Origin of the sequence: Nocardia sp. NPDC050713 (assembly GCF_040654315.1) — a bacterium.
GTDB lineage: Bacteria > Actinomycetota > Actinomycetes > Mycobacteriales > Mycobacteriaceae > Nocardia.
Window position 1 is genome coordinate 144,697 of sequence record NZ_JBFAHS010000017.1, and the last position, 56,985, is coordinate 201,681.

General features: G+C 71.0%; 15 protein-coding genes and 1 pseudogene. 4 read left to right on the plus strand and 12 right to left on the minus strand.

Annotation, left to right across the window (positions count from 1 at the left end; genetic code table 11):
- The 8 genes and pseudogenes from AB0H49_RS27775 to mftA all read right to left on the minus strand — a co-directional run.
- On the minus strand, positions 1–24,406 hold a 24,406-nt coding region (locus AB0H49_RS27775), incomplete at its 3' end, for a non-ribosomal peptide synthase/polyketide synthase (protein ID WP_357255661.1).
- Positions 24,407–24,409: 3 nt separating this feature from the next.
- Positions 24,410–42,652: a non-ribosomal peptide synthase/polyketide synthase gene (locus AB0H49_RS27780; protein ID WP_357255663.1), complete on the minus strand. Its 18,243-nt coding sequence runs from the start codon at positions 42,650–42,652 to the stop codon at positions 24,410–24,412.
- A gap of 426 nt (positions 42,653–43,078) precedes the next feature.
- Positions 43,079–44,449: a GAF domain-containing protein gene (locus tag AB0H49_RS27785; RefSeq protein ID WP_354998971.1), complete on the minus strand. Its 1,371-nt coding sequence runs from the start codon at positions 44,447–44,449 to the stop codon at positions 43,079–43,081.
- A gap of 125 nt (positions 44,450–44,574) precedes the next feature.
- Complete coding sequence (gene mftG, locus AB0H49_RS27790) at positions 44,575–46,047, minus strand: mycofactocin system GMC family oxidoreductase MftG (RefSeq protein ID WP_357255665.1); 1,473 nt, start codon at positions 46,045–46,047, stop codon at positions 44,575–44,577.
- 71 nt (positions 46,048–46,118) lie between these two features.
- A complete protein-coding gene (gene mftF / locus AB0H49_RS27795; RefSeq protein WP_354998969.1) occupies positions 46,119–47,522 on the minus strand; it encodes a mycofactocin biosynthesis glycosyltransferase MftF in 1,404 nt (467 codons plus the stop codon).
- A 230-nt stretch (positions 47,523–47,752) separates the two neighbouring features.
- Positions 47,753–48,979 (minus strand): mycofactocin radical SAM maturase, encoded by a 1,227-nt coding sequence (gene mftC / locus AB0H49_RS27800; protein ID WP_357255682.1) that lies wholly within the window; start codon positions 48,977–48,979, stop codon positions 47,753–47,755.
- A gap of 129 nt (positions 48,980–49,108) precedes the next feature.
- Positions 49,109–49,348, minus strand: a pseudogene (mftB, locus tag AB0H49_RS27805) (mycofactocin biosynthesis chaperone MftB); the annotation flags it as partial.
- 13 nt (positions 49,349–49,361) lie between these two features.
- Positions 49,362–49,466, minus strand: coding sequence for a mycofactocin precursor MftA (gene mftA / locus AB0H49_RS27810; RefSeq protein ID WP_067784055.1), 105 nt, complete (start codon positions 49,464–49,466; stop codon positions 49,362–49,364).
- Between the two features lie 271 nt (positions 49,467–49,737).
- Between mftA and mftR2 the strand changes: the two genes are divergently transcribed.
- Entirely contained in the window at positions 49,738–50,376 is a 639-nt protein-coding gene (gene mftR2 / locus AB0H49_RS27815; protein WP_245910086.1) for a mycofactocin system transcriptional regulator MftR2, read from the plus strand.
- Positions 50,377–50,452: 76 nt separating this feature from the next.
- Positions 50,453–51,508: a ferredoxin--NADP reductase gene (locus AB0H49_RS27820; protein WP_354998968.1), complete on the plus strand. Its 1,056-nt coding sequence runs from the start codon at positions 50,453–50,455 to the stop codon at positions 51,506–51,508.
- Between the two features lie 165 nt (positions 51,509–51,673).
- Here the strand turns inward: AB0H49_RS27820 and AB0H49_RS27825 are convergent, their stop codons facing one another.
- The 3 genes from AB0H49_RS27825 to AB0H49_RS27835 all read right to left on the minus strand — a co-directional run bounded on the left by AB0H49_RS27825 (position 51,674) and on the right by AB0H49_RS27835 (position 54,578).
- Positions 51,674–52,417, minus strand: coding sequence for a DNA alkylation repair protein (locus AB0H49_RS27825; protein ID WP_357255669.1), 744 nt, complete (start codon positions 52,415–52,417; stop codon positions 51,674–51,676).
- Positions 52,418–52,574: 157 nt separating this feature from the next.
- A complete protein-coding gene (locus AB0H49_RS27830) occupies positions 52,575–53,339 on the minus strand; it encodes an aspartate/glutamate racemase family protein (RefSeq protein ID WP_357255671.1) in 765 nt (254 codons plus the stop codon).
- Positions 53,340–53,381: 42 nt separating this feature from the next.
- Positions 53,382–54,578: an FAD-dependent oxidoreductase gene (locus tag AB0H49_RS27835; RefSeq protein ID WP_357255673.1), complete on the minus strand. Its 1,197-nt coding sequence runs from the start codon at positions 54,576–54,578 to the stop codon at positions 53,382–53,384.
- Positions 54,579–54,766: 188 nt separating this feature from the next.
- Between AB0H49_RS27835 and AB0H49_RS27840 the strand changes: the two genes are divergently transcribed.
- Both AB0H49_RS27840 and AB0H49_RS27845 read left to right on the plus strand, forming a co-directional pair.
- Positions 54,767–55,138, plus strand: a complete 372-nt coding sequence (locus tag AB0H49_RS27840; protein WP_354998964.1) for an SPW repeat protein — start codon at positions 54,767–54,769, stop codon at positions 55,136–55,138.
- A 73-nt stretch (positions 55,139–55,211) separates the two neighbouring features.
- On the plus strand, positions 55,212–55,868 hold the full coding sequence (locus AB0H49_RS27845; RefSeq protein WP_357255684.1) for a TetR/AcrR family transcriptional regulator: 657 nt from the start codon (positions 55,212–55,214) through the stop codon (positions 55,866–55,868).
- Positions 55,869–55,874: 6 nt separating this feature from the next.
- On the opposite strand, the gene AB0H49_RS27850 is transcribed toward AB0H49_RS27845, so the two are convergent.
- Positions 55,875–56,690 carry an alpha/beta hydrolase gene (locus AB0H49_RS27850; protein WP_357255675.1) on the minus strand — a complete coding sequence of 272 codons (816 nt, stop codon included), beginning with the start codon at positions 56,688–56,690 and terminating at the stop codon, positions 55,875–55,877.
- Between the last annotated feature and the right edge of the window lie 295 nt (positions 56,691–56,985).

A 56,985-nucleotide genomic window follows, 5' to 3' on the forward strand; every position in this document is an offset into this window, starting at 1 on the left:
GCCCGTCGGCGTCCAACCCAGCGCTCAGCTGTTCGGCGTGCACCCCAGCGCGTGGTGTATCCGTGCCCAACGCGGTGTGCGGCCGCTTGGTGTCGACCGGCGATGCCGACGTGAAATAGCCGACCAGCATGGCATTTTCACCATCCGCCCGGTACGCGACCACGACGGCCTCCGCGATCTCCGGCCTGGCGCGCAGCGCGTGCTCGATCTCGGCCAGCTCGATGCGGTACCCGCGCACCTTGACCTGGAAGTCGCGCCGTTCGACGTAGCCGAGGTTGCCGTCGGAGCCCCAGCGCACCATGTCGCCGGTGCGGTACAGCCTGCTGCCCGGCGCGCCGAAGGGGTCGGCCACGAAGCGTTCCGCGCTCAGGTCCGGCCTGCCGTGATACCCGCGGGCCAGCTGCGCGCCGCCCAGGTACAGCTCGCCGGTGACGCCCGCGGGGACCGGGTGCAGCCGGTCGTCGAGGACGTACACCTGGTTGCCCGCCTCGGGCGTACCGATCGGCACGGTGCCGGTCAGCGCTGATGCCGCGGAGCCGACTGCCGTCCGGTATCGAGTCACCGAAACCGCCGCTTCCGTCGGCCCGTACAAGTTGTCGACCCGAGCATCAGTAAGCGCTCCGACCCTCGCCAGGGTCGCGGCGGGCAACGCCTCACCGATCACCAACAGCCTGCGCAGCGAGCGGGGCAATCTGCGCCCGCCGGACACCTCGGTCAGCATGGCGAGTAGCGACGGCACGAGCGTCATCGTGGTGACCGAGGCTCGACGGACCAGGTCGAGCACCCCCTCCGGGTCACGCTGCGCGCCGGTCGGCGCGAGGACCACGCGCGCACCGGTGCGCAGCGCCCACCAGAATTCCCACACCGAGAGGTCGAACGCGGCCGAGGTCATCAGCAGCGTGGCGTCGTCGGCGCCGAGGCCGTATTCCGACTGCATCCAGTCCAGTTGGTGCGCGACGGCGCGGTGCGGGACCGCGACGCCCTTCGGAACGCCGGTGGAGCCGGACGTGAAGATGACGTACGCGGTGTGCCACGGCGACAACGCCCGCACCCGTTCGGCGTCGCGGACCGGTGTGGCGTCGCCGCCCTCGGGGACCGTCGTGATGTCGAGCAGCACCTCGTGGTCGGACACCTCGGCGGGCAGCATCGGCCTGCGCGCGGAGGTGAGCACCAGCTCCGGATTCGCCGCGGCCAGTACGCCGGTGGTCCGATCGAGTGGATGCGCCGGGTCGAGCGGCACGTAGGCGCCGCCCGCCGTCACCACCGCGTACATCGCTACGAGCAGGTCGACGCTGCGCGGAATAGCCAGCGCCACCGGCGATTCCGGGCTGACGCCGCGGCCGATCAGCACCCGGGCCAGCCGGTTCACCCGCGCGGCGAACTCGGCGTAGGTCAGGGTGTGCGCGTCGTCCACGACGGCGATCGCGTCGGGCGTGCGCGCCACCTGCGACTCGAAGGCGGTGACCAGCGTGTCCGGTGCGAACTCACGGTCAGGGGCGTTCCACGCGACGAGCATGCGTTCGGTCTCGGCGTCGTCCAGCAGCGGCAGGTCACCGACCGGCACCCGCGGCGCGGCGCACACGGCTTTCAGCAGCCGCTGCAACCGGCTCGCGAAGCCCGCGACGGTCGCCTCGTCGAACAGCGCCGTGGCGTAGGTGATCGTCGCGGCGAGTCCGGCGGGCCCGCCCTGCGCGTCGTAGCGATCGGTGACCACCAGGTGCAGGTCGAACTGGGAGACCTCGGAGTCGAAGTCGACCGCGGTCGCGGTCAGCCCGTCCAGGGTGAAATCGGCCTCGGCCTGGTTGTGGAACGAGAAGCCGACCTGGAACAGCGGGTGCCGCGCGGTGGAGCGCTCGGGGTTGAGCACCTCGACCAGCCGCTCGAATGGAACGTCGGCGTGCGCGAACGCCGCCAGGTCGGCGGCGCGCACCCGTTCGAGCAGCGCGCTGAATCCGTCGCCCGCGTCCACCCGGGTGCGTAGTACGAGCGTGTTGACGAACATGCCGACCACGTCGTCCAGCTCGGCCGCGCCGCGACCGGCCACGGGTGTGCCGACGGCGATGTCGCCGGTGCCGGACAGCCGCGCGAGCAACGTGGCGAAGGCGGCGTGCACCACCATGAACAGCGTGGCGCTCGACGCGCGGCCCAATTCGACCAGCGCCGAGTGCGTTTCGGCATCGACGGCGAAATCGACGTGCTTGCCGCGGGTGGACACGACCGCGGGCCGCAGCCGGTCCGTCGGCAGCGGCAGCTGCGCGGGCAGTTCGTCGAGCGCCTCGGTCCAGAACCGGAGCTGGCGCGCCACCAGCGATTCCGGATCGTCCTCCGAGCCGAGCAGTTCGCGCTGCCACAGGCTGTAGTCGGCGTACTGCACCGGCAGCGGCACCCAGCCCGGCGCGCGCCCCTGCTTGCGCGCCGTGTAGGCCAGCATCACGTCCCTGGCCAGCGGAGCGAGCGAGGAGCCGTCCGCCGCGATGTGGTGCACCACCACGACCAGCACGTGTTCCGTTGCCGCCGAGCCGTTCTCGGCCTCCGGACGGAAGAGCCTGGCGCGCACCGGCACCGCGCCGATCACGTCGAATCCCGCGCCGACGAAATCCGCGACCGCGATGGGCAGATCATCGATCGGCACCGCGATCGGTGCGAGCACCGGCGTGCCCGCCGCCTCGACCGGCAGCACCACCTGCACCGGTCCGGCCGTGCGCGGCGGGTAGACCGTGCGCAGCACCTCGTGCCTGGCGACTACGTCGGCGATGGCGGCATTCAGGGCGGCGATGTCGAGTTCGCCGCTGAGCCGCACCGCGAGCGGGATGTTGTAGGCGGTGGACTGGCGGTCCAGCCGGTTGAGGAACCACATGCGCTGCTGTGCGAGCGAGAGCGGAACCGGCTCGTCGCCCCGGCGCGCGACCAGCGCGGGGCGGGCGGGCGAGGTGTCCGCGCCACCCAGTTCGGCGGCCATGGCCGCGACGGTCGAGTGCTCGAACACGGTGCGCACGCCGACCGTGACGCCGAGCGCCGCACCCAGCCGCGCGGCGAGTTGCGTTGCGGTGAGGGAGTTTCCGCCGAGCGCGAAGAAGTCGTCGTCCAGGCCGACGTCATCGACTCCCAGTACGGCGGCGACGGTCGCGGCGACCGTCTGTTGCGCCACCGTGACCGGCGCGCGGTACATGGCAGTTCGGAATTCCGGTTCCGGCAGCGCCTTCCGGTCCAGCTTCCCGACCGGCGTCAGCGGCAGCTGGTCGAGGACCATGATGGCGGCGGGCACCATGTAGGCGGCCAGCGAACGACCCGCGAAGGCGGTCAGCGCCGTCGTGTCGACGCTGTGCCCCGGCACGGCGACCACGTACGAAACCAGCGCGACGACACCATTGGCATCGGTGTGTCCGACGGTCACCGCGTATTCGACGGATTCGTGCGCGGCGAGCACCGCGTCGATCTCACCGAGCTCGATGCGCAAACCGCGCACCTTCACCTGATGGTCGGTGCGGCCGAGGTGCTGGAGGGCGCCGGACGCTGGCCCACCCGTCACCCGGCCACCGCCCCTCATCGAATCGCTTCGCGATGCGGGCACCCATCTGACCAGATCGCCGGTGCGGTAGATCCGCCCGCCTTCGGGCCCGTAGGGGTCCGCGACGAACCGGTCCGCCGAAAGTCCTGGCCGCGCGTGGTATCCGCGCGCCAAGCCGGGACCGCGCAGGTACAGCTCGCCCGCGACGCCCACGGGCACCGGCCGCAGCCGGTCGTCGAGCACGAGCGCGGACATGCCGGGGATCGGCGCGCCCATGTCGAGCGGATCGCCCGGCCGCATCCGCGCGCTGATCGTGGTGATGACCGTGGTCTCGGTCGGGCCGTAGGTGTTGTACATCGCGCGTCCGACGCCCCAGCGCCGCACCACATCCGGCCCGTAGGACTCGCCACCGACGGTCAACTGCCGCAGCTCCGGCAGTTGCGCCGGATCGAGGGTTTGCAGGACCGCTGGTGTGATGAACGCGTGGGTCACCCGCTGATCGCGGATGAGCGCGGTCAGCTCGGCCCCGCCGTAGACGGTCGCCGGTGCGACGACCATGGTCGCGCCCGCCGGAAGCGCCATCAGTAGTTCCAGCATCGAGGCGTCGAAGCTGGGCGAGGACACCGTGAGCACTCGCGCGTCGGCGGTCACCGAGTACCGATCCCGTTGCGCGCGAGCGACTCCCGCGATCCCGGCGTGCGTCGCCACGACACCCTTCGGCACACCTGTCGAGCCGGAGGTGTAGATGATCCACGCCGCATGATCTACCCGCACCGGACGCACCAGCTCGTCCGCGCCGAGCGGCGTCCCGCTGATGTGCCGAATCCGCGCCACGGTGGCGGGCGCGTCCAGCGCGAGCCATTCGACGGCGCCGGGCAGCGCGGCACGCGCAGCGTCGATCGTGAGGCCGAAGGCCGCGCCGGAATCGGTGAGCATGTGCTCGATCCGGTCGGCCGGATAGGTCGGATCGACCGGGACGAACGCCGCCCCGGTCTTGGCAACCGACCACACCGCGAGCAGCGCCTCGGCCGACCGCGGGATGGCGATCGCGACGACGTCCTCCGCGCCGATGCCGTGCCCGGCGAGCATCCTGGCCAGGCGCGCGGACTGTTCGTCGAGCTCGCGGTAGGTCAGCTCGCGGTCACCGCAGACCACCGCGACACCGTCCGGGTTCATGGCGACGGCCGCTGCCATCATCTCGGCCAGGGTCCGCTGCGGCACCGCCTCGGCGCCGCGCCTGGCGAGGAGTTCGGCACGCTCGGCGGGCGCGAGCAGCTCGACCGCGCCGATCGAACGTTCCGGTTCGGCGGTCAGCGCGCCGAGGACCCGACCGAACCGGCGCAGCAGCCCTTCGGCGGTGTCCGCGTCGAACAGGTCGGTCGCGTAATTCAGCTCGACAGCGAAGTGTCCGTCGGCGTCCATATCCGCGGACACGGTGAACTGGAGATCGAAACGCGCCACCGGCTCGTCGAATTCGACCGTCGAGAGCTCGAGACCCGGCACGGCGAAGGTGTCGTCCCCGGTGTTCAGGTAGCTCAGGGCGACCGTGAACAACGGATGCCGCGCCTGCGTCGTGGTCACGCCGAGCTCGTCGACCACCCGCTCGAACGGCACGGTGGCGTGGGCGAACGCCGCCAGGTCGGCGGCCCGCGTCTCAGCGAGCAATTCGGTGAAGGACTGGTCGGGACGCGGCCGGGTGCGCAGCACCAGCGTGTTCACGAACATGCCGACCAGGTCGTCGAGCGCCGCCGCGCCGCGACCCGCGACGGGGGTGCCGATCGCGATGTCGTCGGAACCGGAGAGCCTGGCCAGCAGCACCGACAGCGCGGCGTGCACCACCATGAAGGGAGTCGCGTGGTAGGCGAGGGCGAGTTCGCGCACCCGTGCGCCGACCTCGCCGCCGATCCGTGCCCGAGCGTTCCCGCCGCGCTTGCTCGCGATGGGCGGGCGGGGGCGGTCGGTGGGCAGGGCCAGCTCCTCGGGCAGTTCGCGCAACGCCTCGCGCCAGAACGAAAGTTCCTCGGCCGCCGCATTTTCGACCGACGCCGTCTGCCAGACCGCGTAGTCCGCGTACTGCGCGGCCAGCTCGGGCCACACCGGTGCGGCTCCCAGCACGCGAGACAGGTACGCGGCGAGCAGATCTCGCAGCAGCGGCCGCATCGAGTATCCGTCGGCGGCGATGTGGTGCAGCACCGCGACGAGCACCCGGCTCGTCGGACTCTCGCGCAGCAACACCGCGCGCACCGGAACCTCGCTCGTGACATCGAAACCGGCGGCGAGGAATTCGGCGATCCGATCCTCGACGCTGCCCGCGCCGATCGATTCGACGGCCAGCCGCACGGGCGCGGACGCCACCGGCAGGATCACCTGGTGCGCGGTGCCGTCGGTCGCGGCGGGGTAGATCGTGCGCAGCACCTCGTGCCGCGCCACCACGTCGGCGAACGCCGCGCCGAGCGCCACTTCGTCCAGTTCGCCGCGAATCCGCATCGCGACCGGGATGTTGTGCGCGGCCGACGACGGATCGAGCCGGTTGAGGAACCACATGCCGCGCTGCACGGGCGCCAACGGCACCGGGTCAGGACGCGGACCCGCGATCAGCGGAACGACCGAATCGGTTGTCTCCGCGGCGATTCCCGCCGCCAGCGCGCCGACCGTCGGCGCCTCGAACAGCAGACGCACGGGCACTCGCCTGCCCAGCCTTTCGCCGAGCCTGGCCAGCACCCTGGTCGCGCTGAGCGAGTTCCCACCCAGATCGAAGAAGCTGTCCTCGACGCCGACCGGTCCACAACCGAGCACGTCCTCGAAGGCGGCGGCCACCAGGCGCTCGGCCGGGGTGACCGGAGCCGTGTAGGCGCGGCGATCGAACACCGGCTCCGGCAGCGCCTTTCGATCCAACTTGCCGGAGGCGTTGAGCGGGAAGGCGTCCAGCACCACGAAGGCCGACGGCAGCATGTAGGACGGCAGCGTCGCCCGCGCCGCTGCGCGCAGCGCGTCTTGGAGATCGGCGGTGCGCTCCGGTGTCGCCACGACGTAGCCGACCAGGTGATCGCCGACCACCCGCGCCGCCGCTTGGGACACGCCTGCCACCCCGGCCAGCACCGCCTCGATCTCCCCGAGCTCGATGCGCTGGCCGCGGAACTTCACCTGGAAGTCGGTGCGCCCCAAGTACACCAGCTCGGCGGAGTCGCCGCCGGTGTCCCAACGCACGAGATCGCCGGTGCGGTACATGCGTTCGCCGGGAGCGCCGAAGGGGTTGGCCACGAAACGTTCCGCTGTCAGGTCGGGTCGCCCGTGGTAGCCCCGGGCGAGCTGGGTCCCCGCCAGGTACAGCTCACCCGCGACACCCGGCAGCGTCGGCCGCAGGCGCGAATCCAGCACGTAGACACGGCTGTTCCACTGGGGGTTGCCGATCGGCATCACGGTGCGCTCGGTCTCGCCCGTCACGTCCCGGTAGGTGATACTCACCGCGGCCTCGGTGGGTCCGTACAGGTTGTGCAGCCGCGCCTCGCTCACCGCACCGAACGCGCGGACGGTCTCGGCGGGCAGCGCCTCGCCGATCACGAAGACGGTGCGCAGCGCGGCCGGGCGCTGCCCGGTGCCGTGCACATGTCCGGCGAAGACGCTGAGCATGGACGGCACGAAATCGGTGACGGTGACGCCGTAACGACCCATCACCTCCGCGAGGTAGCCGGGATCGCGGTGCCCGTCGTGGGTCGCGAGGACCACGGTCGCGCCGACGCGCAGCGGCAGGAAGTACCCCCACAGCGAGACATCGAAGGTGGTCGCGGTCTTCTGCAGGTACACGTCGTCGGCGCGCAGCCGGTATTCCGACTGCATCCACGTCATCTGGTTGACGATCGCCGCGTGCGAAACACTGACGCCTTTGGGTTTTCCGGTCGACCCGGACGTGAAGATCACGTACGCGGGGTTCCCGGGGTGGATCGGCACGCCGCGCTCCTCGGTCGCGATCGGATCGTCGGCGTAGCCGTCCAGCGCGACGCTGTCCACGCACACCGTGCGCCCGGTGTAGCCGAGTTCGGCACGGTCGCGTTCGGTGGTGAGCAGCGCGGCGGGCCGCGCGGTGTCGAGGATGTGGGCGATGCGCTGGGCGGGGTGATCGGGATCGATCGGCACGTACGCGCCACCCGCCTTCAGCACCGCGTACATGGCGAGCACCAGGTCGGTGGACCGTCGAATGGCCAAGGCCACCAGCGATTCCGGCCCGATACCCGCCTCGACGAGATGGCGGGCCAGCTGGTTGGCGCGCTGATCGAGTTCGCCGTAGGTGAGCACCGTGGCGGGACCGCCGTCCGGGACGTACACCAGCGCGGGATCGTTGGGCGTGGCCGCGGCCTGCGCCTCGAACTCGTCGAGCAGCATCTCCGCCACGAACGCGGTGTGCGCGGAGTCGTTCCATTCGGTGACCACCCTGTGCAGCTCGCCTGCGCCGAACAGGTCGATGTCGCCGACCGGCAGCTCCGGATCCGCGATCACCGCGGTCAGCAGCCGCAGGAATCGCTCGCCCATGGTGTGGATGGTCGCGGCGTCGAAGAGGTCGGTGGCGTAGGTGAAACGCACCGCGTCGTCGGAGACGGTGAGTTGCAGGTCGAAACGCGTTGTCTCGTAGTCGAACTCGTACTCCGCCACGCTCAGGCCCGGGAGCCGGACCCCGATCGGCGAAAGGTTCTGGAAGAACAGCGCGACCTGGAACAGCGGGTGCCGCGCCTGGGAGCGCGGCGGGTCGAGCACCTCCACCAGCCTTTCGAACGGCACCTCGGCGTTGGCGAACGCGTCCAGGTCGTCCTCGCGCACCCGCCGCAGCACGGTGGCGAAGGAGTCCGCGCCGGGCACCTCGGTGCGCAGCACGAGCGTGTTGACGAACATGCCGACCAGCTCGTCCAGCCGACGTTCGCCGCGACCGGCGATCGGCGCGCCGATGGCGATGTCGGCGGTGCCCGACAGCCGTGCGAGCAGCACCGCGAGCGCGGCGTGCACCACCATGAACGGCGTCGCGTCGTGCCGCGCGGCCAGCGCGGTGATGCCGGAGTTCACCGCCGGGTCCAGGAGCAGGGTGGCGCTCGCGGCGGCGTGCGAGGCGACGGCCGGGCGCGGGCGGTCGGCGGGCAGGTCCAGCTGGGCGGGCAGACCGCGCAGCGCACGCCGCCAATACTTCAGCTGACGGGCGGCGATCGACTCCGGATCGTCCTCGGCGCCGAGCAGTTCGCGTTGCCAGAGCGCGTAGTCGGCGTACTGCGCGGGCAGCGGCGCCCAGTCCGGTTCCCCGCCGGTGACGCGCGCGGCGTAGGCGGTGGCGAGATCGCGGGCCAGCGGTCCCATCGAGAAGCCGTCGGCGGCGATGTGGTGCACGACGAGGGCGAGCAGGTGTTCGTGCTCCGACAGCTTCGCCAGCCCGATCCGCAGCGGCACCTCGGCCGTCACGTCGAACGGCGTGGCGACGAAGCCGACGAGGGCCGCTTCCGGGTCGGCGGCGTCCAGCTCGGTGATCGACGGGACGGCGGCGTCGAGGATCCGCTGGTGGCCGACGCCGTCGCGGTCCGGGTAGACGGTGCGCAGCGTCTCGTGCCTGGCGATCACGTCGGCGATCGCGGCGGCCAGCGCCGCCGTGTCCAGCTCGCCGACGAAGCGAATGGCGACCGGGATGTTGTTGACGGTCTCCGCGGGATCGAAGCGGTTCAGGAACCACATGCGTTGCTGAGCGGGCGAGAGCGGGATCGTTTCCGGGCGCGGTCCCACGGTGAGAGCGGGGCGGCGGGCCGCGCCCGTGCCCTCGACCGCGCGCTCGGCGAGTGCCGCGACGGTCGGCGCGTCGAACAGCGTCCGCACCGGGACATCGGTGTTCAGCTCGGCGCCGAGCCGCGCGGCCAGCTGGGTGGCGATCAGCGAGTTGCCGCCGAGCGCGAAGAAATCGTCGCCCGCCCCGACCCGTTCGACGCCGAGCAGCTCACCGAACAGCGCCGCGACGGTCCGCTCGGCGTCGGTCTCCGGTGCGCGGAAGACCGCCGCCGCCACGACGGGCGCGGGCAGTGCCTTGCGGTCCAGCTTTCCGGAGGAGTTGAGTGGAAACTCGTCCAGCACCACGAAGGCCGAGGGCACCATGTAGCCGGGCAGTTCGGCGGCCAGCCGCGCGCGCACGGCATCGATGTCGATCGACGCGCCGGTCAGGTACGCCACCAGCTGATCACCGCCGGACACCTGCCCGCCGCGAACGACCACCACCGCCTGGTCGACCGCGGCCACCGCGGTGAGAGCGGCTTCGATCTCGCCGAGCTCGATGCGCAGTCCGCGCAGCTTCACCTGGAAGTCGGTGCGGCCCAGGTACTCCAGCTCGCCGCCGGCTGGCCCACCCGTCGCCCGGCCACCGCCCCCCATCGCATCGCTTCGCGATGCAGGCAGCCATCTGACCAGATCGCCGGTGCGATACATGCGGTCGCCCGCGGTGCCGAAAGGATTGGCCACGAAGCGATCCGAGGTCAGCTCGGGTCGCGCCACATAACCGATGGCCAGCTGTCCGCCCGCCAGATACAGCTCGCCAGGCACGCCGACTGGCACCGGCCGCAGCCGGTCGTCGAGCACGAGCAGCCGGGTGTTGAACACCGGCCTGCCGATCGGCACCGAGTCCGTGTCCGCGTCGGTGACCTCGTGATAGGTCACGTCCACGGCGGCCTCGGTCGGGCCGTAGAGGTTGTGCACTCTGACCCCGAGCACGCGCCGCGTGCGCTGTGCGACGGCGGCGGGCAGCGCCTCGCCGGACGCGAAGACCCGGCGCAGCGCGGTGCGCTCGCGCGCCAATGGCTCGTTGAGGTACACCGCGAGCATCGAGGGCACGAAATGCGCCGTGGTGACGCGTTCGGCCGCGATGAGCCGGGCCAGGTACGCGGGATCGCGGTGACCGTCATGGCGCGCGACGACCAAGCGCGCGCCGACCTGCAAGGGCCAGAAGAACTCCCACACCGACACGTCGAAGGTGGCGGGCGTCTTCTGCAACACCGCGTCGTCGGGACGCAACCCGTAGCGATCCTGCATCCAGACCAGCCGGTTGACGATGGCGGCGTGCGAGACCGCGACGCCCTTGGGGCGACCGGTGGAGCCGGAGGTGAAGATGACGTACGCGGGGTGGCCCGGCGTGAGCGCGCCGATCCGGTCGGCGTCGGTCAGCGGAGATTCGGCGAAGGCGGACAGATCCAAGCGATCGATCCGAACCTGCCGTGCCGCGGCGACTTCCAGATCCATCCCGGAAGTCAGGACGCACACCGGACGCGCGGTGGCCAGCACGTATTCGATGCGGTCGGCCGGGTGATCGGGATCGATCGGCACATACGCGCCGCCCGCCGCCGTCACCGCGTACATTCCGACGATCAGGTCGAGCGAGCGCCGCATGCCGAGTGCCACAAAGGAATCCGGGCCGACGCCCTGGGTGACCAACCAGCGGGCCAGTCGGTGCACCCGAGCGGCGAACTCGCCATACGCCAGGCTGGTTCCCTCGAAGGTCAGCGCCACCGCCTCGGGCGTGCGCGCGACCTGCTCCTCGAACAGCGAGATCAGCGTGTGCGGGCGGGCCGCGACCGGGTGCGCGGTGTCGTTCCACCGCTCGAGCACGAGCGAACGCTCGGCCGGGTCCAGCAGTTCGATGTCGCCCACTCGGAGAGCCGGGTCGGCCACCACGGTCTCCAGGATCCTGATGAATCGCGCCGCGAAGGACTGGACCGTGGCGCGGTCGAACAGATCGGTCGCGTAGCGCAGCAGCGCGCGCAGCGCCGTGCCCGCGCCCTGCTGATGCTCGACCAGCTCCAGCGCCAGGTCGAACTGCGCGACGCGATTGTCGAGCGGGTAGGCCGACACCTGGAGCCCCGGCAGCTCCAGCACCGTGTCGTCGCGATGCTCGAAGGTCAGCAGTGTCTGCACGATCGGCGAATGCGATTGCGAGCGAACCGGGTTGAGCTCTTCGACGAGACGCTCGAACGGCAGGTCGGCGTGGGCGAAGGCGCGCACGTCCACCTCGCGGACCTGCCGCAGCAGGTCGGCGAAGGACGTGTCGGCGCGCACCCCGGTGCGCAGTACGAGGGTGTTGACGAACATGCCGACAAGCTCGTCCAGCGCCTGTTCGGCACGTCCCGCGACCGGGGTGCCGATCGCGACGTCCTCGGTCCTGGCCAGCCTGGCGAGCAGGGCGGCGAAGGCGGCGTGCACCACCATGAACGAGGAAACACCCTGTCGCCGCGCGAGTTCGGCGATCGCCGAGGTCAGTTCGGCGGTGACCGCGAATTCCACCGCGGCGCCCTGCCCGGTGGCGACCGGCGGGCGCGGGCGGTCGGTGGGCAGTTCCAGCACCGGTGCCAGGTCGGCCAGCTCGGCGCGCCAGTGCGCGATCTGCTCGGCCAACACCGATTCCGGGTCGGAGGCCGCGCCGAGCACCTCGTGCTGCCACAGCGTGAAGTCGGCGTACTGCACCGGGAGCGGTCGCCACTGCGGCGCGGCGCCAGCACTGCGCGCCGTGTAGGCCACCATGAGATCACGGGCCAGTGGCGCGGTGGACACACCGTCGGCAGCGATGTGGTGCACAACGACCACCAGCACATGGTCATCCGCCGCGGCACGGAAAAGACAGGCGCGCACTGGAATCTGGCCGCGCAGGTCGAAGGGCAACGCCGCGAACACCGCGACGGTCTCTGGCAGTTCCGCCTCGGAGACCGCCACCGGGTCCAATTCCAGGGCGGGCACTTCCGCCCGCACCGACTGGAACGGGCCGTCGCCGTCGGACGGGAAGACCGTACGCAGCGACTCGTGCCGCGCGATCACGTCGCCGAGCGCGGCGGCCAGCGCCGCGGTGTCCAGCGCGCCGGTCAGCCGGATGGTGATCGGGATGTTGTAGACCGCCGACTCCGGATCGAGGCGGTTCAGCAGCCACATCCGAGTCTGCGCCAGCGACAGGGGAATCCGCTCCGGTCGCGGGACTGCCACCAGGGCGGGACGGGAGTCGTCGGCCGAATGGCGCACGCGCACCGCGAGTTCGGCCACCGTCGGCGCCTCGAACACCTCGCGCACCGTGAGCGCGCAGCCCAGCGCCGCGTTGGCGCGGGCGACCAGCCGCATGGCGAGCAGCGAATTCCCGCCGCGCGCGAAGAAGTCGGCGTCCGCACCGATGCGCGCCGACCCGCCGAGCAGATCGGCGACCAGGGCCGCGAGCACCGATTCCGCGCCCTCCCGTGGCGCGCGGTAGGCCACCGCGCCGCCGCTGACCTCGACCGTCGGCAGCGCCGCGCGATCCAGCTTCCCGACCGTGGTGAGCGGCATCTCGTCCAGCACGACCAAGTGCGCGGGCACCATGTAGCCGGGCAGCCGCTCGCGCACCGCGTCCAGAACGGCGTCGGCCGCGACCTCTCCGCTGACATAGCCGACCAGACATTCGTAGCCGGAGCTGTCCTTCGCGACAAGCACGGCCGCGTTGCGCACGCCGGGCACACCGGCCAGCGCCGATTCGATCTCGCCGAGCTCGATCCGCTGACCGCGCAGCTTGATCTGGAAATCGTTGCGGCCCAGGTAGATCAGATCGCCCGAGCGGTTCCAGCGCACCAGATCGCCGGTGCGGTACATCACCGCGCCGGGCACGCCGAACGGGTCGGCCACGAACCGCTCGGCGGTCAGCCCGGAACGGCCGTGATAGCCGCGCGCCAGCTGGTCGCCCGCCAGGTACAGCTCGCCCGGCACGCCGACCGGCACCGGCCGCAGTCGCGCGTCGAGCACGTAGACGCGGGTGTTCCAGCACGGACGCCCGATCGCCACATCGCGACCGGAAGCCACGTCGGCATCGGTGAACTCGTGGTAGACCGCCGAAATGGCCGCCTCGGTCGGACCGTAGGCGTTGTGCACCGCGCCGTCGAAACTGCCGCGGATCGCGGCGAGCAGATCGGGTGTCAGCGCCTCGCCGCCGCAGTGCAGGTGCCGGAACGAGCGCAGCGCGTCGCCCATGCCCTCGCCGATGAGCGCGGCGAGCACCGATGGCACGTATTCGGCGATGGTGATGCCGTGCTCGCGCAGCAGTCCGGCGAAATAGGCGAGGTCCAGGTGCCCGCCGGGTCTGGCGATCACCAGCGGCGCGCCGACCGCGACGGGCAGGAAGCACTCCCACACCGAGACGTCGAAGGTCAGCGGCGCGCGCTGCAGGATGCGGTCGGCCGCGGTCACCTCGTAGCGATGCTCGAGCCAGCGCAGCTGGTTCATGATGGCGCGGTGGGTGACCGCGACGCCCTTGGGCCGTCCGGTGGAGCCCGAGGTGAACAGCACGTACGCGGTGTTGTCCTGGCGCAGCGTTGCGCGGCGCTCGGCGTCGGTCACCGGCTCGGCCGAGTAGCCCGACAGGTCCAGCTCGGCGGGGCGAAGCACGCGCGCGTTCAGCGGCGGCAGTTCCGCTCCGCCGACGATCACTATCAATGCGGGATCGGCACTTTCGATCACCTGCGCCAGCCGGTCGGCCGGATGAGCCGGGTCGAGCGGCAGGTACGCGCCGCCCGCGCGCACGATCGCGAACATCGCCACGAGCATGTCCAGCGAACGCAGGGCGGCCAGTCCGACGATGGTCTCCGGGCCGACGCCCTCGGCGATCAGGTGCCGAGCCAGCCGGTTCACCCGCGCGGCCAGCTCGCCATAGGTGAGCGTCGCGTAGCGACTCGATGAGGGGTGGTGGCCGGGTGACGGGTGGGCGAGCGACTCGTCCTCGAAGGTCACCGCGCGACCGACCGGGTCCGCGGCGGCGCGCACCGTGAGCAGGTCGTCGAGGGTCTCGGCGGGCAGTGCGCGCGCGGTCGCGTTGCGGTCGGAGAGCAGCATTCCGCGCTCGGCGACCGACATCAGCTCGACATCGCCGACCGCGGTCCTGGTGTCGCGCGCCATCGCGCGCAGCACCCGCTCGAACGCGGCGAGGAGATCGGTGACCGTGTGCGCGTCGAACAGGTCGAGCGCGTAGTGCAGGTGCACGTCGATGCCCTCGGGCTCGCCGTCCGCGTCGTAGCGGTCGGTCAGGGTCCAGTCCAGGTCCAGCTGGATAGGAGCCGGGCCGATGTCGAGCGCGCCGATGGCGAGGCGCTGCAAACGGAAGTCGGGCGCGGTCTGGTTCTGTAGCGTCAGCGCCACCTGATAGAGCGGCGAATGCGCCTGTGAACGAACGGGATTCAGCGTGTCGACGAGCTGCTCGAACGGCACCGCCGCGTGCTCGAAGGCGGCCAGGTCGGCGGACCGTACCTCGGCGAGCAGCTCGGCGAGGGTGGCGTCGGCGCGCACCTCGGTGCGCAGCACGAGGGTGTTGACGAACATCCCGACGAGCTCGTCCAGCGCCTCGTCACCGCGCCCGGCCACCGGCGCGCCGACGACGACGTCGCCGGTGGCGGCCAGCCTGCTCAGCAATACGGCCAGCGCGGCGTGTAGCACCATGAACGGGGTGACGCGGTGTTCGGCGGCGAGTTCCTGGATGTCGCGGTGCAGCGCGGCGTCGAGCCGTCCGATGACAGCGCCGCCGCGGTTCGAGGCCACCGCCGGGCGCGGGTGGTCCGAAGGCAGGGCGAGCACCTCGGGCAGACCCGCGAGACGGTGCGTCCAGTAGCGCAGCTGCCCGGCCAGCACCGAGGTCGGGTCCTGTGCGTCGCCGAGCGCGTCCCGCTGCCAGAGCGCGAAATCGGCGTACTGGACGGGCAGCGAACGCCAGGCGGGCGCGGACCCCGCGCAGCGCGCGACGTAGGCGGCGGCCAGATCGCGGGTCAGCGGTGCGAAGGACCAGCCGTCGGCCGCGATGTGATGCACGACGAACAGCAGCACGTGCTCCTGCGGAGCGCCGCCGTCCTCGACTCGTAGCAGCCGAACCCGCAGCGGCACTTCGGAAGTCACGTCGAACCCGGCGTCGGCCGCGGCGTCGATCAGCGCGGGCAGTTCGGCCACGCGCACCGGCTTCGGCGCCAGGTCGACCAGCCGGGTGCCCGCGGGCAAGACCAGCTGGGTGGCCGCGCCGTCGTGTTCGGGGTAGAGGGTGCGCAGCGTCTCGTGCCTGCCGATCACGTCGGCGACGGCCGCGTCCAGCGCGTCCACGTTCAGCGCGCCGGTCAGCCGCAGCGCGAACGGGATGTTGTAACCGCTTCCGGCGCTGTCGAATCGGTTGAGGAACCACATGCGCTGCTGGGCGATCGAGAGCGGGACGGACTCGCCGCGCTCCCGCGCGAGCAGCGGCGGCAGCGTCACCGGAGCGGCGGGGCCGTCGAACCTCAGGTACGGCGCCAGCTCACGCACGGTGGGCGCGTCGAACACGGCACGCACGGGCACCTGCGTTCCGGTCGCCTTGGACAGCCGCGCGGCGAGCTGGGTCGCGATGAGCGAGTTGCCGCCGAGTGCGAAGAAATCGTCGTCCGCACCGATCCGCTCGGCGCCGAGCAGCGCGCGAAACGTCTCGGCGACAAGGGTTTCCGCCGTGCCGCTGACGGCGAGGAACTCGACGGTCCGCGGCGCGGGCGCGGGCAGCGCCCGGCGATCCAGCTTGCCGGAGGCGTTCACCGGGAAGGCGTCCAGCACGACGAACTCCGTGGGCGCCATGTAGGCGGGTAGCCGACGGGCGATCTCCGCGCGAACCAGGTCGAGATCGAGCACGGTCTCCGGCACCAGGTACGCCACCAGCTGATCGCCGGTGCCGTGGTCGTCGCGCACCAGCACCGCGGCCTGAGCCACCCCGGGAGCCGCGAGCAGCGCCGTCTCGATCTCGCCGAGTTCGATGCGCAGGCCGCGCACCTTCACCTGGAAATCGGTGCGGCCGAGGAACCGCACCTCCCCCGCCGCCGTCCAGCGCACCAGGTCACCGGTGCGATACATCCGTGCGCCCGGCTCGCCGAAAGGGTTGGCCACGAAGCGGTCACCGGTCAGATCGGCACGGCCGAGATAGCCACGGGCCAGCTGCGCACCGGCCAGATACAGCTCGCCGGGCACGCCGACCGGGACCGGTCGCAGGCGTGCGTCGAGGACGTACATCCGGGTGTTCCACACCGGCCCACCCATCGGCGGCGCGCCGGTGTCCGCGTCGGTCACCTCGTGCGCCGACACCTCGACCGCCGTCTCGGTGGGCCCGTACATGTTGTGCACCCGAGCCGAGGTGAGCGCGCGCATCCGCTGCGCGGTGGCGGCGGGCAGCGCCTCACCCGAGCAGAAGACGTGCCGCAGGCTGGGCGTCTCGGGTTCCTCGGCGACGAACGCGGCGAGCATGGACGGCACGAAGTGCGCCGCGGTGACGCCCTCGCGCCGGATCAGCTCGGCCAGGTAGGCCGGGTCGCGGTGACCGTCCGGGCGGGCAAGCACCAGCCGCGCGCCGACCTGCAAGGGCCAGAAGAACTCCGGAACGGACACATCGAAGGCGACCGGCGTCTTCTGCAACAGCACATCGTCGCCGTCCAGCGCGACATACGCCGACTGCATCCAGCGCAACCGGTTCACGATCGCGCCGTGACTCACCGCGACGCCCTTCGGTGTGCCCGTCGAACCGGAGGTGAAGATGACATACGCGGTGTTGTCGGCGCGCAGCGTGGCGCGGCGTTCGGCGTCGGTGATCGGGGCGTCGGAGTAGCCGGACAGGTCGAGCCGGTCGATGCGGACCTGCGCCGCGGCGAGATCCAGATCCGTGCCGGAGGTCAGCACCGCGACCGGAATCGCGGTGGCGAGAATGTGTTCCGTGCGCTCGACCGGATGGTCCGGGTCGAGCGGCACGTAGCCACCGCCCGCCACCGTGATCGCGTACATGCCGACCACCAGGTCGATGGAGCGCCGCATGCCGAGTGCCACCAGCGAATCCGGGCCGACGCCCTGCGCGATCAGCCAGCGCGCCAGCCGGTTGACCCGCGCGGAAAGCTCGCCATAAGTCAGCGTCGCGGAGCGACTCGATGAGGGGTGGTGGCCGGGCGACGGGTGGGCCAGCGTCGCGTCGCGACTCGATGAGGGGCGGTGGCCGGGCGACGGGTGGGCTTTGGTTTCGCCCTCGAAGGTGAGGGCGGGGCGATCAGGGGTGCGCGCGGCCTGTGCGGCGAACAGCGAGGCGAGCGTCGCCGTTTCGTCGACAGAATGTTCGGTGTCGTTGAACCGGTCGAGCACGAGTGCGCGCTCGTCGGCATCGAGCAGCTCGATCTCGCCGACGCGCGCCGTGGAATCGGCGGCCACCGCGACGAGCATCCGGCGCAGCCTGGCGACGAACGCCGCGACCGTCGCGGCGTCGAACAGATCCGTGGCATAGCGCAGGCTGCCGCTCAGTCCGTCGGCGCGTTCGACGAGCACCAAGTGCAGGTCGAATTTCGCGCCGCCGTCCGGGATGTCGATCGGCTCCACGGTCAGCCACGGGACCTCGACGGCCGGCAGCGCCCGCGGGGCCGCGCCGAAGCTGAGCAGCACCTGGAACAGCGGATGCGCGCCGGTGCTTCGGTCGACGTCCATCGCGTCGACCAGCTGCTCGAACGGCAGCTCGGCGTTGGCGAACGCGGCGAGATCCGCGTCGCGCACCTCGGCGAGGAAATCCTCGAACGCGGTGTCCCAGGCGACCCTGGTGCGCAGCGCGAGGGTGTTGACGAACATGCCGATCATGTCATCGAGTTCGCGTTCACCGCGACCGCCGATGGGCGAGCCGACCACGATGTCGTCGGCGCCGCTCGAACGCGCCAGCGTGGCCGCGAAGGCGGCGTGCAGCACCATGAACAGCGTCGCGCCCGACCGGGCGGCCAGCGCGCGCAGCTCGGCGACCACCTCGGGATCGATCGCGAAATCGACGGCCGCGCCGCGCATGCTCGGCCGCGCCGGGCGCGGACGGTCGGTGGGCAGCGGCCGTTCGGCGGGCAGGCCGTCGAGGGTGTCGCGCCAGAAGCGCAGCTGCCGGTGCGCCAGAGCGCCGGGCCGTTCCGGCGAGCCGAGCAGCTCGCGCTGCCACAGGCTGTAATCGGCGTATTGGACGGGCAATTCGGCCCAGTCGGGTCGCTGGCCGATCAGCCGGGCGCGGTAGGCGCGGATCAGATCGGCGACGAGCGGCGTCATCGAGAGGGCGTCGGCGGCGATGTGGTGTACGACGAACACCAGCGCGTATTCGTCGCCGGGCACGCCGTGCGCGTCGTCGATCCGGTCGAGGGTCAGCAGCGCGACTCGCGCGGGCAGCTCGGTGGTGACGTCGAAGCCGCCGCCCGCGATGGCCGCGATGGTGTCGGCGAGTTCGGCGCGTTCGACCGGCGCCGGATTCAGGCTCAGGCCGATGTCGTCCGCGTCGAGGATCGACTGGTAGGGGCCGTCCTCGCTCTCGGGATAGCTGGTCCGCAGCGATTCGTGCCTGGCAAGGACGTCCAGCACGGCGCGCTCCAGCGCGCGTACGTCGAGCCTGCCGGTCAGCCGCAGCACTACGGGCAGGTTGTAGACGCCCGGCGATCCGTCCTGGCTCTCCAGACGGTTGAGGAACCACAGCCGCCGCTGGGCGGGTGACAGCGGAATGCGGTCCGACCGCTCGCGCCGCGCCAGGGGCGGCCGGGTCACGCCCGCCTCGGCCAGCTCGGCAACGGCCGCGGCGAAGCCCTCGACCGTCGAGGCCTCGAACAGGGTGCGCACCGGGACACGCGCGCCGATCGCGGCGCCGGTGCGCGCGGTGACCTGCGTGGCGTCCAGCGAGCTGCCGCCGAGGGCGAAGAAGTCGTCGTCCAGTCCGGCTTGCTCCACTCGCAGCACTTCGGCGAACACGGACGCGACAAGGCGCTGCGCCGCGTCGACGGGCGCGCGAAAACGTCTGGCCTGCAATACCGGAAGCGGCAGTGCGGCACGATCGAGCTTGCCGCTGGTGTTCAGCGGGAATTCGGGCAGCTCGACCAGCGCGGTCGGCACCATGTACCCGGGAAGTACCCGACCGAGACCGGACTTCAGCGCGTCCGGGTCCAGTTCCGCGCCGGGTGCCGCGACGACATACCCGGCCAGGTATTCACCGGTCTCGGTGGAGATCAGCCGCACGGCGGCCTGACCGACCTCGGGCGCGGCGAGCAGCGCGGTCTCGATCTCGGCGAGCTCGATGCGCTGGCCGCGGAACTTCACCTGGAAATCGACGCGGCCGAGGTAGACGAGTTCGCCGTCCTGGCTCCACCGCACCAGATCGCCGGTGCGGTACATGCGTTCGCCGTTGCCGCCGAAAGGGTTGGCCACGAAGCGGTCCGCGGTCAGGTCGGCCCGGCCGTGATAGCCGCGGGCCAGCTGCTCGCCCGCCAGGTACAGCTCGCCGGGCACCCCGATCGGCGCCGGGCGCAGCCGCGAATCCAGCACGTAGACCTGGGAATTCCACTCGGGCTCACCGATCGGCACCAGCGGCGCGTCGTCGGCGGTGACCTCACGGTAGGTGATGGACACGGCCGCCTCGGTGGGGCCGTACAGGTTGTGCAGCCCGCCGTCGCACACCGCGTGGAAGGCCGCGACGGTCTCGGGCGGCAACGCCTCGCCGATGACGAAGACGTCGCGCAGCGAACGCAATTCGTCGGCCTCGGCGTGCGCGGCGAACACCGCGAGCATCGACGGTACGAAGTCGGTGAGCGTGACACCGTATCCGGCAATGGTTTCCGCGATGCAGCGCGGGTCGCGGTGGCCGTCCGGGGCGGCGAGCACCAGGGTCGCGCCCGCGCGCAACGGCAGGAAGTAGCCCCACAGCGAGACGTCGAAGGTGGTCGCGGTCTTCTGCAAGTACACATCGCCCGTGCGGAGACGGTATTCGTCGTGCATCCAGGCCAGCTGGTTGGCGATGGCGCGGTGGCTGATCGCCACGCCTTTGGGCCGCCCGGTGGAGCCCGAGGTGAAGATGACGTAGGCCGGGTGCTCGGGGTGCAATGGCGACGTCCGGTGTCCGTCGGCGATCTTGGCGGCGGGGTGTTCGTCGAGGTCGAGTTCGTCGAGATGGTGCACGAGGACGGTCGGCGGCACAGTGTCGGGCGGTGTGAAACCGGCGGCGCGGGTGGTCAGGATGGTGTGCGGCGCGGCCGTGTCGATGATGTGTCCGATGCGTTCGGCAGGATGCGAAGGGTCCACCGGCACGTACGCGCCGCCCGCGCGCAGCACCGCGTACATCGCGACCACGAGGTCGATCGAGCGCGGCATCGCCAGCACCACAAGCGTTTCCGGCCCGACGCCGGTGGCGATCAGCAAGCGCGCCAACCGGTTGGCGCGGTCGGAGAGTTCGGTGTAGGTGAGCTCGGCGCCGTCCGCGACGAGGGCGACCGCGCCCGGGGTGCGGCGGACCTGGTTGTCGAAGCCCTCGTGCAGGAAGCGGTCGGCGACCCGGTGGCCGCTGGCGTTCCAGCTCGCGGTCACGTAGTCGAACTCGCCCGCGTCGAGCAGTTCGATATCGCCGACCGGGACGTCCGGCGCGGTGACCGCGGCGCGCAGCAGGCGAACGAACTTCGCGGCGAACTCCCGGACCGTCGCGGCGTCGAACAGGTCGGTGGCGTAGGTGAATTCGGCACGGTAGCCGTCGGCGGTGTCGGACAGCGTCAGCTGGAGATCGAACTTGGCGAAGCCGGATTCGAAATCGACCAGCTCCGTGTCGAGTTCGGGCATGGTCAGCGCGACCGGCGCCATGTTCTGCATGAACAGCGCGACCTGGAACAGCGGGTGCCTGCCCCGCGAGCGCACCGGGTTCACCGCCTCGACCAACTGCTCGAACGGAATGTCGCGGTGGGCGAAGGCGCGCAGATCACGTGCGCGCGCGTGCCCGACCAACTCGGTGAAACTCGCGGCGGCGGACACCTCGGTGCGCAGCACGAGGGTGTTGACGAACATGCCGACCAGGTCGTCCAGCGCGGGCTCGCCACGGCCCGCGACAGGGGTGCCGATGGCGATGTCGGAGGTGCCGGAGAGCCGGGCGAGCAGCGCGGCCAGCGTGGCGTGCAGCACCATGAACGGGGTAGCTCCGCGGCGCGCGGCGAGCCGTTCCACGGCGACGCGTAGGTCGGCGTCGAGGGCGAATTCGTGGGTGGCGCCGCGGTAAGACGCGACGGCGGGGCGCGGGCGGTCCAACGGAAGGTCCAATTGTGCTGGCAGTTCCGCCAATTCGGACCGCCAGAAACTCAACTGACGCGCGGCCGCCGAGTCCGGGTCGTCCTCGGCGCCGAGCACCGCGCGCTGCCACAGCGCGTAGTCCGCGTACTGCACCGCGAGCGGCGACCAACCGGGGGCCGTACTCTCCCGGCGCGCGGTGTAGGCGGTGACCAGGTCGCGCATCAGCGGGCCCAGCGAGACGCCGTCGGCGGCGATGTGGTGCACCACCAGCACCAGGGTGTGGTCGCGCGGGCCGCTGCGCAGCAGGCGCACCCGCACCGGGATCTCCTCGGCGACGTCGAAGCCCTGGCTGGCCACAGCGCGCACCGCCTCGGCGAGCCGCTCCGCGGGAATCTCCGAAGGCGTCAGGTCGAAGACGGCGTGCACCGGCCGCACCACCTGCGCCGGACCCGCCTCGGTCTGCGGGTAGACGGTGCGCAGGATCTCGTGGCGCGCGACGAGATCGGTGATCGCGGTCGAGAGCGCGGAGACGTCCAGCGCACCGCGCATGCGCAGCGCGACCGGAATGTTGTCCACCGCGGCGTTGTGCGCGGTCCGGTCCGAGTTCGAATCCGCGCCGAGCTGGTTGAGGAACCACATGCGGCGCTGTGCGGGCGAGAGCGGGACGTGCGCCGGACGCGGGCCCGCCGCCAGCTGCGGACGCGGCGTCGCCGAGCCCGACAGCGCGGCCACCGCCGCCACCGTCGGGCGATCGAAGAAGTCCCTGACGTCGATCGCGACGCCGAGCGCGGCCGAGACCCTGGCGATCGCCCGCGTCGCGAGCAGTGAGTTGCCGCCCAGTGCGAAGAAGTCGTCGTCCGCGCCGACCCGCGGCGCGGCGGCCAGGTCGGCGAAGATCTCCGCGACCAGGCGCTCGGCCTCGGTGGCGGGTTCGCGGTATTCGACGGCGGCGACGCCGAAGTCGGGTTCGGGCAGCGCTCGCCGATCCAGCTTGCCGTTCGCGTTGACCGGCATCTCGTCGAGCACCTGCACCAGCGTGGGCACCATGTACTCCGGCAGGTGCGCACGCGCGGTGTCCAGCACGGCCGCGGTGTCGATGACGCCGCCCGCCGCCACCACGTAGCCGACCAGGTGATCGCCGCCCGCGTGCCGGTGCAGCAGCACTGCGGCCTGGGCCACCTGCTCATCGCGCAGCAGGCCCGCCTCCACCTCGCCGAGTTCGACACGCAGCCCGCGCAGCTTGACCTGGAAGTCGGTGCGCCCCAGGTATTCCAGCTCGGACGGGCCGCCGTCCACCCCCGACGTCCAGCGGACCAGATCGCCGGTCCGGTACATCCGTTCACCCGGCGCGCCCTCGGGATTCGCCACGAACCGGTCCGCGGTGAGGCCGGGCCGGGCCACGTAGCCGCGGGCCAGCTGGACACCGGAGAGGTACAGCTCGCCGACCACGCCCGTGGGGACCGGACGCAGGTTGTTGTCGAGGACCAGCAGTTCGGTGTCGTCGGCGGGGACGCCGATCGGCACGCTCGTGGTGTCGGCGGCGGTCACCTCGTGGGCGGTCACGTCCACCGCGGCCTCGGTCGGCCCGTACAGGTTGTGCAGGGTCGCGCCGCTGACGTCGCGGAACGCGGCCGCGGTGGCCGCGGGCAGCGCCTCGCCGGAGGCGAACACCAGACGCAGAGTATCGACGGCGGTCTCGATCTCGGGTTCGGCGACGAACACCGCGAGCATCGACGGCACGAAATGCGCGACGGTGACGCCGTATTCGGCGATGGCGCGGGCCAGATAGGCCGGGTCGCGGTGGCCGTCCGGCTCGGCGATCACCAGGCGCGCCCCGATCTGCAAGGGCCAGAAGAACTCCCACACCGACACGTCGAAGGTGAACGGCGTCTTCTGCAACACCACATCGTCCTCGGACAACCGGTACAAGCGCTGGCGCCACCGCAGATTCGCCAGGATCGAACGGTGCGAGACCGCGACGCCTTTCGGGCGGCCGGTCGAGCCGGAGGTGAAGATGACGTAGGCGGTGTTGTCCGCAGCGGGCAGCGGCAGGAGCTCGCCGTCGGGTCGCTGGCCGGACTGTAGACCCGCTGCGCGGAGGGCGGCCTCGAATTCGTCGATGCGCAACACCCGGCTGTCGGCCAGCGAGTCCGGCTGGTCGGCGGTCGTGGTGAGCACGAGCGTCGGCGCCGCGGTTTGGAGCACGTAGGCGATGCGCTCGGCCGGATGCTCGGGGTCGATCGGCACGTACGCGCCGCCCGCCTTCAGGATCGCGTACATGCCGACGAGCAGTTCGAACGAGCGCCGCACGGCCAGCCCGACCAGCGCGTCCGGCCCGACACCCAGCTCGAGCAGCCGCCGTGCCAGCGCGGTGGCGCGCGCGTCGAACTCGGCGTAGGTGAGGGTGGCGTCGCCGCATTGCAGCGCGACGGCGTCCGGCGTGCGCCGCACCTGCTCCTCGAATTCGCTGACCAGCGTCTCCACGGGAGTGAAGGCGGTCGGCAGCACGTCGGCGGCGATCAGCAGCGCGTCGTCGAGCAGTTGGTCGAGCACCGCGCCGAGCGCGCCGTCGCCGGACTCGAGCAGTTCGGGCAGCTGTCCGGAGATGACCACGGAGACAAGGACATCCGGGCTCAGGCCGCCGCCCATGGCCGCGCCGAGCGCCGCGATCTCGGAGGCCAGCGCCGCGTAGCCGATCTCGGTAGCCCCGTGCCGTAGCGCGATCCGGTCGGGCGCCAGGTCGGCCACGGTCTCGATTAGGCCGGGTAGGTCTTCGACGCCGTAGGCCCGGCGCAGCATGGCATGTCGGGGGTGGTTGCGGTTGCCGAGCCCGCTGGATGCGACCGATTCTGCGTGAGACATCAGCTAATTCCTTTCGGAGACCACGGCCTGAGCCTCGGCGAGGAGGCGGTGCAGCGCGGCGGCGAGGCCATCGCCGCCGAGCGCCGCGAGTACGCCGGGCACCAGCCCGGCGAGCGAGACGTTGATGAGGACTTCCGGTGTCGCCGCCGCGCCCATGGCCTTGGCCACGGTGGTCAGCTTCACGGCGAGGTCGGCGTAGGACACCCGGTGCGCGCCGTGGCTGAAGGCGAGCGCGCCGGGAGCGACAGCGGCGGCCGACGCGATCAGCTCGGGCAGGTCGGCGACCGTTGCCGTCGGCGCTGCCGAGGGGTGCTGCTCGCCGTCGGTGCGGATGTCGATGGCGCGGATCGCGACGGTCGGGTCCGCCGCTACCGCGGCGAGCACCAGCAGCAGTCGTTCGGCATATCGCTCGACGGTCGCCGCATCGAAAATGTCCGTGGCATACCCGAATCGGAGCGCCATACCGGTGCGCGCACCGTCGGCGTCGAAGCACTCGATGCCGGTGAGCTGTAGATCGAATTTCGCCTCGTCCGGCGCGGGATCGAGGACTTCGACCGCGAGGCCCGGCAGTTCGACCCGGCTGGTGGGCATGTTCTGGAAGGTGAACATCACCTGGAACAGCGGCGTGTAGGCGCTGGATCTGGTGCGGCCCATGGCTTCGACCACCTGGTCGAAGGGCACGTCGGCGTGCGAGAGCGCGGCCAGGTCGCGATCCCTGGCTTGGCGGAGCAGATCGGCGAAGCGGGAGCGCGGGTCGATCTCGGTGCGCAACGCGACGGTGTTGACGAACATGCCGATCACGTCGTCGAGTTCGGCCTCGCCGCGCCCGGCCACCGGTGCGCCGATGGTGATGTCGGACGTGCCGGACAGTTTGGCCAGCAGCACCGCGAGCGCGGCGTGCATCAGGGTGAACAGCGTGGTGCCGTGCTCACGCGCGGTCTGCTCGAGCGAGGTCGTCAACTCGGCGTCGACCTCGAAATCGACAGCCCCGCCGTGCATATCGCGGTGCGCCGGGCGTGGACGATCGGTCGGTAGCGCCAAGACTTCGGGCGCCCCCGCCAATTCTGTGGTCCAGTGGTCGAGTTGCCGTGCGTGCGACGAATTGGGGTCGTCCGCTGCGCCGAGCAGAGCGTGCTGCCATTCGCTGTAGTCGCCGTACTGGATCGCGAGCGGAGTCCAGCAGGGCGCGCGGCCCGCCGCGCGTTCGGCGTAGGCGCGGACCAGATCCCTGGTCAGCGGTGCGATGGAGTAGCCGTCCGCGCAGATGTGGTGCAGCACGACGACCAGGACGTGCTCGTCGGCGGCCGGTGCGAACAGCGCGGCACGGACCGGAGGTGCGACGGTCACGTCGAAACCGAGGGCGACGAATTCGGCGATGCGGGCGTCGATCTCGGTGGGCGGTACCGGAATCGGCGTCAGGTCGAAGGACACCGCGGCGGCGTCCAACACGTCCTGCACCGGGCCTTCCGGCAGGTCCGGATAGCGGGTGCGCAGCGCCTCGTGTCGCGCGAGGACGTCCCGGGCGGCCGCCGTCAGCGCGTCGTGGTTCAGTGCGCCGGTGAGCCGGATGGCGGCGGGGATGTTGTACGCGGCGGAGTCCGGAGCGAGCCGGTTCACCACCCACATGCGCTGCTGCGCCGGAGCGAGGCGGGCCGGGCGGCTGTGGTCGCGCCGTACGAGGGCGGGTCGCGCTTCGGCGTCGTCCAGCTCGGCGAGCCGCAGGGCGAGCCCAGCCACCGTCGGCTCCTCGAACACCGCGGCGACCGGCACCCGTACGCCGAGTTCGGCGCCGAGCCGGGCCGCGAGCCGCGTCGCGAGCAGGGAATTGCCGCCGAGAGCGAAGAAGTCGGCGTCGGCGCCGACCCGGCTGGCCTCAGGGTCGTGCGCACCGTCGATCACCTCGCCGAAGGTGGCGGCGACCAATCGCTCCAGTTCGGTGGCCGGTGCGCGGAAGGCCGCCTCGGCGAACACCGGCTCGGGCAACTTCGCGCGATCGACCTTGCCATTGGTGTTGAGCGGCAGAGAATCCAGCACGACGATGGCGGCGGGCACCATATAGGTCGGCAGCCGCGTCGCGAGTGTCGCGCGCAGGTCCGCCGCGGATTCGGCGTGCCCGTCACCCAGTACGACGTACGCGACCAGCCGCGCGCCCGCCCGCTCGTCTTTCTTGGCGACCGCCACCGCGGCCCGGACCTCGGGCAGGCGCAGCAGCGCCGACTCGACCTCGCCGAGCTCGATGCGGAAGCCGCCGATCTTGACCTGGAAATCGGCCCGCTCCAGGTATTCGAGCTCGCCGTCGGCGCGCCACCGGACGATATCGCCGGTGCGGTACATCCGCGACGCCTCGGTAAACGGGTCCGCGACGAAACGGTCCGCCGTCAGCCCAGGCCTGCCCTGATAGCCGCGCGCCAATTGCACGCCAGCCAAATACAATTCGCCCGCGACGCCGACCGCGACCGGCTGGAGTCTGCCGTCCAGCACGTACACCCGGCTGTTCCACGCGGGCGCGCCGATCGGCACCGTCCGGCTCGGCCGCGCGACCACCTCGTGCGCGGTGATCGAGACCGCCGCCTCGGTGGGTCCGTAGAGGTTGTGCAGCCGCGTGCCTGCCGCTCTATCGAGAAACTCAGCGGCGGTAGCGGGCGCCAGCGCCTCGCCGATGGCGAACACCTGCCGCATCCCGGCGGGCAGCGGGGCATCCGGCGTCGCGGCGAGCAGCATGCCGACCAGGGACGGCACCGCGTACAGCACCGTCACGCCGTGCCGCGCCATCAGCGCGCGCAACCGGTCCGGGTCGCGCTCGTCGCCGGGCCGGGTCACCACCAGCGCGCCGCCGGTGACCAGCGGGGACCAGAACTCCCACACCGAGAGATCGAAGGTCGCGGGGGTCTTCAACAGTGTCCGGTCGGTCGCGCCGAGCGCGAAACGCTCACGCAGCCAGACCAACTGGTTGACGATCGCCGCGTGCGGAACGGTGACGCCCTTCGGCCGCCCGGTCGAGCCCGAGGTGAAGACGACGTAGGCCGGGTGTTCCGGGCGCAGCGGCCGAATCCGCTCGCCGTCCGTGACGGGCGCCGCCGATCGGTGCGCCGCCTCGAGCCAGTCCACCTCCAGCACCCGCACCGAGGTCTCGATCGGCATGCCGTCGGCCACGGTGGTGAGCGCGCAAACCGGCGCGGCGGTGTCGACGATGTAGGCGATGCGGTCGGCCGGGTGATCCGGATCGACCGGCACGTACGCGCCACCGGCTCGCACCACCGCGTACATGGCGATCACCAGCTCGACGGACCGGCGCATGGCCAGCACCACCGTGCGCTCCGGGCCGACGCCATGACCGATCAACGCCCGTGCCAGCCGGTTCACGCGAGCATCGAACTCGGCGTAGCTCAGCGTCTTTTCGGTGTCGGCGTCGATCAGCGCGGCCGCGTTCGGCGTCCGTGCCGCCTGCCGGTCCACCAGATCGGCGAGCGTCACCGGCTCGACCGGATGGGCCGTGGCGTTCCACTCCCCCAGTACGCGGGCACGCTCCTCGCCGAGCATATCCAGCTCTCCGACCAGGGTGCCGGGCTGTGCGACAACGCATTCCAGCACATCCACCAGTCGGCCGATCACACGTTCGGCGGTCGCGGACTCGAACAGATCGGTCGCGTAGCCGAGCGTCAGCTCGATGCCCTCCGGTGTGCCGTCCGCGGCGTATCGGTCGACGGCGAACAGGTGCAGGTCGAATTGCGCGACGCCGTTGTCGAATTCGAGCTCGTGCACCGTGAGCCCGGGCAGCCGCAGCTCGCCGCGCTCGTGGTTCTGGAACGAGTAGCCGACCTGGAACAGCGGGTGCCGCGCGGTGGAGCGCCGCGGCTCGAGCACCTCGACAAGTCGCTCGAACGGCACGTCGGCGTGCGAGAAGGCGGCGATGTCGGCGCCTCGGGCCTGCCCGAGCAGCTCGGCGAAGGTCTGTCCGCCTTCGACGCGCGTGCGCAGCACCAGGGTGTTGACGAACATGCCGATCACGTCGTCGAGTTCGGCCTCGCCGCGCCCGGCGATCGGGGTGCCGACGGCGATGTCGCCGGTGCCCGACAACCGGGCGAGCAGCGCGGCGAACGCGGCGTGCACGACCATGAACAGCGTCGCACCGTGCGCGCGTCCGAGGCCGATCAGCTGCTCGTGCAACCGCGGCGGCACCGGCCGGGTCGTCTTCGCGCCGCGGAGACTCTGCCGCGCCGGGCGCGGGTGATCGGTGGGCAGCGCGAGCTGATCGGGCAGTCCGGCCAACGCCTCGGTCCAGTAGGCGATCTGCTCGGCGGCGCGGGAGTCGAAATCGTCCTCCGCGCCGAGCAGTTCCCGCTGCCAGAGCGCGTAGTCGGCGTATTGCACCGCCAGCGGCGACCAGCACGGTGCGCGGTCGTCCAAGCGCGCGGTGTAGGCCGTCATCAGATCGCGCACGAACGGCGCGACGGAAGATCCGTCGGCGGCGATGTGGTGTAGCACGCCCGCCAGCACGAAATCGGCGGACCCGATCCGGAACAACCTCATGCGCAACGGGATCTCGGCGGTGACATCGAAGGCCGAACTCGCCAGCTCCCGAACGCGCTCCGGCAGTGCGGCTTCGGTGACGTCGACGGAATACAGTGCCGGAACTGCCTGCGCCGCAAGCAGAATGCGCTGCGTCGGCACGCCGTCCAGCTCCGGGTATGTGGTGCGCAGCGCTTCGTGCCTGCCGATGACGTCGGCCAGCGCCGATTGGAGCGCCGCGACGTTCACGTCGCCGGTCAGCCGCAGCGCCAGCGGGATGTTGTAGGCGACGGACGCGCCGTCGAAACGGTTCAGGAACCACATCCGCCGCTGCGCGGGCGAGAGCGGCAGCGTCTCCGGACGCGCACCGGCCACCAGCGGCGGCCGCGCGGCTCCGGCCTCGCCCGCGCTCACGGTCGCGGCGAGTTCGGCGACCCGCGGCGCCTCGAACAGCGCGCGCACGCCGACCGGTTCGCCCAGCGCCGCGCCGATCCGGGCGGCGGCCTTGGCGGCGAGCAGGGAGCTGCCGCCCAGCGCGAAGAAGTCGTCGTCGGCGCCGACCCGGCGCGCGTCGGCGGCCAGGCCGAGCACGTCGGCGTACACCCCGGCCACGATCTCCTCGACGACCGTGCCCGGCTTGCGGTAGGCCGTCGACGCGAAGACCGGTGCGGGCAGCGCGGCGCGATCGAGTTTGCCGTTGACGGTCAACGGGATTCGCTCCAGCGCGACGATCGCGGCGGGCACCATGTGCTCGGGCAGCGTCCGCGCCAGTTCTCCGCGGAGCGCGGCCGCGTCCACCGGGCCGTCGGCCACGACGTAGGCGACGATGCGCGCCTCGTCCACCAGATCGGCGCGCACCACCACCGCGGCCTCGCGGACCGCGCCGGTATCCAGCACGGCCGCCTCGATCTCACCGAGCTCGATGCGGAACCCGCGCAAGTTCACCTGCTGGTCGGCGCGGCCGAGGTATTCCAGCTCGCCGTCGGGGGTCCAGCGCGCCAGGTCGCCGGAGCGGTAGGCGAGCGAGCCGTCCGCTGCGTAGGGGTCGGCGACGAAGCGGCTCGCGGTGAGCGCGGGCCTGCCGAGATAGCCGCGGGCGAGCTGGCCGCCGGAGACGTAGATCTCGCCGGGCACGCCCACCGGGACCGGCCGCAGCCGCGCGTCGAGCACCCGCACCGCGAGGCCGGGAATCGCGCCGCCGATGACGCTGGCCGAGCCCGCGCCCGGCTCGATCGGACGATACGACACGTGCACCGTGGTCTCGGTGATGCCGTACATGTTCACCAGGCGTGGCCCGTCGGGATACCGCGCGAACCATCCGGCCAGCCGCTGCGGCTCCAGCGCCTCGCCGCCGAAAACGACCTGCCGCAACGCGAATTCGGCGGGCTCGGCCGCGGCGTCGGCGGCGATGAGCTGGTAGAAGGCCGACGGCGTCTGGTTCAGCACCGTCACCCCGCGCTCGACGAGCAGGCGACGGAACTGCTCGGGCGAGCGCGACGTGAAGTAGTCCACCACCACGAGTTCACCGCCGTGCAGCAGCGCGCCCCACAGCTCCCACACCGAGAAGTCGAAGGCATAGGAGTGGAACATCGTCCACACGTCCGACGGCCCGAACTCGAAGTGACGCCGGGTGTTGTCCAGCAGCCGCAGCACATTGCGGTGCGGGACGACGACGCCCTTGGGGCGGCCGGTGGACCCGGAGGTGTAGATGACGTAGGCGGTCTGCGCCGGGTGCAGCGGCGCGCGGCGGTCGGCGTCGGTCAGCGGCTCGGCGCTCACCGACTCGGGGTCGGCGTGCACATCCAGCACCGGGCCGCCGAACCAGTCGCGCGGCAGGCCCGTCGCCGCCGAGCCGACCGCGCAGATCGGGCGCGCGTCGTCGATCATGTACTCGATGCGGTCGGCCGGATAGTCGGGGTCGATCGGCAGGTAGGCGCCGCCCGCCTCCAGGACGGCCAGCAACGCGACGACCAGCTCGACCGAACGCGGAAGAGCCACCGCCACCAGGGTTTCCGGCCCGACACCCGCGGCGATCAGCCGACGAGCCAGCCGATTCGCCTTGGCGGCCAGCTCGCCGTAGGTCAGCACGTCCTCGCCCGCGCGCACCGCGACTGCCGCCGGGTCGAGCGCGGCGGCGCGGCGGAAGCGGTCCACCAGCGTCTCGTCGGCGGCCGCCAGATCGGCTCCGGTGCAAGCCCATTCGACCAGTGCCCGCCGCTGCTCCTCCGCGGAGAGCAGCTGGATGTCGCCGACCACCACCGTCGCGTCCGCGGCGACCGCGGCGAGCACCTGGGTGAAACGGCGGGCCAGCACCGCGATCGTCTCGTGGTCGAAAAGATCGGTGGCGTAGGTGATCTCGATATCGATGCCATCGGCGCGGCCGTCCGCGTCGTCGGCGGCGAGCACGGTGAACTGGAGGTCGAACTCGGCCGCGACCGCGTCCAGCTCGACCGGACGCACCCGGAGTCCGGCGAGCTCGAGCACGGGCACGGTGAAGTTCTGCATGGTGAGCGCCACCTGGAACAGCGGGTGGCGGTTGCGCGCCCGGTTCGGGGCGACCAGTTCGACCAGCCGCTCGAAGGGCAGGTCGGCGTGCGCGAGCGCCTCCAGATCGCGCGCTCTGACCTCGTCGAGGACGGTCTCGAACCGCGCGCGCGGATCGATGCGGCTGCGCAGCACCAGGGTGTTGACGAACATGCCGACCAAGCCGTCGAGTTCGGCCTCGCCGCGCCCGGCGACCGGGGTGCCGATGGCGACGTCCGCGCTGCCCGACAGCCGGGCGAGCAACACCGCGAGCGCCGCGTGCACGGTGCTGAACAGCGTCGTCTCCCGCTTACGTGCCAGCTCGCGCAGTTCGCTGTGCAGGTCGGAGTCGATGCGCAGCCGGTGCGTCGCGCCGCGGTGGGTGGACACGGCCGGACGTTTGCGGTCGGCGGGCAGCTCCAGCTGATCGGGCAGGTCGTCGAGTGCGCGCCGCCAGAACTCCAGCTGGCGGTGCGCGCGGGACTCGGGATCGTCGGCGTCGCCGAGGATTTCGGATTGCCACAGGGTGTAGTCCGCATACTGCACGGGCAGCGGAGCCCACTGCGGCGCGCTGCCGTCACGGCGGGCGGCGTAGGCGGTCATCAGGTCGGTGGCCAGCGGGCCGAGCGAGAATCCGTCGGCCGAGATGTGGTGCAGCACGAGCAGCAGCACGTGCTCGGCCGTTCCGGTTCCGGTCAGCGCGAACAGGTGGGCGCGCAGGGGCGTCTCTTCGGTGAGATCGAAAGTGACCGCGGCGCACGCGGCGAGGCGCTCGACCAGTGCCGACTCCGCCACCGCTTCGCGGCGCAGTACGGGCGTGCGGCGCGGCAGAATCACCTGCTCGGCGCCGTCCGGTCCGGCCGGATACACGGTGCGCAGCGCCTCGTGCCGTTCGACGACATCGCCGAGCGCCGCGGTGAGCGCCGCGGCATCGAAATCACCGCCGAGCCGGAGCGCGACCGGGATGTTGCTCACCGCGTCGCCCGGCCCATCGGCGTCGGCGAGGAAGCGGTTCAGGAACCAGATCCGCTGTTGCGCGGGCGAGAGCGGCAACCGCTCCGGCCGCGGGCGCGTGGTGAGCGCGGGACGCCCGCCGCGACCGCGCAGCGCTTCCGCCCGCGTCGCCAGGGCATGCACGGTGGGCGCGTCGAAGAGCAGCCGGACCGGCAGTTGGGTGTCCAGCGCGGCGCCGAGCCGGGCCACCACCCGGGTCGCGGTGAGCGAATTGCCGCCGAGCACGAAGAAGTCGTCGTCGAGTCCGACTCGCGGCGCGCCGAGCACATCGGCGAAGACGCGCGCGACGATCTGCTGCGCGGGCGTGACCGGCGCGCGGAACGCCGCCGCCTCGAACACCGGCGCGGGCAGCGCCTTGCGGTCGAGCTTGCCGGAGGCGTTGAGCGGGAACTCGTCCATCGGCACGAACGCCGAGGGCACCATGTATGCCGGAATGCGCTGCGCCAATGCCGCTTTCAGCGAGTCGGCGTCGATGGCGGGCGTGCCTATCAGGTATGCGACGAGCTGGGTGTCGTCGCGCACCACGACCACGGCTTGGTCGATCTCCGGCAGCGCTGTCAGCGCGGCCTCGATCTCGCCGAGCTCGATGCGCAGACCGCGCAGCTTGACCTGGAAATCGGTGCGGCCCAGATATTCCAGCTCACCGCGCTCGGGTCCACCCGTTCTACCGCTCCCCGTCGAAGCGCTTCGCGCAGGCATCCATCGCACGAGATCGCCGGTGCGGTACATGCGCTCGGCAGAGGCGAACGGGTTGGCCACGAACCGGTCCGCGGTCAGGCCTGGCCACCGGACGTACCCGCGCGCCAGCTGCGCGCCCGCGAGGTACAGCTCGCCCGGCACACCGACCGGCACCGGACGCAGGCGCGAATCCAGCACGTACACGCGGGTATTGGCCACCGGAACGCCGATCGGCACGCTGTCGATGTCGGCGTCGGAGACTTCGTGGTAGGTGACGTCCACGGCCGCTTCGGTCGGCCCGTACAGATTGTGCAGCCGAGCGCCGGTCAGCGTGCGCAGCCGCTGCGCGGGGCCCGGCGTCAGCGCCTCGCCGGAGGCGAACACCATGCGTAGCGAATCACACCGCGCCGCTTCCGGTTCCGCGACGAACACCGCGAGCATCGACGGCACGAAGTGCGTCACCGACACCCGTTCCCGGCCGATGAGTTCGGCCAGGTAGCGCGGGTCGCGGTGGCCGTCCGGGCGCGCCACGGCCAGCTTCGCGCCGACCTGCAACGGCCAGAAGAACTCCCACACGGAGACGTCGAACGTCGCGGGCGTCTTCTGGAGGACGACATCCTCGGCCGTGAGTTCGTACTCGGCTTGCATCCACAGCAGCCGGTTGACGATCGCCGCGTGCGACACGGCGACGCCCTTGGGCTCGCCGGTCGACCCCGAGGTGAACAGGACGTAGGCCGCGTTGCCCGGGACGAGCGCACCGAGCCGGTCAGCGTCGGTCAGCGGGGCGTCGGAGTAGTCGGTGGTGTCGAACTGGTCGACGTCCAGCACCGCCCACACCCGCGAATCGCGCTCGGAGGGCGTGAGAACCAGGCCGTCGCCCGTGCGGCTGAGCACACACACCGGCCGCGCCCCGCGCAGCACGTGCTCGATGCGCTCGGCCGGATGGTCCGGGTCCACCGGCACGTAGGCGCCGCCCGCGGTCAGCACCGCGTACATGGCCACGACCAGGTCCACCGAGCGGCGCATGCCGATCGCCACGGTGCTCTCGGGGCCGACGCCGATGGACACCAGCAGCCGGGCCAGGCGGTTGACCCGGGCCGCGAACTCGGAATAGGTCAGCGTCGCGTCGCGACTCGGTGAGAGGTGGTCGGGCGACGGATGGGCAAGCGTCGCGTCGCGACTCGACGAGAGGTGATGGTCGGGCGCCAGGTGGGCCAGCGACTCGCCATCGAAGCTCACCGCGACCGCGTCCGGCGTGCGTCCGACCTGCGCCTCGAACAGCGACACCAGCGTCGCGGCGGGGTCGAGGGCGCGCGCGGTGGCGTTCCAGGAGCCGAGCAGTCGCGTGCGCTCACCGGCCGAGAGCGTGTCGATGTCGCCGACGAGCACCCCTGGGTCGGCGCAGACCGCGTCGAGCACGCGCTGTAACCGGGCCGCGAACGCGGCGACGGTGTCGGCGTCGAACAGGTCGGTCGCGTACTCGAAGGCGGCGTCGAGGCCGTCGGCCGTCTCGGCGAGGGTCAGCTGGAGATCGAATTTGGCTGTGCGCGTGTCGATGTCGAGCCGATCGATGCGCAACCCCGCCAGCTCGACGGCGGCGCTCGCGGTGTTCTGGAAGTCCAGCATCACCTGGAACAGCGGGTGCCTTGCCGCCGACCGCTCGGGTTCGAGCGCCTCGACCAGCCGCTCGAACGGCACGTCGGCGTTCGCGAACGCGCGCAGGTCGCCGTCGCGCACGGCCGCGACCAGTTCGGCGAAGGTGCGGTCGGGGCGCACGTCGGCGCGCAGCACCAGGGTGTTGACGAACATGCCGACCAGCTCGTCGAGCGCCTGGTCACCGCGGCCCGCCACCGGGGTGCCGATCGCGATGTCGTGCTGGCCGGAGAGCTTCGCCAGCGTGGCGGCGAAGGCCGCGTGCAGCACCATGAACAGCGAGGCGTTCGCGGACTCGGCGATCTCGCGCAGGCGGCTGTGGGTCGCGGCGGGGATGCGGAAGGCGTAGCGCGCGCCGCGCCCCGAAGCGGCTGCGGGGCGCGGCCGATCGGCGGGCAGGGCGAGCAGATCGGGCAGGTCGGCCAGTTCGGCGGACCAGAAGCGCAGTTGCTCGGCCAGCAGCGAGCCGGGATCGTCCGCCGAGCCGAGGGTTCGGCGCTGCCACAGCGTGTAGTCGGCGTACTGCACCGGGAGGGGCGACCATTCCGGCGCGGCGCCGTCGCGGCGGGCGGCGTAGGCGCGCAACAGGTCCCGCGTGAAGGGCGCGATGGACCAGCCGTCCGCCGTGATGTGGTGCAGGGCGACGACCAGCACGTGTTCGTCGTGCACCACGGCGGCGCGGGCATCACGATGACCTCCGCCAGGGCCGGTGCGCCACAGATCGTCGGCGCAGCGCAGCAGCGTCAGTCGCACCGGCGGCGCTTGGGTCACGACGAAAGGTGTTGCGGCGAGGTCGCGTACCCGTTCGAGCAGATCACCGGCTTCGTCATCGACCGCCAAGACGGGGCCTCGGTCGGCGGGCAGTACCTCTTGCCGTGCGATGCCGTCGACGGCCGGGTACCTGGTGCGCAACGCCTCGTGCCTGGCGACGACATCGCTGAAGGCGGCGGCGAGCGCCGCCCGGTCCAGCGGGCCGGTGAGGCGCACCGCGGCGGTCAGGTTGTTCGCCGTGGACGCCGCGTCGAACTGGTTCAGGAACCACATTCGCTGCTGCGCGTAGGACAGCGGCACGAAGTCGGGGCGCTCGGCGGCGACCAGCGGAAAACGGGTGCGTGTGGTCCGCGCGTCGGCGAGCGCGGCGGCCAGCGCGGCCACGGTGGGATGTTCGAAGAGCAGCCGGACCGGCACGTCGACTTCGGCCCGTGCCGCGAGCCGCGCGGCGATTCGGGTGGCCACCAACGAGTTTCCGCCCACCGCGAAGAAGTCGTCGTCCAGGCCGACGCGGTCGAGCTCGAGCACTTCGGCGAACACCTCGGCCACCGTCCGTTCGGCCGGGGTGCCGGGAGCGCGAAACTCCTTGGCCGTGAGAACCGGATCGGGCAACGCGTTGCGATCCAGCTTGCCCGAGGTGGTCAGCGGCATGGCCGTCAGAGCGACGTAAGCCGTCGGCACCATGTAGGACGGCAGCGCCGCGCGCAGCCTGCTCGTCAGTACCGCGGCCACCTCGTCCTCCGGGAGGTCGGTCACCACGTACGCCGCCAGCAGCTCACCGGCCGGATGGGCGAAGACCCGCACCGCGGCGGCGCGCACATCGGCGGCGGCGAGCAGGGCGGCCTCGATCTCGCCGAGCTCGATGCGCTGACCACGCAGCTTCACCTGGAAATCGCTGCGCCCCAGGTATTCCAGCTGTCCATCCCGGTTGCGCCGCACCAGATCGCCGGTGCGATACATGCGCGCGCCCGCGGGTCCGTACGGATTGGCGACGAACCGTTCGGCGCTCAGCTCGGCGCGGCCGTGGTAGCCCCGCGCGACCTGTATCCCCGACAGATACAGCTCGCCGACAACGGTTTCCGGCACCGGTCGCAGCCGGCCGTCCAGCACGAGCACTTGGCTGGCGCGCACCGGCCGCCCGATCGGGGTCGGACCCGCCGTCGCGGTGACCGGTGCGTGCGTGGCATGCACGGTGAATTCGGTCGGCCCGTAGAGGTTGTGCAGTTCGGCGCGGCTGACGGCGGCGAAGGACGCGGCGGCCTCACCGGTCATCGCCTCGCCCGCGACGAGGACGGTGTGCAGGCTGGCGAGCGAGGCGGCGGGCGCGGCCGCGGCGAACACCGTGAGCATCGAGGGGACGAAGGAGGTCATCGTGACGCCGTGCGCGGCGATGGTCGACGCGAGGTAGGCGCTGTCGCGGTGCCCGTCGTGCGCCGCGACCACCAGTCGCGCGCCGCTCGTCAACGGCGCGAACAGTTCCCAGACCGAGACGTCGAAGGTCGCAGGTGTCTTGAACAGCACCACATCGGCGGGGCCGACACCGTATTCGCCGACGATCCAGCGGATCTGATTCGCCATCGAGCCGTGCTGCACCGCAACGCCTTTCGGGCGTCCGGTGGAGCCGGAGGTGAAGATCACGTAGGCGGTGTCGGCGGCGCGCAGCGGGCGCTGGCGTTCGCCGTCGAGCACCGGAGCGGCCGGGTACTCCGTGAGGTCGAGCGTGTCCACCTCGATGACCGGGACGTCTTCCGACGCCCAGTCGTCGGCGGACTTGGTCAGCACGCACGCCGGGCGCGCGGCGGCCAGCACGTGGGCGATCCGAGCCGCCGGTTGATCCGGGTCGACCGGGACGTACCCGCCGCCCGCGGTCAGCACCGCGTAGGCGGCGATCACGAAGTCGGCGCTGCGCCGCATGCCGAGCACGACCAGCGTCTCGGGGCCCACCCCGGCATCGATGAGGTGCCGGGCCAGCCGACGCGCCCGGGCCGCGAATTCCGCGTAGGTCAGCGTGCGGTGGCCGTCGATCACGGCGACGGCGTCCGGAGTGCGGCTGACCTGCGCTTCGAACGCTGCGAGCACCGTTTCCCCCGTGGTGCGCGTCGCGGGCGCGGAACCTGGGGCCGCCGACGAGCCCAGCGCCGTCCACGACCCCAGCTCCGCCGACGAGCCTCGCTGCGCAAACGAACCCTGCTCCGTCGACGCATCCAGCTCTGCCGACAAACCCGCCGCCGCCGAGTCCCGCGCCGACGACGGACCCTGCTGCGCCCACACGTTCAGCGCCGCCGGCGAATTCAGCTCGACCGGCGAGTTCTGCTCCGCAACCGATCCCAGCTCGCCCGGAAAGTCCAGCACCGCCGCCGAATTCGCCCCCGGAGCCGTCCCCAGCTCGATAGCCCAGCGCAATTCCGCGGTATCCAGCAGCGGCAGATCACCGACCGCCGTCTCCGCATCGCCGGTCAGCCCTTCCAGCACGCGCAGGTACCACCGCGCGAAGTCGGCGACGCTCGCCTCGTCGAACAGATCTGTGGCGTAGGTGAATTCGGCCGGAACCCCCGCCGGTGCCGAACCTTCCCCGAGTCCGGCACCGGCGAAGCCTGCGGTGACCGTGAGCTGGAGATCGAACTTGGTCACCCCGGTGTCCAGGGTACCGGTGCGCACCGATATTCCGGGGAGCGCGAACTCGATGTCGGCGGCATTGTCGACCGAGAGCAGCACTTGGAAGAGCGGATGCCTGGCCTGGGAGCGCGGCGGATTCAGCGCCTCGACCAGTTGCTCGAACGGAACCTGCGCGTGACCGAATGCGGCGAGGTCGGCCGCGCGCACCGCGGCGAGCAACTCCACGCCGGTCGCCGCGGCGTCGACCCGGGTCCGCAGCACGAGCGTGTTGACGAACATGCCGATCAGGTCGTCGAGTTCGCGTTCACCGCGCCCGGCCACCGGGGTGCCGATCACGATGTCCGCGCTCCCCGACAACCGGGCGAGCAGTACCGCGAGCGCGGCGTGCAGAACCATGAAGTCGGAAAGGCCGTTGGCGCGCGCCGTCGCGGTGACGCGCTCGGCGATCGCGGCGGGCACCTCGAAGCGGTACACCGCGCCACGTCCGGTGGCGAACGCGGGACGCGGCCGGTCGGTGGGCAGCTCCAGCAGATCGGGGGCTTCGGCCAGCGCCTCGGTCCAGTAGGCCAGCTGACGGGCCAGCGGCGCGTCCGGGTCCGACGCCGCGCCGAGCGACTCCCGCTGCCACAGACCGTAGTCCGCGTACTGCACCGCGAGCGGCGCCCAGTCCGGCGCGGCGCCGGTCCGACGGGACCGGTACGCCGTCGCCACGTCGCGGGCCAGCACGCGCAGCGAAAGTCCGTCCGCGGCGATGTGGTGCAACACGAGGGCCAGCGCGTAGCCGTCGGCGTCCACGGCGAACAACCGGGCGCGCAGCGGGATCTCCCGCTCCAGGTCGAATCCGGTGGCGGCGAAACCGGCGAGCACCGCGTCCAGCTCGTCCGCGCCGATCGGCTCGGCCGCCGCGAGCACGGTGACCTCGTCGTCGTGCAGCACGATCTGCTGGGCCGGGACGCCGGTCTCGTCGAGCACGGCGGGGAAGACGGTGCGCAGCACCTCGTGCCGCGCCACCACGTCGGCGACCGCCAGCCGCAGCGCGGTCACGTCCACGTCGCCGCGCAACCGCACCACGAACGGCATGTTGTAGTCGGCGGAGCGTTCGAATCGGTTCAGGAACCAGATCCGTTGCTGCGCGAGAGAAAGCGGAACCAGCGGCGGCCGCGGCACCACCCGCAGCAGGCGGGGCGCGGACGCGCCGCCGGTTCCGCCCGCCCGCTCGATCAGTTCGGCGAGATCGGTCACCGTGGTGGCGGTGAACAACTCGCGAACCCCGAGCGGGCAGCCCAAGTCGGCGGCCAGCCGGGCGGCCACCTGCGTGGCCACCAGACTGTTGCCGCCGAGTGCGAAGAAGTCGTCGTCGCGGCCGACCGATTCGCGGCCGAGCACCTCGCCGAACACGCGGGCGACCGCCTGCTCGACCGGCGTGACCGGCGCGCGGTATTCACCGGTGCGACGCTGCGGCGCGGGCAGCGCACCGCGATCCAATTTGCCCGAGGCGTTGACCGGCAGGGCATCGAGCACCACGTAGGCCGCGGGCACCATATAGCCGGGCAGCGACGCGGTCGCCGCGGCCCGCAGCTGCTCGGGACGCACTGTGTCCGGCTCGGACTCGACCGCGTAGGCCACCAGCTGCTCGCCCGCGCCCGCGTCGTCGCGCACCACGACGACCGCGCGTACCACCGAGTCGACCGTGCCGAGCACCGCCTCGATCTCGCCGAGCTCGATCCGCAGGCCGCGCAGCTTCACCTGGAAATCAGTGCGGCCGAGGTATTCCAGCTCGCCGTTGGTGGGCCCACCCGTCGCCCGGCCACCACCCCCCATCGAATCGCTTCGCGATGCGGGTATCCATCTGACCAGGTCGCCGGTGCGATACATCCGGTCGCCCGGCGCGGCGGGGCCGTCCGGACCGGCGAACGGGTCGGCGAGGAAACGTTCGGCCGTCAGGCCGGTCCTGGCCACGTAACCCCGGGCGAGCTGTACCCCCGACAGATACAGCTCACCCGGAGCCCCGACCGGAACCGGCCGCAGCCGCGAGTCGAGCACATAGAGCCGGGTGTTGAACACCGGCGCGCCGATCGGCACCGAGAGGGTATCGGTATCGGTCACCTCGTGAAAGGTGACGTCCACCGCGGCTTCGGTGGGACCGTACAGGTTGTGCAGCCGGGCGCCGGTCAGCACCCGCAGTCGCTGCGCCAGCGACGCGGGCAAAGCCTCGCCGGACGCGAACACCGCTCGCAGGGTCGACTCGCGCGCGATGTCCTGGTGCGCCAGAAACACTTCCAGCATCGAAGGCACGAAATGCGCGACGCTGACGCGATATTCGGCAATGACCTTGCGCAGGTAGGCCGGGTCGCGGTGTCCGTCCGGCTGCGCGAGCACCAGTTCGGCGCCGATCTGCAAGGGCCAGAAGAACTCCCACACCGACACGTCGAAAGTGGCGGGCGTCTTCTGCAACACCACGTCGGCGGGTGTCAGCCGGTAGGTCTCCTGCATCCACACCAGCCGGTTCACGATGGCGCCGTGGGTCACCAGCACGCCCTTGGGCTTGCCGGTGGAGCCCGAGGTGAAGATCACATAAGCGGGGTGGTCCTGTCGCAGCGCCGCGATCCGTTCGCGCTCCCACACCGGACCGTCCTGGTATTCGGAGAGATCCAGGTGATCCAGCCGCACCGTCGGCGCGCAGAGCTCCAGGTCCTCGGCGCCGAGGACACAGACGGGGCGGGCGGTGGCGAGGATGTGCGCGGTGCGCTCGGCCGGATGGTCCGGGTCCAGCGGCACGTAGGCCGCACCCGCGGTGAGCACCGCGTACATGGCGACGACGAGCTCCGGCGACCGGCGCAGGTGCAGCGCGACCAGGCTCTCCGGCCCGACACCGCGCTCGATGAGATACCTGGCCAGCCGGTTCACCCGGGCGGCCAGCTCGCGGTAGGTCAGAGTGGCTTCTTCAGCGCCCGCGAAACGAAGCGCGACCGCGTCCGGGGTGCGGGCGACCTGCGCCTCGAACATCGACACCAGCGTCGCGGGCGAATGCGCGCCGGGGGCGCGGGCGGCGAGCAGCGCGTCGACGTCGCAGCCGGTGGCATTCCAAATCCTGGTGCTCACCTCGATTTCCAGCTCGGTCGTCACGTCGATCGCGGATATCGGCGTTTCCAGGTCCGTGGCCACCAAGCGCTCCAGGTACTGGAGGAAGCGCGCGTGGTGGCGGGCCAGATCGTCGGCTGCGTAGAGGTTCGGGTTCGCCTCGAAGTCGACGTGCACGCGGTCGCGCTCGCCGTAGTAGACGTTCAGGCTCAGATCCTCCACCGGCCCGGTGGAGAGCACGTGGTACCGGCCGGTCGTGGTGCCGAGCGTGAGGTCGCTACGGAACAGCATCATGTTGGCCAGCGGCCCGAACAGCGCGCGCCGGGCCGGGCGGCCGTCGTGTTCGGCGTCTCGGCGGATGTCCTCGTGCCGGTACCGCTGGTGCCGCAGCGCACCGGCGACCTCGACGCGGGTGGCGCGCAGCAGGTCACCCCAGGTGGCCGCGCCCAACGTCATCCGCAGCGGCACGATATTGGAGAGCATGCCCGCCGAGCGCCGCATCGCGGCGGTGGTGCGCGCGGTGACCGGCAGACTCAGCACCACGTCGTCGCGATCGGTCAGGCGGCCGAGGTAGCCGGCGAAGGCCGCGAGCAGCACGACCGCGAGCGTCGAATCCTGGCTCTCGGCAACGGCGTTCATCCGCTCGACCAGCTCGTCGGGCAGGCCGAGTCCGACGACGAGGTTGGTCGCCGCACGCGGCGCGGTGCGCGGGTCCAGGCTCGTCACGCCGTCCAGCCCGGCCACTCGTTCGGCCCAGTGCGCGCGATCGGTTTGGTAGCGCCCGCTCTCCCGGTAGGCGATCTCGCCCTCGACCAGCGCTTCCAAGCTGCCCGGCCGGATCGCTTCCGGCTCGGTGCCGAGCACCCGCGCGGTGTAGCGCTCGGCGACCCGCATGGTGTTGGTCAGCGCGCCGTAGCCGTCGAGCACGATGTGGTGGGCGCGCAGGTACCAGAAGTAGCGCTGGTCGGCGACCCGCAGTACCGCGCCCGCGAACAGGCGGTCTCGCACGAGATCCACCGGGGCGCAGGCGTCGGCGCGCATCCATTCCGTCGCGGCGGCGATCGGATCCGCGTGTGAGCGGAAGTCGATCAGCGGGATCTCGATGGCCAATTCGGGATCGACACACTGGTACGGCGTGCCGCCGTCCTCGCCGAGCCGCACCAGCGTAGATCCGTAGTCGAGTGCCGCCTCGCGCGAAACCTCTTGCAGCAGAGCCGCGTCCAGCTCACCGCGCACATCGACGTATTGCGCGACGTTGATCGGGATCTCGGGCTCGAGCAGCTGCGCGTACCAGAGGCCCAGCTGTGCGGGAGCCAGCGAAAACGGCGTGGGGGACGGTGTATGGCTCGCCGCGTTCCCGTTCGGCCGCGCGCTGAACCCACCCAACTCCGTACCGTGCACCAGAGCCTCCTCGATAGCGAAACAACTGCTGGCCGAGCGCTTTTGGGCAGCACAAAGAGACGGCATGGGTGCCACCGGAAGGCGATTCGGCGAGAGCGCGGACGGTGACGACGTCACCGGCGCGAGATCCAACAATGGGTGAGAAGAGATCGGCGGCCGGAGCCACCGGGCCTAACTCTTGATCGTTCCTCCAACTCCGCTACCGGGGGGTCGGTCCACGCCCCCGGTGGTGTTTCCTACATCACACGGATGTCACCGCGCATTGCGAACATTAGGCGGTCGGGAAATAAAAAGGAACAAGTTCAGCTAAAAAAATCTGGACGCTTGTCCATCTCGATCTCGGGAGACAGTTAACTCCGAGCAGATTTGTGCGCGCGACCACAAACAGGGTCGCTATGTGAGCTACCGCACTTTCGGATGTGCAGACTATGAGCCGGAACGTTGCATCCGCGTTGCATCAGCGCCGAGGCGGCGATCGAGCACCCGAATCTTGGCTTCGATCTGCGCATACAGCGGAGAATCGCGATCTACTACCGACCGGTACGCGGCCCATGCCGCGGCGTCGTCGCGACCCTCCGCACCGGCGGTCCATCGCCGCAACACCGAGGCCTCGCGCGAACCGAGAACCGCGGTGCGCAATCGGACGCGCAGTTCGTCACGAATATCGATAATTCCCGGAGCGGTGGAACGCGGCAGCACCGGACCGGCATAGAGACGTAATGCGGAATCGACATCACCGGAATCCAACGCGGCCCGCAACGCCTCCACATCGGTTGCGACATGGACGCGCAACTTGTATGGGCGCGAGCCGAACACGGTCGGGCCGACCACCGAGCGCAACCGGGACATGGCGGCGCGAATCGTCCCGTTGTCCAGATCGGTGTCGTCCAGCAGCAGCGCGAGGTGATCCGCGCCGAGTCCTTCCGGATGTTCGGCCAACAACAGCAGGATCTCGGCGTGCCGCTGCGACAACGGAACTCGATCGCCCGCGATGGTCAACTGCGGCTGCCCGAGGCCGAGGACGTCGAGCCCGAGCCCGCGCGACTCGGCGGGCGCCGCGGGTTCGGGTCGGTCCCGCCCAGGCCCGCCGTGCCGTCCCGAGCGCATCGCACTGAGCACGAGGTCCATCTCCGCGGCGGTGGCGGTCGCCTTCACCAGCGCGAGAATCTCCGGCTTCGCCACCCGCACACCACCAGCTATCACCAGGACGCCCACGAGCCTGCCGTCCGGATCGTGCACGGGCGCTGCGGCGCCGGTGATCTGGTGCATGCGGTGCAGGAAATGCTCGGGCCCGTGGATCCAGGCGGCACGGCCGGTGCGGACCACCAAGCCGACGGCATTGGTGCCGACCCGGCGTTCGCTGAGATCGTCGCCCGCCCGCAAACCGATTTCGGCCGCGGCGGTGATTTGTTCGGGTTTGCCGTGCACCCATAGGACCCGGCCGAATTGGTCGGCGATCAAAACGATCAAGCCCGTGCGGGCCGCGTCCTCGACGAGCAATTTGTCGATGAGCGGCATCAGGCCAGCCATCGGATGGGCGTCGCGGTAGCGTCGCAGATCGGCGCCGCGCAGGCCGCGCTCGCTGAGTACGTCCATCGGATCGACGCCGCTACGCAGGCTGCGCAGCCAGGATTCCAGCACGAGCGGACGCAGCAGACCGGCTAGCTGCGACAGCTGTTCGCCACCCGCGCTAAGATATCCGTGTGCTTGTGCGGCATAGGCTTCCAAAGCGCCGAGTTGCGTGCCGGGTTCGACGCCGTGCCGTGGGGACCGCCCACCTGCAAGATTGCTGACCATTTGCCTTTCTTTCCGACCCAAACTGTACCGGCGCGTATTCAGGGGCAAGGGCGGTTATTCCGCTTTGTCCGCCAGCTCACACCCGGGGCGGACCTCCTCATTTTGTGACCCAGTCGTCTTTCACTTCACGATGTGAGCCAGCCCGCAGCATGTTCGGCGAGCATCACCGCCGTGGCCTGCGGCCCTCGGCTCAGCGGCACCGGAACCACGGACAGATCCACCACGGACAGTCCGCCCACCCCGCGCACCGCGTACCGCGCGTCGACCACCGCTTGCTCGTCCCGCTCGGCGCCCATCCGGCAGGTGCCCGAGAGATGTTGCGAGGTGGAAAGATTCGCGCGAAGCCAGACGTCGTCGCCGCCCTCCGGCGGCGGGTGAGACGGGTACGCACCCGGTATTCGTCGCAGCACATCGACAGCCAGTGCGACGGCCTCCCGCAATCGCGCGCGATCGGCGGCGCCCGCGAGGTAGCGGTGCTCGATTCCGAGCGGGACGAGCGGATCGGGGCCGCGCAACCGCAACACCCCCGCGGACTCGGGACGCATCAACGCGACGCCCATGCGGTGCCGGTCCCCGGCGAACGGGACTGTGTAAGGCCGGATTTCGATGTCGTCGAGACTCAGCACGTACTCCAGCGGCACCGTGGCGGGCGTCGGAGCGTCGAGCTGGTATTCGAGACCGATCTCGGGATGGTCGTCGAACCGCACGCCGACGGGCGACGGCGCCACGACCGGTATGCCGAGCGCCTGGAGCTGATCCGGCGGCCCCACCCCGGACCGCAGCAGCAATGCCGCCGACTCCACCGCGCCCGCGCACAGCACGATCCGATCGGCCGTCATCGTGCCGGTGGTCTCGCCGTGCTCGTAGTCGACGCCGACCGCCCTGGTACCGCGGAAAAGGATGCGCGAGACCACGACTCCGCCACGCACGGTCAGATTGGGTCGGCCGAGCGCGGGTAGCAGATAGGCGGACGCGGTGCCTACCCGCGCACCACCGTCGACATTGCACGGCACCGGGCCGACGCCTTCGGCGGGACCTGTCCCCGGCAATGCGTTCAGATCGGGCACCTCGGCGAAGCCCGCGGCGCGCGCGGCCGTGGCGAACGCGCGGCTCACCGGCGTCGGAACGGCAATGCGGCGCACCGGGATCGGGCCGCCGCGACCGTGGCCGGGCCGGTCGCCGTAGTCGCGGTCGTCCTCGAGCTTGCGATAGGCGGGCAGCACGGACTCGAAGGACCATTCCGCGGCCCCGCCGAGCGCCGCGCTCCACGCCGCGAAATCGGCCGCGGGCGCACGCACGAAGTAGCTGCCGTTGATCGTGCTCGAGCCGCCGAGCACCCGCCCGCGCACCAGGTTCCCCTCGACGGCGCGATCGTCGTCCGAGCTCGCCGCCAGTGTCGCGGGATATCGCCACAGCCACCGCGACTCGGGCCCGATCGGCAAGCGCGTGGCATCGCGCAGCGGCGCGGGCATTTCGGCCACGGCCGACCACACCGGGCCCGCCTCCAGCAGGCGCACGGTGTGGTCCGGCTGTTCGCTCAGCCTTGCGGCGAGCACGCAGCCCGCGGTGCCGCCACCGACGATCAGGGTGTCGACCATAGGAACCAGCTCATCCGACGGGCGGGCCGTCGGCCCGGCAAGAAACGATCAGCGCGGCGGCGCGGTGGATTTCACCGCGACGGCGCCGTGGGTTTGAGCGCCTCGACGCTGCGCGCCCGGTAGGCGCCGAGCCAGAGCCCGGTGCCGTAGGCGATGTCGTCCAGACGCTTGTAGGCCAGGTAGCGGAACGGGTCGAGCCCGCCCGCGTCGCGATGGGTGAACCAGTCGGCGAGGCCGTCGGCCACCGCCATGGTCACCGCGATCCGCCGGACGCGCCGCGAGACCAGCATCGCGAGCACGGTCACCGGCCAGTAGTGCCTGCACATCGCCGACGCCAGCCGCCACAGCCCGGCGAAGAACCCGCGGGCGAGGTAGATGGCCGCGATGCGCGTCGGGTTGTCCAGCGCGGTGAACACCCTGCGCAGCCGCGCGAGCGCGGTGGCGAGGGTGACGATGCCGCCCAGCAGGCCCCATTTCGACATCGTCCCGAACAGCACGGCGGCGAGCACCGTCCAGGACGGCACCGACAGCGGCGAGACCATGCCGTCGCCGTGCCGCGCGCCGAGCGGCGCCGCACCGGTGCCGTAGAACAGCTTTCGCCCGAACCAGGACGGGAACGAGACGCGGTGATCGTGCGCCACGTGCGCGGCGGGCTCGTAGCGCAGCCGCCAGCCCGCCCGCTCCAGCCGCCAGCACAGGTCCACGTCCTCGGCGACCCGCATGGTCTCGTCGAAGCCGCCCTCGGCGAGCAGCGCCTGCCGCCGCACCAGCAGCGCGGCGCTCGGCACGTACGAGACCAGGCCGCGCGAGCGCACGGCGGCTTCCCGTCTGCCCAGGTCCAGCGAGGAGCGGGTGTGCTCGTAGCGGGCCAGCGCGTTGGACTCCGGATCCAGCGCCACGATGCGCGGCGCGACGAGGGCGACCTCGGGATCGCTGAAGTGCCCGAGCATCACCTCGAGCCAGCCACTGCGCGGCACCACGTCGGAGTCGAGGAAGGCGACGAATTCGCTTGTCGCCGCCCGCAGCCCGGCGTTGCGGGCCGCCGAGGGGCCCTGCCGCCGGTCGTGGCGCAGCACGGTGACCCGGCAACGGGTGCCCCGGGACTCGGGGATCCGCACCGGTTGGTCGGATCCGTCGTCCACGACGATCACGTTGTGGCCGCGCAGCGTCGTCAACAGCCGGGCGAGGCCGTCGGCGTTGTTGTGCAGCGGCACGATGACGGTCACGTCGTCGGGCGAAGGCAGCAGTCTCGGCCGCGGGTTGGCGACTCCGGAATCGAGCAGCCGTCTGGCAACAACCGCCGACTTGGGGTCGGTGACCTCGAGGTACCCGTCGCCGATCATCTCGGCGGCCTCCGGGGCAAGTCGTAGCAACCTGGCGGGTGAGCCCCCGATCAGGATGCGTCCTCCGGAGTATGCGCGTACCCGTGGATCGATCCGTACCCCGAAGCCGTCGGGCAGTCGATCATGGCGCATTCCTGGCATGCTAGGCGGAGATTCGCGCGCGGGCATCATCGGTCCCGAAAAAAAGATCGAATTCCGCGCGAATAGGCCCGTGACCGTGCGCCCGTCGCGCCGCGGCGTGTTGCGGTGGAGTTGCGGACAACTCGGTCGCACAGTGCAGCAATTCGTTGGCTATTCATCGACGGACCTTCGATCCGCTGCGCTCGCCGGCTGGCAGCGCACGGCTGGCAACCGGCGGGCGATCATGCCAGGGGACTCTCGTCGCAGGCGCGCGACGGACGCCGGGCCGAGAGGGTGAGTGGGATCGGCCCCGCCTTGCGTGCCGCGCCGCCTCGGCGTGGCGCCGCCCGGCGCGAGTGGTCCACCGTGGAGCGGGGAATGGTCCGTCCGGTGTCGGCGAGCGCGGCCTCGCCGTAGCCCTGCACGCACTCCGGGTCGGGTCCGTCGGCGGGCAGTCCGGTGAAGAACTTCGCCGCCATGCAGCCACCACGGCAGGCGTCGTAGTGCGCGCATCCCGAGCAGGCGCCGCCGCCGCTGGGCGCGCGCAGCTCGGAGAACAGCTCCGAGGTCTGCCAGACGTTGCGGAAACCGCCGTCGGACACCACGTTTCCGGCAAGGAAGCGGTCGTGGATGGCGAACGGGCAGGCGTACACGTCGCCCAGCGGGTCGACGAGGCAGACCACACGACCCGCGCCACACATGTTCAGGCCGGGCAGCGCCTGCCCGAAGGCCGAGAGGTGGAAGAACGAGTCGCCGGTCAGCACACCCTCGCCGTTGCGCAACAGCCAGTCGTAGAGCACCCGCTGCTGGTCCGGGGTGGGGTGCAGCTCGTCCCACACGTCGGCGCCGCGCCCGGAGGGCCGCAGCCGAGTGAGACGCAAAGTGGCGCCGTACTTTTCGGCGATAGCACGGAACTCGTCCAGCTGGCCGATGTTGTGCCTGGTCGCCACGACGGAGAGCTTCGCGTCACGGAAACCGGCGGCCGACAGGTTCTCCAGCGCCCGGATCGCCATGTCGTAGGAGCCGGGTCCGCGCACCGCGTCGTTGACCGCCGCGTCCGCGCCGTCCAGCGATATCTGCACGTCCACATAGTCGCTCGCGGCCTGTCGGGCCGCGACCTCCGGCGTGATGCGAACGCCGTTGGTGGAGAACTTGACTCCCACGTGGTGCGCGGTCGCGTAATCGACAAGCTCCCAGAAGTCCGGGCGCACAGTGGGTTCGCCGCCACCGATGTTCACGTAGAACACCTGCATGCGCTCGAACTCGTCGATCAGCGCCTTGCACTGTTCTGTGCTCAGCTCGCGCGGATCGCGCCGACCCGACGACGAAAGACAATGCACGCAAGACAGATTGCAGGCGTAGGTGAGCTCCCAGGTGAGGCAGATCGGCGCGGCGAGGCCGCTCTCGAAACGATCGACCAGCCGGACCGCCCGATCGGCTTGCGGCGCAGCGGTTGTGGCGGTGGACACGCTGCCGATGGGCGCAGCGCCGTCCGACCGCGGGACCACCCCCGCATCCGGCCGGACGGCCTGCGCCAGCGCGGGCTTGGCTCCCGCGGCGCCGGCCGAAAGCACCGGCGCGCCGATGATCATGTCACCTTCGGCCAGTTGCGCGAGCGCCCGCACGTACGGCGCGGCGCCTTCGTCGGCGACACCGGCGGCGCGCAGGGCCGAACGCGCCGAAGCGTGCTCCGGCAGCGACCGCACGATCTCGACGACGCGCGGACTCTTCAGGAACGAGAGCTTGCGCGTGCCGAAGTGGTAGAGCAGCGCACCGAAGGGCTCGGGCCGCAGCGCCACCCTCGGATGCAGTTGCCATCGGGCATCGAGATCGAGCATCCCGGTCGCCCCGTCAGTAGACGCCGCACATGCCGTCGATGGATACCTCTTCGATGAGGCTCTCCTCGACGAGCTCCGCTTCGTCGGTGTCGCTCGGTGCGATGAACTGATGCGGCATGAGAACCTCCGAGTTGACGACGGACCGCGACCACCTGTGTAGTCCCTGTCACACCATAGCGACAAGCCCCGCAAAAGTGAAACACGTTCCAATCGATGGGACCCGCTCTTCCGCCGTCGCGCGGCGCCGCCGCGGCAGCACGCCGCCACCTCGGGTCGCACAGGCACCGCCCGCACCGCCACCGGCCGACAACGCGGCACTCTAGACTTCGGGTGTAGCGCAGCTGAACAGAACGTGACGGGCGGCACATGCCCGCGGCAGTAGAGGTGGCATGGGAGTCGGTCGAATGCAGGCGAGCGGGGGCGGAAACACACTGTCGGAGTCCGAGATCGTGGAGGCCGCGCTGCGCGTGGTTCGCGCGGATGGCGTGGAAAAGCTGTCGATGCGGCGACTTTCCCGCGAACTCGGCGTCTCCCCCATGGCGCCGTACTACTACGTGGCCGACAAGCGCGAGCTGCTCGACCTCGTCGCCAGCGCCGCGCTCACCGGCGTGCGCAAGCCACCGCCGGAATCCGGGCCCTGGCAGCAGCGCCTGCGCGAACTCATCGATCAGATCGATGAGAAACTGCGCAAGCACCCCGGGCTCGGCGATGTGCTCATCGAGCAGATGCTGGGCAAACAGCTCGACCTGATCGCCGCCATCATGGAGATCCTGTTCGAGGCGGGGTTCTCCGACCGCAACGTGCTCGCCGCCTACGCGACGATCCACACCTACCTGTTCGGCCGCAGCCGGGTGAATCCCCGCGACCGGGCCCCGCTGTCGGAAGTCGCGCTGCCCGAGTCGGTGGAGCGGGCCACGAAGTACATATCCGACCTGCGCGGCAAGTACGCCTACGACTTCGGCATGGAGGTGCTGATCGCCGGTCTCGAGGCCCAGCTTGTCCACCAGCCGGACCGCGACGTACGATGAAACTGAAACACGTTCTAGTTTTGTCGGCGGCTGCTGGACCCGCGGTCGCCGACGGTGCCGGATTCGAGAGGACGTCATGACAACCGTCGAAGTTCCCCACGGCTCGCGCTCGGTCGTGCTGCGGGTTGCCGCGGTCATCGCCGAGACGGCCGACACCAACTCGCTGGTCTTCGACGTCCCCGACGAGCTGCGCGAGAAGTTCGAGTACAAGCCCGGACAGTTCCTCACGCTGCGCATCCCCAGCGACCTGACCGGCTCGGTGGCCCGCTGCTACTCGCTGGCCAGCTCGCCGCACACCGACGACCAGCCCAAGGTCACCGTGAAGCGCACCGAGGGCGGCTACGGCTCGAACTGGGTGTGCGACAACGTGAAAGCGGGCGATCAGCTCGAGGTGCTGCCGCCCTCCGGCGTCTTCACACCGAAGAACCTCGACGAGGACCTGCTGCTGTTCGGGGCGGGCAGCGGCATCACGCCGGTGATGTCCATCCTGAAGTCCGCGCTGGCCCGCGGCACCGGCAAGATCGTGCTCGTCTACGCCAACCGCGACGCGGAAACCGTGATCTTCGCCCGCGAACTGCGCGAACTCGTCGACAAGCATCCGCAGCGGCTCTCCGTGATCCACTGGCTGGAGCCGCTGCTCGGCCTGCCGACCGCCGACACGGTCGCCACCCTCGTCGCGCCCTACACCGGCTACGAGGCGTTCATGTGCGGGCCGAAGCCGTTCATGGACCTGGTGCACGACGCGCTCGGCCGGCTCGGCGTTCCACGGTCGCGTACGCACGCCGAGGTGTTCAATTCCCTTGCCGGTGACCCGTTCGCCGACCAGGCGCCGGTCGAGGTGAGCGACGAGGAGGCCGCCGACGCGGCGACCGTCGAGGTGGAACTCGACGGCGAGGTGCACGAGCTGAGCTGGCCGCGCAAGCAGACGCTGGTCGACATCATGCTCGCCAAGGGTCTCGACGTGCCCTACTCCTGCCAGGAGGGCGAATGCGGGTCCTGCGCCTGCACGGTGCTGGAGGGCAAGGTCGAGATGGAGAACGCCGAGATCCTCGATCCCGAGGACATCGAGAACGGGTACATCCTCGGCTGCCAGGCGCGGCCGGTCACGGATCGGTTGCGCATCCAGTTCTGAGGGGCGCTCGACCGCGCAGGTTCAGCCTGTGCCTCAATACGCCGACCGCGCATCGCGGCATCCTGCCTGCGCTCAGCGCGCCGCACGGGGGTGGGCGTTCGGAGCTGGCGCCGAGGCCGCCCGTGGCGTGGGGCCAGTCGTCGGACGCCGCGCCGATCGGCGCCCTCACCGCGCCGCGCGGTAGGCGGCTCGATCGGCGGCCCCGAGATGTTCGGTGGCGTAGCCGAGCGCGGTGCGGCCCATCCGGGGCGCGTGCTCGTCCAGGAAGCCGGTCAGCAGCGCCCGGTCGATGCGCTTGCCGACCTCGCGCAGCATCCAGCCGACCGCCTTCTGGATGAGGTCGCGGCGGTCGGTGAGGAGTCGTTCGCAGAGCTCGAAGGTCGTGCTCGCATCGCCCGCCTTGATGAAGGCGAAGGTGGTCAGCAGGGCAACGCGGCGCTCCCACAGCGAATCCGCGGCAGCCAGCTCGAAGAGCAGATCCCGTGGCCGGTCCAGCAACCACGGGCCGAGGACGTTCTCGGCGGACACGTCGACGAGGTCCCAGTTGTTCACCCGGCCGCGCCGCACGGCGTCCAGGTACAGCCGCACCATCTTCTCCTGCCCCGCCACGTCGAGCGTGCGCGGCTTGGCCGCCTTGGCGAAGCGGGCGTTCAGTATGACGAGACCGGCCAAGCGCTCCTCGTGCACGGCGCTGTCGAGCAGGTCGTCGATCTCGCTGAGTTCCAGTGCGGCAAAGCGTTTGGCGACCGCGCGGGTCATGGGGACGCGCACACCGACGAACACGTCACCCTCGCCGTACTCGCCGGGACCGGTCTTGAAGAAGCGCTGGAGATGGATCGCGTCGGCTGGATCGGCGACCTCCGCGAGCGCCTGCCGAACATCCGCCGCGGTCGGCACTGTTTCGATCATCGACGGCTCCCGTCCCTCGGCGCGGCGCGGGATCCGTCCCGCACGCGATCATTCAACACCGCCGAGGGAACGAAGCAGGAAAGCCGGATCGAACCCGCGCGTTCAAATCGGACACGCGCGTTCAATCAGACCCGCGCGTTCAATCAGACCCGCGCGTTCAATCAGACACAGCGCCGAGGATGCGCCCCGATTCGAAGGCCGCGGCGCTCGCGGGCAGCGTGCCGGGCCGTCCGCTGTTCAGTACCCGAACCACTCCGTTGCCGGTGGTCGGCCTGCCGAGCGCGTCCATCCGCCGAATGGTCTGCGCGGCAACGGCTTGCGCGCTGTCGAACAGGCGGACGCCGACCGGCAGCGCCGCCACGATGGCGTCGATGACCAGCGGGTAGTGCGTGCAGCCGAGGACGACGCCCTCGACGTCGCCGGGCGTCTGCTCGGCGGCGCGGGCGATGGAATCGCGGGCAGCTACCAGATCGCCACGGTCGATGGCGTCGGCGAGGCCGTGACAGGCGACGCCGACCACCTTGGCCTCGCCGCCGAACTCCGCGATGAGGTCGGCCTGGTACTTGCTCGCGGTGGTCGCCGCGGTGGCCCATACCGCGACCGAGCGGCAGGCCGCGGCCGCGGGCTTGATGGCGGGCACGGTGCCGATCACCGGGACGCCCGGGCCGACGTCGGCGCGCACGTGTTCCAACGCGGTGACGCTGGCCGTATTGCACGGCAGCACGATCACTTCGGCGCCGGACTCGACCGACCTGCGGGCCGCGCCGACCACGCGATCGACGGTCCACCGCTCCGGCTTCGGGCCCCAGGGAGCGCCGTCCGGGTCGAGTTGCAGCAGCAGGTCCACGTCCGGCCGTAGCTTGCGCAGCCAAGCGGCCGTGGGCAGCAAACCCAGCCCCGAGTCGATGAGCGCGACGATCACATCGATTACCGTATTACAGGCGAACCCGCCGGCCGAACCGTCTCAGGTGGACGCGAGCAGGTCGGCGACCGGCGCCGCCGCGGCGATCTTCGCTCGGGCCTTCATCACCTGGCCCGTCATCCCCGCCCCGACGACGCCGGTGAGGACGCCGTTCCTGGCGTAGTAGGCGAGGAACTTGCGGCCGTCGTCGGTGACAACCGTGACCTCGTCGGCGGCACTCGGGGTGCCGAGGGCCTGGATCTTCACGTCGTACTGGTCGCTCCAGAAGTACGGGACCCGCGCCGCGGTGGGCGGCTCCGCGCCGAGCAACGCGCAGGCCAGCAGCTTGGCTTGTTCGCCCGCGTTGGTCCAGTGCTCGACCCGCTTGCGTTGACCGGTCTCATGCCGCCACGCGGCGACATCGCCCACGGCCCACACCCGGTCCGCGGAGGTCCGGCCGACCTCGTCGGCGAGCACGCCGCCACCGTCGGCGGGTTCGGCGAGCGCGATCCCGGAATCGGTCAGCCATTCGGTCACCGGGCGCGAGCCGACGCCGATCACGACCAAGTCCGCGAGCAGCTCGGTACCGTCGGACAACAACGCGCCCCGCACCCGGCCCGCGTCGTCGGCGAGGAAGGTGTCCAGTCCGGTGTGGCAGCGCAGGTCGACGCCCTCGGCGCGGTGCATGCGCGCGACCAGCTCGCCGACCTGCTCGCCGAGCACGGAGGCCAGCGGCGTCGGCTGCGGTTCGATCAGCGTCACCTCGACACCCGCCGCGCGGAAGCTGGCCGCGAGCTCGCAGCCGATGAAGCCCGCACCGACCACGAGAGCCCTTGTGGCGCCGCGCAATTCGTCGCGCAGCGCGGCCGCGTCCGTGTGCCCGCGCAGCACGTGCACACCGGTCAGCTCGGGCAGGCCGGGCAGACGGCGCGGACGCAGGCCCGTCGCGATGACGAGCTGGTCGTAGTCGACGACGCTGCCGTCGGCCAGGGTGATCCGCCGCGCCGCGGTGTCCAGGGCGGTCGCCGCGGTGTTCAGGCGCAGCTCGATCCGCTTCTCCTCGAAGAATTCCGCGGGGCGCAGGGTCGTGTCGTCGGTCTCGCCGCGGACGAATTGCTTGGACAGCGGTGGGCGGTCGTAGGGCAACCGCGCCTCGTCGCCGATCAGGACCAGTTCGCCGGTGTATCCGGCGCGGCGCAGTTCCTCGGCGGTGCGCAGCCCGGCGAGTCCGGCCCCCACGATCACGATCGGCGCGGTCATGCGGCAATCCCTTCATCCGTCGGCACGATCCTCACCCTAGCGTCTGCTTGGTCAAGTTCGGATGTGTCGGCGGTCACTCTCGATGGGTCGGCTATCGCCACGCAATCGTGTCCGTACCGATATTGATCGGTCGGTCAATCAGGACTATACCGAGGTCAGAGCACAATTCGAGCCCTAGGAGGCACACCATGTTCACCGAGAGTCGCGCGCAGGACCTGCTTGCCGTCATACTCGGCGCCTTCACCGCCCTGTCCCCCATCTGGGTGGACACGAACGACCGGGCAATGTGGACGATGATCGTCCTCGGCGTCTTGATCGCCCTCACCGGCCTGGCCCAGATGGCCCGACCGGCCATGGCGATGGCCGACTACGCCATGGCGCTGTTCGGTGCGCTGCTGTTCATCGCGCCCTGGGCGATGGACTACACCGAGTTCCGCGGTGCATCCTGGACCTCGTGGATCGTCGGCGTGGTCACCGTAGTCGTCGCGGTCGCGGCGCTGCCCGCGGTCACGGCGCGCATGCACCGGACGACCAGCGGAGGAATGGCTCCGCACCTCTGATGCGTGACGTGCTAATCCCCCATCGCGCAACGGTCTTCGGCCGGACGGCAACGAGGACGCAGCACTGATGCAGATGCCCAAACCCGGTCGCCACCTGGTCCGGCGATCGGTGGATCCCACCCGGACCGGGCGCCGCCGCAGCGCCAAGATCGACGGCGACGCCCGGCAGCTCATCCTGGACGCCGCCGAAAGCCTCTTCGCGGCACAGGGTTTCGACGCCACCGCGACGGCGGCCATCGCCGCGGGAGCCGGCGTGCCCAAAGGCCTTGTCTTCTACTACTTCCCCACCAAGGACTCGATCCTGTCCGCGCTCATGGCCGAGCGCATGCCCACGCAGCCGATCGACGACATCGGCGCCGTCGTCGCACCCGGCGACCCGGCCACCAGCCTGGTCAACCTCGACGCCGCGCTGAACCTGCGCGACCACCATTCCTCGGTGCTGCGGGTGATCATGTGGCGCGAGGCCGACACCCATCCCGACGTGCGCCGCCAACTCCGCCACCTGCGCGACCAACTCCTCGACGTGACCGCCCGCGTCCTCCAGGCCAGCGCGCCCGCCCCGGTCCGCCCCGGCACCTTGCGCGCCTGCGCCGCCGCCTGGGTCTCGGCCATGTTCGCCATCGCCAGCACCGACCGCCTGCACGCCCTCGACGGCATCCCCCTCCCCACCACCGACGAAATCCTCAACGTCGCCCAGGTCGTCGCCGCCGGAATGACCCAACTCGGCTGAATGGCGTCAATCCTCGTATTCCGTGAGGAATTCGACCACGTCGGGGGCGAAGCGGGGGTGTTTGACGGTGCCCATGTGGGAGGCGCCGGGGTAGATGTGGAGGCGGGAGTCGGGGATGCCGTCGGCGGTGCGGCGGAAGGTGGCGGTGGAGTAGAACTCGTCGCGTTCGCCGCCGATGACGAGGGTGGGCGCGGTGATCTCGCCGAGGCGGTCCGAGAGGTCGAAGGCGTCCTCGGCGCGGACGAAGGCGAGGGTGTCGGACGGGTTCGCCGGACGCACGAACGGATCGAGCAGCCACATGGCGCCCTTGGTGAGGCGGTCGGTGAAGGTGGTGGGTGACGGCATCATGTGGTGCAGCGCCCTGCGACCCTCGGCCGCCGCTTCGGCGTAGTTCAGCTGCGAGGTGCGCACCGCGTCCTCCAGGCGATAGCCCGAAGCGCCGATGACGAGCCTCCGGACGACATCGGGATGGTCGGCGGCCAGCTGCAACGCGAGCGATCCACCGGAGGAGATGCCGAGAATGTCCACCGGCGTGGCGAATTCGGCGCGCAGCGCCTCGGCGTGCTGGGCGGCGATCTCGGCCATCGTGGTGCCCTCCGCCATATCGGGCGCCCTGTTCACCGCGTACACGCGAAAGTGCCTGGCCAGTGGCGCGAGGGTCTTGATCTCGGACTCGCGCATCCATCCGGTGGGATTGGCGTGGTTCGGAGTGAACCACCGCAGGAACACCAGCGGACGGCCGGAACCCAAAGCGAGATAGGGCATTCCGTGCTGGAGCGCACCCTCGACGATATCGAGATCGGTGTGTGCGGACCTGCTCATGCTTCCCTCCGGTGGCGACGACGGCTCGACATGTCGACCGTATCGGCAGGCCCCGACAGATCCGCGCAGGTGTGGCTTCGCGTCGCCGCGCTCCGAGCGTCAGGACGACCGCACCACGCAGCCGCCGAGTCGGAGCAGTCCGGCGGCGGCGAGGACGCGGGTAGGCCGTTCGTTGCGACGGGACACGCGAACGGCGCCGTTCCGTACGGAACGGCGCCGTCCACCCGGGCCCAGCCCCCCAAGATAGGGGGATAGGAAGATCACACCTAAGAACAACACTGAAGCCAATAAAAAT

What these genes read in the sequence shown, in the direction of transcription:
- AB0H49_RS27845 (WP_357255684.1), top strand. Translation starts at nt 55,212, where the DNA reads ATGCCCAAACCCGGTCGCCACCTGGTCCGGCGATCGGTGGATCCCACC.
- AB0H49_RS27850 (WP_357255675.1), bottom strand. Translation starts at nt 56,690, where the DNA reads ATGAGCAGGTCCGCACACACCGATCTCGATATCGTCGAGGGTGCGCTC.
- AB0H49_RS27820 (WP_354998968.1), top strand. Translation starts at nt 50,453, where the DNA reads ATGACAACCGTCGAAGTTCCCCACGGCTCGCGCTCGGTCGTGCTGCGG.
- mftA (WP_067784055.1), bottom strand. Translation starts at nt 49,466, where the DNA reads ATGCCGCATCAGTTCATCGCACCGAGCGACACCGACGAAGCGGAGCTC.
- AB0H49_RS27825 (WP_357255669.1), bottom strand. Translation starts at nt 52,417, where the DNA reads ATGATCGAAACAGTGCCGACCGCGGCGGATGTTCGGCAGGCGCTCGCG.
- mftR2 (WP_245910086.1), top strand. Translation starts at nt 49,738, where the DNA reads ATGGGAGTCGGTCGAATGCAGGCGAGCGGGGGCGGAAACACACTGTCG.
- mftG (WP_357255665.1), bottom strand. Translation starts at nt 46,047, where the DNA reads ATGGTCGACACCCTGATCGTCGGTGGCGGCACCGCGGGCTGCGTGCTC.
- mftF (WP_354998969.1), bottom strand. Translation starts at nt 47,522, where the DNA reads ATGCGCCATGATCGACTGCCCGACGGCTTCGGGGTACGGATCGATCCA.
- AB0H49_RS27840 (WP_354998964.1), top strand. Translation starts at nt 54,767, where the DNA reads ATGTTCACCGAGAGTCGCGCGCAGGACCTGCTTGCCGTCATACTCGGC.
- AB0H49_RS27835 (WP_357255673.1), bottom strand. Translation starts at nt 54,578, where the DNA reads ATGACCGCGCCGATCGTGATCGTGGGGGCCGGACTCGCCGGGCTGCGC.
- AB0H49_RS27785 (WP_354998971.1), bottom strand. Translation starts at nt 44,449, where the DNA reads ATGGTCAGCAATCTTGCAGGTGGGCGGTCCCCACGGCACGGCGTCGAA.